This is a genomic window from Pseudoalteromonas sp. ATL1, from assembly GCF_058933015.1.
Genome location: NZ_JBZYXL010000001.1, coordinates 290,638 through 346,782, shown reverse-complemented (window position 1 = coordinate 346,782; position 56,145 = coordinate 290,638). Strand labels below are relative to the sequence as shown.

General features: G+C 44.8%; 59 protein-coding genes and 3 rRNA genes (2 of these 62 cut by a window edge). 35 read left to right on the top strand and 27 right to left on the bottom strand.

Annotated elements, in window-relative coordinates; translation table 11 throughout:
• Positions 1-2,004 carry the 3' portion of an efflux RND transporter permease subunit gene (locus AC5FX4_RS01620; protein ID WP_493604793.1) on the top strand. Its footprint begins 1,296 nt before the window's first position, so only the last 2,004 of its 3,300 coding nucleotides appear in the window; the start codon falls outside the window, past its left edge; its stop codon occupies positions 2,002-2,004.
• Positions 1,991-3,037 carry an efflux RND transporter periplasmic adaptor subunit gene (locus AC5FX4_RS01615; protein WP_493604792.1) on the top strand — a complete coding sequence of 349 codons (1,047 nt, stop codon included), beginning with the start codon at positions 1,991-1,993 and terminating at the stop codon, positions 3,035-3,037. The genes AC5FX4_RS01620 and AC5FX4_RS01615 overlap by 14 nt, the downstream gene beginning before the upstream one ends.
• Positions 3,038-3,058: 21 nt before the next feature.
• Here the strand turns inward: AC5FX4_RS01615 and AC5FX4_RS01610 are convergent, their stop codons facing one another.
• The gene (locus AC5FX4_RS01610) at positions 3,059-3,736 is read right to left on the bottom strand and encodes a nitroreductase family protein (RefSeq protein WP_493604791.1); all 678 of its coding nucleotides are present in this window, start codon (positions 3,734-3,736) and stop codon (positions 3,059-3,061) included.
• A 143-nt stretch (positions 3,737-3,879) separates the two neighbouring features.
• On the opposite strand from AC5FX4_RS01610, the gene AC5FX4_RS01605 reads away from it, so the two are divergent.
• The 5 genes from AC5FX4_RS01605 (at position 3,880) to AC5FX4_RS01585 (ending at position 11,226) form a co-directional block, all read left to right on the top strand.
• Positions 3,880-4,767, top strand: coding sequence for an ABC transporter ATP-binding protein (locus AC5FX4_RS01605; protein WP_493604790.1), 888 nt, complete (start codon positions 3,880-3,882; stop codon positions 4,765-4,767).
• Positions 4,768-4,779: 12 nt separating this feature from the next.
• Positions 4,780-8,349: an ABC transporter permease/M1 family aminopeptidase gene (locus AC5FX4_RS01600; RefSeq protein ID WP_493604789.1), complete on the top strand. Its 3,570-nt coding sequence runs from the start codon at positions 4,780-4,782 to the stop codon at positions 8,347-8,349.
• Positions 8,350-8,456: 107 nt separating this feature from the next.
• On the top strand, positions 8,457-9,119 hold the full coding sequence (locus tag AC5FX4_RS01595) for a fumarylacetoacetate hydrolase family protein (RefSeq protein ID WP_493604788.1): 663 nt from the start codon (positions 8,457-8,459) through the stop codon (positions 9,117-9,119).
• Positions 9,120-9,142: 23 nt separating this feature from the next.
• A complete protein-coding gene (purT, locus tag AC5FX4_RS01590; protein ID WP_493604787.1) occupies positions 9,143-10,330 on the top strand; it encodes a formate-dependent phosphoribosylglycinamide formyltransferase in 1,188 nt (395 codons plus the stop codon).
• Entirely contained in the window at positions 10,327-11,226 is a 900-nt protein-coding gene (locus AC5FX4_RS01585; RefSeq protein WP_493604786.1) for an aldo/keto reductase, read from the top strand. Before purT ends, AC5FX4_RS01585 begins: the two co-directional genes overlap by 4 nt.
• Before the next feature lie 61 nt (positions 11,227-11,287).
• Here AC5FX4_RS01585 and AC5FX4_RS01580 read toward each other — a convergent pair whose 3' ends face one another.
• Entirely contained in the window at positions 11,288-11,956 is a 669-nt protein-coding gene (locus tag AC5FX4_RS01580) for a TorF family putative porin (protein ID WP_493604785.1), read from the bottom strand.
• Between the two features lie 230 nt (positions 11,957-12,186).
• Positions 12,187-13,353: a hypothetical protein gene (locus AC5FX4_RS01575; RefSeq protein WP_493604784.1), complete on the bottom strand. Its 1,167-nt coding sequence runs from the start codon at positions 13,351-13,353 to the stop codon at positions 12,187-12,189.
• A gap of 268 nt (positions 13,354-13,621) precedes the next feature.
• Here AC5FX4_RS01575 and AC5FX4_RS01570 point away from each other — a divergent pair, with 268 nt between their 5' ends.
• Both AC5FX4_RS01570 and AC5FX4_RS01565 read left to right on the top strand, forming a co-directional pair.
• The gene (locus AC5FX4_RS01570) at positions 13,622-15,556 is read left to right on the top strand and encodes an AsmA family protein (protein WP_493604783.1); all 1,935 of its coding nucleotides are present in this window, start codon (positions 13,622-13,624) and stop codon (positions 15,554-15,556) included.
• 191 nt (positions 15,557-15,747) lie between these two features.
• Entirely contained in the window at positions 15,748-16,257 is a 510-nt protein-coding gene (locus AC5FX4_RS01565; RefSeq protein WP_493604782.1) for a DP-EP family protein, read from the top strand.
• Position 16,258: 1 nt separating this feature from the next.
• Here the strand turns inward: AC5FX4_RS01565 and AC5FX4_RS01560 are convergent, their stop codons facing one another.
• Positions 16,259-18,808, bottom strand: coding sequence for a protein kinase domain-containing protein (locus tag AC5FX4_RS01560; protein ID WP_493604781.1), 2,550 nt, complete (start codon positions 18,806-18,808; stop codon positions 16,259-16,261).
• A 173-nt stretch (positions 18,809-18,981) separates the two neighbouring features.
• Between AC5FX4_RS01560 and AC5FX4_RS01555 the strand changes: the two genes are divergently transcribed.
• The 21 genes from AC5FX4_RS01555 (at position 18,982) to rrf (ending at position 34,311) form a co-directional block, all read left to right on the top strand.
• Positions 18,982-19,842: a polysaccharide deacetylase family protein gene (locus AC5FX4_RS01555; RefSeq protein WP_493604780.1), complete on the top strand. Its 861-nt coding sequence runs from the start codon at positions 18,982-18,984 to the stop codon at positions 19,840-19,842.
• Between the two features lie 266 nt (positions 19,843-20,108).
• Complete coding sequence (gene rplN, locus AC5FX4_RS01550; RefSeq protein WP_010378257.1) at positions 20,109-20,477, top strand: 50S ribosomal protein L14; 369 nt, start codon at positions 20,109-20,111, stop codon at positions 20,475-20,477.
• 10 nt (positions 20,478-20,487) lie between these two features.
• Positions 20,488-20,802, top strand: a complete 315-nt coding sequence (rplX, locus tag AC5FX4_RS01545; protein ID WP_070986511.1) for a 50S ribosomal protein L24 — start codon at positions 20,488-20,490, stop codon at positions 20,800-20,802.
• Between the two features lie 16 nt (positions 20,803-20,818).
• Complete coding sequence (rplE, locus tag AC5FX4_RS01540) at positions 20,819-21,358, top strand: 50S ribosomal protein L5 (RefSeq protein WP_070986510.1); 540 nt, start codon at positions 20,819-20,821, stop codon at positions 21,356-21,358.
• Between the two features lie 10 nt (positions 21,359-21,368).
• Positions 21,369-21,674 (top strand): 30S ribosomal protein S14, encoded by a 306-nt coding sequence (gene rpsN, locus AC5FX4_RS01535; RefSeq protein WP_058031299.1) that lies wholly within the window; start codon positions 21,369-21,371, stop codon positions 21,672-21,674.
• Between the two features lie 20 nt (positions 21,675-21,694).
• The gene (gene rpsH / locus AC5FX4_RS01530) at positions 21,695-22,087 is read left to right on the top strand and encodes a 30S ribosomal protein S8 (protein ID WP_493604779.1); all 393 of its coding nucleotides are present in this window, start codon (positions 21,695-21,697) and stop codon (positions 22,085-22,087) included.
• Positions 22,088-22,100: 13 nt separating this feature from the next.
• Positions 22,101-22,631, top strand: a complete 531-nt coding sequence (gene rplF / locus AC5FX4_RS01525) for a 50S ribosomal protein L6 (protein WP_493604778.1) — start codon at positions 22,101-22,103, stop codon at positions 22,629-22,631.
• Positions 22,632-22,640: 9 nt separating this feature from the next.
• Positions 22,641-22,991 carry a 50S ribosomal protein L18 gene (gene rplR, locus AC5FX4_RS01520; protein ID WP_070986507.1) on the top strand — a complete coding sequence of 117 codons (351 nt, stop codon included), beginning with the start codon at positions 22,641-22,643 and terminating at the stop codon, positions 22,989-22,991.
• A gap of 9 nt (positions 22,992-23,000) precedes the next feature.
• A complete protein-coding gene (rpsE, locus tag AC5FX4_RS01515; RefSeq protein ID WP_493604777.1) occupies positions 23,001-23,507 on the top strand; it encodes a 30S ribosomal protein S5 in 507 nt (168 codons plus the stop codon).
• A gap of 6 nt (positions 23,508-23,513) precedes the next feature.
• Positions 23,514-23,696 carry a 50S ribosomal protein L30 gene (gene rpmD, locus AC5FX4_RS01510; RefSeq protein WP_016710201.1) on the top strand — a complete coding sequence of 61 codons (183 nt, stop codon included), beginning with the start codon at positions 23,514-23,516 and terminating at the stop codon, positions 23,694-23,696.
• A 5-nt stretch (positions 23,697-23,701) separates the two neighbouring features.
• Positions 23,702-24,136 (top strand): 50S ribosomal protein L15, encoded by a 435-nt coding sequence (gene rplO / locus AC5FX4_RS01505; RefSeq protein ID WP_476293839.1) that lies wholly within the window; start codon positions 23,702-23,704, stop codon positions 24,134-24,136.
• A gap of 11 nt (positions 24,137-24,147) precedes the next feature.
• Positions 24,148-25,476: a preprotein translocase subunit SecY gene (gene secY, locus AC5FX4_RS01500; protein WP_476293841.1), complete on the top strand. Its 1,329-nt coding sequence runs from the start codon at positions 24,148-24,150 to the stop codon at positions 25,474-25,476.
• 23 nt (positions 25,477-25,499) lie between these two features.
• Positions 25,500-25,613 carry a 50S ribosomal protein L36 gene (gene rpmJ, locus AC5FX4_RS01495; protein ID WP_002959476.1) on the top strand — a complete coding sequence of 38 codons (114 nt, stop codon included), beginning with the start codon at positions 25,500-25,502 and terminating at the stop codon, positions 25,611-25,613.
• Between the two features lie 128 nt (positions 25,614-25,741).
• Positions 25,742-26,098 carry a 30S ribosomal protein S13 gene (gene rpsM, locus AC5FX4_RS01490; RefSeq protein WP_105189430.1) on the top strand — a complete coding sequence of 119 codons (357 nt, stop codon included), beginning with the start codon at positions 25,742-25,744 and terminating at the stop codon, positions 26,096-26,098.
• A gap of 13 nt (positions 26,099-26,111) precedes the next feature.
• Positions 26,112-26,498, top strand: coding sequence for a 30S ribosomal protein S11 (rpsK, locus tag AC5FX4_RS01485; protein ID WP_010363724.1), 387 nt, complete (start codon positions 26,112-26,114; stop codon positions 26,496-26,498).
• 21 nt (positions 26,499-26,519) lie between these two features.
• Complete coding sequence (gene rpsD / locus AC5FX4_RS01480; protein ID WP_152084658.1) at positions 26,520-27,140, top strand: 30S ribosomal protein S4; 621 nt, start codon at positions 26,520-26,522, stop codon at positions 27,138-27,140.
• A gap of 24 nt (positions 27,141-27,164) precedes the next feature.
• Entirely contained in the window at positions 27,165-28,151 is a 987-nt protein-coding gene (locus tag AC5FX4_RS01475; protein WP_152084659.1) for a DNA-directed RNA polymerase subunit alpha, read from the top strand.
• A 36-nt stretch (positions 28,152-28,187) separates the two neighbouring features.
• Entirely contained in the window at positions 28,188-28,586 is a 399-nt protein-coding gene (gene rplQ, locus AC5FX4_RS01470) for a 50S ribosomal protein L17 (RefSeq protein ID WP_493604776.1), read from the top strand.
• 747 nt (positions 28,587-29,333) lie between these two features.
• Positions 29,334-30,872: ribosomal RNA gene (locus tag AC5FX4_RS01465) — 16S ribosomal RNA — on the top strand.
• A gap of 255 nt (positions 30,873-31,127) precedes the next feature.
• A 23S ribosomal RNA gene (locus AC5FX4_RS01460) occupies positions 31,128-34,010 on the top strand.
• Positions 34,011-34,196: 186 nt separating this feature from the next.
• Positions 34,197-34,311: ribosomal RNA gene (rrf, locus tag AC5FX4_RS01455) — 5S ribosomal RNA — on the top strand.
• Together the 16S, 23S and 5S rRNA genes form the textbook arrangement of a ribosomal RNA operon.
• Positions 34,312-34,650: 339 nt before the next feature.
• On the opposite strand, the gene AC5FX4_RS01450 is transcribed toward rrf, so the two are convergent.
• Genes AC5FX4_RS01450 through AC5FX4_RS01435 form a run of 4 tightly spaced genes read right to left on the bottom strand, consistent with a single transcriptional unit; the run spans position 34,651 to position 37,399 of the window.
• Entirely contained in the window at positions 34,651-34,875 is a 225-nt protein-coding gene (locus tag AC5FX4_RS01450; RefSeq protein WP_493604775.1) for a phage tail assembly chaperone, read from the bottom strand.
• Position 34,876: 1 nt separating this feature from the next.
• Positions 34,877-36,007 (bottom strand): hypothetical protein, encoded by a 1,131-nt coding sequence (locus AC5FX4_RS01445; protein WP_493604774.1) that lies wholly within the window; start codon positions 36,005-36,007, stop codon positions 34,877-34,879.
• Between the two features lie 8 nt (positions 36,008-36,015).
• The gene (locus tag AC5FX4_RS01440) at positions 36,016-36,564 is read right to left on the bottom strand and encodes a phage tail-collar fiber domain-containing protein (protein WP_493604773.1); all 549 of its coding nucleotides are present in this window, start codon (positions 36,562-36,564) and stop codon (positions 36,016-36,018) included.
• On the bottom strand, positions 36,557-37,399 hold the full coding sequence (locus AC5FX4_RS01435; protein WP_493604772.1) for a phage tail protein I: 843 nt from the start codon (positions 37,397-37,399) through the stop codon (positions 36,557-36,559). Before AC5FX4_RS01435 ends, AC5FX4_RS01440 begins: the two co-directional genes overlap by 8 nt.
• 111 nt (positions 37,400-37,510) lie before the next feature.
• Here AC5FX4_RS01435 and AC5FX4_RS01430 point away from each other — a divergent pair, with 111 nt between their 5' ends.
• The 3 genes from AC5FX4_RS01430 (at position 37,511) to AC5FX4_RS01420 (ending at position 42,496) form a co-directional block, all read left to right on the top strand.
• Positions 37,511-37,915, top strand: a complete 405-nt coding sequence (locus AC5FX4_RS01430) for a hypothetical protein (RefSeq protein ID WP_493604771.1) — start codon at positions 37,511-37,513, stop codon at positions 37,913-37,915.
• 66 nt (positions 37,916-37,981) lie between these two features.
• Positions 37,982-41,758, top strand: a complete 3,777-nt coding sequence (locus tag AC5FX4_RS01425; protein ID WP_493604770.1) for a phage tail tape measure protein — start codon at positions 37,982-37,984, stop codon at positions 41,756-41,758.
• A gap of 150 nt (positions 41,759-41,908) precedes the next feature.
• Positions 41,909-42,496, top strand: a complete 588-nt coding sequence (locus tag AC5FX4_RS01420) for a recombinase family protein (protein WP_493604769.1) — start codon at positions 41,909-41,911, stop codon at positions 42,494-42,496.
• 499 nt (positions 42,497-42,995) lie between these two features.
• Here AC5FX4_RS01420 and AC5FX4_RS01415 read toward each other — a convergent pair whose 3' ends face one another.
• Together AC5FX4_RS01415 and AC5FX4_RS01410 are read right to left on the bottom strand one after the other, a co-directional pair.
• Complete coding sequence (locus AC5FX4_RS01415; protein WP_493604768.1) at positions 42,996-43,652, bottom strand: hypothetical protein; 657 nt, start codon at positions 43,650-43,652, stop codon at positions 42,996-42,998.
• A 135-nt stretch (positions 43,653-43,787) separates the two neighbouring features.
• On the bottom strand, positions 43,788-44,069 hold the full coding sequence (locus AC5FX4_RS01410; protein WP_493604767.1) for a helix-turn-helix domain-containing protein: 282 nt from the start codon (positions 44,067-44,069) through the stop codon (positions 43,788-43,790).
• Between the two features lie 197 nt (positions 44,070-44,266).
• Between AC5FX4_RS01410 and AC5FX4_RS01405 the strand changes: the two genes are divergently transcribed.
• Positions 44,267-44,464 (top strand): hypothetical protein, encoded by a 198-nt coding sequence (locus AC5FX4_RS01405; RefSeq protein WP_493604766.1) that lies wholly within the window; start codon positions 44,267-44,269, stop codon positions 44,462-44,464.
• 4 nt (positions 44,465-44,468) lie between these two features.
• Here AC5FX4_RS01405 and AC5FX4_RS01400 read toward each other — a convergent pair whose 3' ends face one another.
• The 17 genes from AC5FX4_RS01400 to AC5FX4_RS01320 all read right to left on the bottom strand — a co-directional run bounded on the left by AC5FX4_RS01400 (position 44,469) and on the right by AC5FX4_RS01320 (position 55,790).
• On the bottom strand, positions 44,469-44,738 hold the full coding sequence (locus AC5FX4_RS01400) for a hypothetical protein (protein WP_493604765.1): 270 nt from the start codon (positions 44,736-44,738) through the stop codon (positions 44,469-44,471).
• The gene (locus AC5FX4_RS01395) at positions 44,704-46,008 is read right to left on the bottom strand and encodes a phage head morphogenesis protein (RefSeq protein WP_493604764.1); all 1,305 of its coding nucleotides are present in this window, start codon (positions 46,006-46,008) and stop codon (positions 44,704-44,706) included. Before AC5FX4_RS01395 ends, AC5FX4_RS01400 begins: the two co-directional genes overlap by 35 nt.
• Positions 46,008-47,090 carry a phage portal protein family protein gene (locus AC5FX4_RS01390; RefSeq protein ID WP_493604763.1) on the bottom strand — a complete coding sequence of 361 codons (1,083 nt, stop codon included), beginning with the start codon at positions 47,088-47,090 and terminating at the stop codon, positions 46,008-46,010. Before AC5FX4_RS01390 ends, AC5FX4_RS01395 begins: the two co-directional genes overlap by 1 nt.
• The gene (locus tag AC5FX4_RS01385) at positions 47,056-47,463 is read right to left on the bottom strand and encodes a hypothetical protein (protein ID WP_493604762.1); all 408 of its coding nucleotides are present in this window, start codon (positions 47,461-47,463) and stop codon (positions 47,056-47,058) included. Before AC5FX4_RS01385 ends, AC5FX4_RS01390 begins: the two co-directional genes overlap by 35 nt.
• The gene (locus AC5FX4_RS01380) at positions 47,460-48,461 is read right to left on the bottom strand and encodes a major capsid protein (RefSeq protein ID WP_493604761.1); all 1,002 of its coding nucleotides are present in this window, start codon (positions 48,459-48,461) and stop codon (positions 47,460-47,462) included. The genes AC5FX4_RS01385 and AC5FX4_RS01380 overlap by 4 nt, the downstream gene beginning before the upstream one ends.
• Positions 48,462-48,470: 9 nt before the next feature.
• On the bottom strand, positions 48,471-48,695 hold the full coding sequence (locus AC5FX4_RS01375) for a hypothetical protein (protein ID WP_493604760.1): 225 nt from the start codon (positions 48,693-48,695) through the stop codon (positions 48,471-48,473).
• Positions 48,696-48,723: 28 nt separating this feature from the next.
• Entirely contained in the window at positions 48,724-49,062 is a 339-nt protein-coding gene (locus tag AC5FX4_RS01370; protein WP_493604759.1) for a hypothetical protein, read from the bottom strand.
• Positions 49,063-49,071: 9 nt separating this feature from the next.
• Complete coding sequence (locus AC5FX4_RS01365; RefSeq protein WP_493604758.1) at positions 49,072-49,989, bottom strand: hypothetical protein; 918 nt, start codon at positions 49,987-49,989, stop codon at positions 49,072-49,074.
• Positions 49,989-50,471: a phage major tail tube protein gene (locus AC5FX4_RS01360; RefSeq protein ID WP_493604757.1), complete on the bottom strand. Its 483-nt coding sequence runs from the start codon at positions 50,469-50,471 to the stop codon at positions 49,989-49,991. The genes AC5FX4_RS01365 and AC5FX4_RS01360 overlap by 1 nt, the downstream gene beginning before the upstream one ends.
• 1 nt (position 50,472) lies before the next feature.
• Positions 50,473-51,654, bottom strand: a complete 1,182-nt coding sequence (locus tag AC5FX4_RS01355) for a phage tail sheath family protein (protein WP_493604756.1) — start codon at positions 51,652-51,654, stop codon at positions 50,473-50,475.
• Between the two features lie 74 nt (positions 51,655-51,728).
• A complete protein-coding gene (locus AC5FX4_RS01350; RefSeq protein ID WP_493604755.1) occupies positions 51,729-52,064 on the bottom strand; it encodes a GPW/gp25 family protein in 336 nt (111 codons plus the stop codon).
• Positions 52,065-52,165: 101 nt separating this feature from the next.
• Positions 52,166-52,780 carry a phage baseplate assembly protein V gene (locus tag AC5FX4_RS01345; protein WP_493604754.1) on the bottom strand — a complete coding sequence of 205 codons (615 nt, stop codon included), beginning with the start codon at positions 52,778-52,780 and terminating at the stop codon, positions 52,166-52,168.
• On the bottom strand, positions 52,780-54,387 hold the full coding sequence (gene terL, locus AC5FX4_RS01340) for a phage terminase large subunit (RefSeq protein WP_493604753.1): 1,608 nt from the start codon (positions 54,385-54,387) through the stop codon (positions 52,780-52,782). The genes AC5FX4_RS01345 and terL overlap by 1 nt, the downstream gene beginning before the upstream one ends.
• A 2-nt stretch (positions 54,388-54,389) precedes the next feature.
• The gene (locus AC5FX4_RS01335) at positions 54,390-54,911 is read right to left on the bottom strand and encodes a phage protein Gp27 family protein (RefSeq protein WP_493604752.1); all 522 of its coding nucleotides are present in this window, start codon (positions 54,909-54,911) and stop codon (positions 54,390-54,392) included.
• A gap of 3 nt (positions 54,912-54,914) precedes the next feature.
• On the bottom strand, positions 54,915-55,136 hold the full coding sequence (locus AC5FX4_RS01330) for a hypothetical protein (protein ID WP_493604751.1): 222 nt from the start codon (positions 55,134-55,136) through the stop codon (positions 54,915-54,917).
• On the bottom strand, positions 55,133-55,288 hold the full coding sequence (locus AC5FX4_RS01325) for a hypothetical protein (RefSeq protein ID WP_493604750.1): 156 nt from the start codon (positions 55,286-55,288) through the stop codon (positions 55,133-55,135). Before AC5FX4_RS01325 ends, AC5FX4_RS01330 begins: the two co-directional genes overlap by 4 nt.
• Positions 55,281-55,790: a glycoside hydrolase family protein gene (locus AC5FX4_RS01320; protein ID WP_493604749.1), complete on the bottom strand. Its 510-nt coding sequence runs from the start codon at positions 55,788-55,790 to the stop codon at positions 55,281-55,283. Before AC5FX4_RS01320 ends, AC5FX4_RS01325 begins: the two co-directional genes overlap by 8 nt.
• A 103-nt stretch (positions 55,791-55,893) precedes the next feature.
• Here AC5FX4_RS01320 and AC5FX4_RS01315 point away from each other — a divergent pair, with 103 nt between their 5' ends.
• Positions 55,894-56,145, top strand: partial view of a phage virion morphogenesis protein gene (locus tag AC5FX4_RS01315; RefSeq protein ID WP_493604748.1) — the 5' end (the start) only. It continues 378 nt past the right edge of the window; the window shows 252 of its 630 coding nt (coding positions 1-252); the start codon lies at positions 55,894-55,896; the stop codon falls past the right edge of the window.

The window sequence follows — 56,145 nt, the reverse complement described above, 5'->3', positions numbered from 1 at the left end:
ACGCATACCAACAAACAAGTGGTTGCCGCGATGTCTGAGATAAAAGTGGCCCTGCTGATGTCGACTTTAACCATTAGTGTGGCGTTTTTACCTTTGGCTTATATCACCGGCATGATGGGACCCTACATGGCACCTATGGCGTTCAATGTACCGGTGAGTGTGATTGCTTCAACGCTGGTAGCGTTTTTAGTTACGCCATGGTTGGCAAAAAAATTACTCCATAATCATCCCATTGAAGAGCCCGACCTTGGGCACAAAACATCCTTTTATAGCCGCGTGTTAACGCCATTACTGGCACAGCCTTGGAAAGCCAAAGCAGTGCTGTGGAGCATGCTGGTGCTGTTTATGATCAGTGTAAGTTTACCGCTGTTTCGCGCAGTGCCGCTTAAGTTATTACCTTTTGACAATAAAAGTGAAGTACAAGTGCTGATTGACTTGCCTGAGGGCAGTACCTTGGAGCAAACGGCTAAAGTGACCAGACAGGTGCAGCGTGTAGTGTGGCAGCAAAATGAAGTGACGGCCATTGCAGCCTACGTGGGTGAGCCATCAAGTATGGACTTTAACGGCATGGTGCGCGGTTACTATCGCCGTCAAGCGCCCCATTTAGCTGATTTACGGGTGTTACTCGTTGATAAGGCATCACGTGCACATCAGTCTCATGCTGTGGTATTGAGATTGCGAGAGGCGCTCAAACCATTTAATCAGCACGGCATTCAAGTGAAAGTGGTGGAAGTACCACCTGGCCCCCCCGTTTTGAGTACTTTGGTTGCGCAAGTGTATACGGCTCCTTTCGTGCCAGCACATACACATCAGCAAGCGGCCAGTGCTTTAATGGAAAGGCTGCGTGCAGAAGCTCATGTGGTTGAAGTGGATAGTTCGATGGCAGAAACAACCTTTATCAAGCGTTTTGTAACGGATAAGGGAAAAGCGGCACTTTCTGGTATTTCAACGGATGACATTAATCAGTCACTACGAATTGCCAGTGGCGGGTTAGATGCGGGATTAGCCTATATCGAGCATGAGGCGCAACCCGTGCCAATCAATTTGCGCTTACCGTACAGTGAGCGTAACCAGCAACCTAACTTGGATGCGCTGCAGCTCAGAGGGCAACGTGCATTAAGTAAAGTGGGCAGTGAATACGGGCTCGATAGCGCAACGCGTCCGCTGGTGGCGCTGTCGGAGCTGGGGCGTTGGCAGGATGTGCTCGCGCCACAACCTATCGTACGCAAAGATCTGCAAAATGTGATTTATGTCACGGCAGAACTCAATGGTCGAACGCCTGGCGAAGTCATCGCGGATATCGTGGCGGATGAACACGCAACTCAAAATACCGAAACTGATTGGCGTGCACGCACCTTTTTAAACAATGGCGCAGGCATCGCATGGCAATTACCAGAGGGGGCGTCTTACAGCTTCAGCGGTGAAGGGGAATGGCGCATTACCGTAGATGTTTTTCGCGATATGGGCATCGCCTTCGCTTTTGCACTGTTGGCTATTTTTTTCATCTTACGCTGGCAAACCACATCCAGCTCGGTGTCGCTAATTATCATGTCTGCGATCCCGCTGACCATGATTGGCATCATGCCGGGGTTTTGGTTGCTTAATCAGTTTGGTGAGCGAGAAATAGCGGGCGCGCCTGAACCGGTTTTATTCACAGCCACAGCGATGATAGGCATGATAGCGCTTGCTGGCATAGTGGTTCGTAACTCACTCATTCTCGTTGAGTTTATTAATCAAGCACGCTCGCAGGGCATGGCGTTAAAGGCCTCTCTCATTCAAGCCGGAGAAGTGCGCATGCGACCCGTATTGCTCACTGCTGGTACCACTTTATTGGGCAACCTCGTGATCATACTCGACCCCGTGTTTAGCGGATTAGCGTTAGCGATTATTTTTGGCATTATTGCCTCAACGATATTTTCGTTGCTGGTGGTGCCGTTGGTTTATTTTTTAGTGTTTAACAAAGCAAAGAGCAGCAATCATGTTATCGACAATGAAGAAAACTAAACAGTGGCTAACTCCCGTGTTTGCAGTGGTGCTATTGCTGTTAGTAGTAGCCTACATGGCAGGCATGTTTAACCAGGTGATTGACGCGGGAAATAAGACTGCGCCCGCGCCTTATCAAGGGCAAACTCATATCGTTGAAACACATCCGGTGATGCATCATGAAGTGGTGAACGCCAATGTGTCGGCCAGAGAGAACACGCTGGTTGCCAGTCGCTTACTTGCACAACTTAAAACCCTGCATGTGCGTGCGGGACAAAGCGTTACGGCGGGGCAGTTATTGGCAACCATTGATGATGCGGATTTAAAAGCACGGGCTTCTCAAGTACGCGCACAGCAAGACGCCATCGATGCGCAATTACAACAAGCACGAAAGCAGCTCACGCGCAGTGAAACATTACAACAACAAGGCTTAGTTGCTGTAAATGTGGTGGATGAATGGCAAACCAAAGTAAATGAGCTTCAAGCTCAAAAAGTTGCGTTGGCTCAACAGTTAGCGTCGGCAGAGGTGGCTTTGCGTGATACAAAAATTATCGCGCCCATCAATGGTACTGTGGTTGAGCGCCTGCAAGAACCGGGTGTGATGTTGACGCCGGGCATGCCGATTGTTTCATTGTATAACCCCGCGCAGTTACAGATCAGTGCCGCGGTGCGAGAGCAACTGGCGAGCAAGTTGAACTTAGGCGATGATTTAAAAATCCATATTCCAGCCAGTGGCGCAACCCAGTACGCCAAAGTCAGTGAGATAGTGCCCGTTGCGGATAGCAATGCACGGCGCTTTATGGTGAAGCTGGATGTGGATCTCGCTGAAAACGTAAAACCGGGCATGTATGCACAGGTATTTTTACCCTCACTGAGTTTGCAACAAGTGTTGGTACCATCAAAACTCGTCAAGCGTTATGGGCAATTAACCATGGTGGAAGTGGTGGAACAAGGACATATCCAAAGGCGTTATATTCGCTTGGGACAAACACATAATGACAAGGTTGAGGTTTTGAGCGGCTTGAGCGAAGGAGAAGCATTGGCGGTTCGTTAACCGCCAATATGAGTCAGCGATTTATAGAAATGTCGTGACTTCTTCAAACGGCTTTTTCACCAGCGCGTGATCTGGCACGGTGGCATCTTCGCTCGGGTAACCAGCAATCAGCAGCATATAAGGGCGCTCATTATCTCTATCACGCCCGCATATCTCAGTTAGAAAGCTCATTGGTTTGGGGGTGTGTGTGAGGGTAGCGAGTCCCGCATTGTGTAGTGCCTGAATTAAAAAACCAGTGGCAATGCCTACGGACTCGTGCACGTAGTAGTTGGTGTTTTTGTCTTCACTGTGAATACCGCCTTTTTTCTGGCTAAAAATGGCGATTAGCCAAGGCGCATGTTCAAGGTAAGGTTTATCGGCGTCTGTGCCTAATGGTTTTAAGGCGCCTAACCATTCATCACCAGCACGTCCTTCATAAAAAGAGCGCTCTAAGTCTTCCGCAGCTTGGCGAATTTGTTTTTTAACATCTGTACTGTTAATTGCAACAAAATGCCAAGGCTGATGGTTCGCGCCACTGGGTGCCGTCGCTGCGGTTTTGATGCACGCTTCGATAATCTCTTTTGGTACAGGACGGTCACTAAAGCTACGTATCGTATGGCGGCGTTTAGAATTTTCTAAGAAAGACTCGGCACGTGCGAGCATCTCATCCTGAGGGTATTCAATAAAGTCTGTTAATGGTTGTTGTGCATGATCTTGCATTTCTCATTCCTTAGTGTTTCTTATTTAAATGTAGTGTTTCAGTGTTTACATTCTATTGCAATTATTACGATGCCATTAATTGTCCCTATATTGTAAAGCTGATATAACACAGGTGCTAAATAGCTTTAAAGGAAGGAAGATAGATGCTTAAAATAAAAGGGCTTTCTAAAACATATGACAATGGTGTTCACGCGTTACGTGGGGTGAACTTGGATATTCCAAAAGGCATGTTTGGTCTGCTTGGGCCAAATGGTGCTGGTAAATCATCTTTGATGCGCACGATTGCAACCTTACAATCGGCAGATGCTGGCAGTATTGAATTTGATGGAATTAACGTATTCAATGATCCAAAGGCATTACGTCAGCGTTTAGGGTATTTACCGCAAGACTTTGGTGTTTACCCTCGAGTGAGTGCCTTTGATCTGTTAGACCACATGGCGATTCTAAAAGGCTTGAATAATAAAAAAGAACGCCACGAAGTAGTAGAAGGGTTACTTGCACAAACTAACTTGTATGATCACCGTAAAAACGCAGTGAGCGGGTTTTCAGGGGGGATGCGTCAGCGTTTCGGTATTGCGCAAGCGTTGTTAGGCGATCCTGATCTGTTGATTGTAGATGAGCCAACGGCAGGCCTCGACCCTGAGGAGCGGAACCGTTTTCATAACTTATTGGTTGGGTTAGGTGAGAGTAAAGTGGTTATTCTCTCAACACACATCGTAGAAGATGTGTCGGAACTCTGTCCGAACATGGCAGTATTGGCCAGCGGCCAAATTTTACTTGAAGGTAATCCCATTGAGCTAACCGAACAGCTGCAAGGTAAGATATGGCGTAAAACTGTTGCTAATCAAGAAGAAGCCAAAGAGTTGGAGCAAAGTTTACCTGTCATTTCTAAGCGTCTGTTTGCCGGGCAAACGTTGTTAAACGTGTTTGCAGACGCAGCACCTGAAGGATTTGAAACCGTACCCGCAGATTTAGAAGACGTTTATTTCTCAACGTTGCATCAGCATAGAAACAGTGCGCAAGTCGCATAAGGAGTGATGACAATGTTATTAAAAATGATGCTCTTTGAGCTGCGTTATTATATACGACAGCCTTCTTTTTATGTGACGGCATTGGTGATGTTTTTGCTGGCGTTTTTTGCATCAGTGTCAGACTCCGTGCAAATTGGCGGCGGCGGCAATGTAAATGTTAATTCACCCTTTCAGATCTTACAGCTAGTTGGAGTGTTAGGGGTTTTCTCTATTTTCTTGGTGGTTAACTTTGTTGGTAGCGCAGCAATACGAGATGAACAAAGTAAATTCAATGAGTTGGTTTTATCAAAGCCACTAAATATCGCTCAGTATCGGCTAGGACGCTTCCTTGGTGCCTATTTGGTAACGTTACTTGTATTTTCCATGTGTTTGCTAGGCGTTTGGATTGGTTCAGGATTGGGTGGTTTGTTGGGGTGGTTAGACAGTGAACAGCTTGGTCCGAATCAGTTGGCTTACTATTTTGCCCCCTTATTTTATATCGCTGCGCCATCATTGTTTTTCTTAGCCAGTATGTTTACTTTGGTTGCCCAGCGTTTTCGTTCAATGGTGGCCATGTACTTAGTGGCTGTAGCATTGCTTGTTGGCTATATCGTCTCGTTAAATATGTTCGGTGATATTCAATATCGCGATATTGCGAGTTATATTGATATGTTTGGTTTGTCTGCGATTAATGCACAGGCAGAATATTGGACAATCGCAGATCGCAATACCATGGTGATCTCACTGACAGGTGAGCTACTTTATAATCGCTTATTGTGGTTAGGTGTGGCGTTAGTTGGTATTTTGGCTGTAGTCGCTAACGGTAGTCATCGGCTTCCACAAAAGCAAAAAACAAAGAGTAAAGCGAAGGGCAAAGGCTCTCAGCAACAAGCACTCAGCTATAAGGTGGATATAAAACCCGGCAACATTAATGCCTGGTCGCACTTTTGGACCCGCACAGTATTTGAAGTAAACAATGTAGTTAAAAGCTATTCATTCTTAGTGTTACTGCTTTTATCAATCTCTTCTTTGTTGCCTTCTATCATTGGTTCGTTTGGTATGTATGGCACCGATGTATGGCCGGTCACTTTTCGTATGGTTGAGATGATCACAGGCAGTTTCGATTTAATGATACAGATTGTAATTGTCTATTATTGTGCTGAGTTGGTGTGGCACGATAGAGAAAACAAAATGGGCGACATTATTGATGCTTATCCAGTACAAAACTGGGTCTTTTGGGGCTCTAAATATATCGCGTTAGTTGTTATCATGGCTTTGCTATGTGTGATAGGTTCAGTCATAACAATTGCTTATCAGCTACTTTCTGGCATTGAACATATTGAAGTATCTCAATACGTCGTTCGCTTAGGTTATATTTTTGTACTTAGTTTCGCATTCCAGGGCACGTTAGCTTTCCTATTGCAAGTAATTAGTCCAACCAAATATGCCGGTATGGGACTATTTGTGCTGTATTATATTCTGTCGATGGTTATGACTCACTTTGGCTTTGAACATCACATGTTTAGAGTAGGTGAAACGCCAGAAACCCTTTATTCTGATATTAACGGCTATGGGCATTTTCTAAGCGCCGTGCATTGGTATAACACATACTGGTTAGGTTTTAGCTTAGTTTTAGCGGCGCTGAGTTATGCATTATGGCCTCGTGGTTCGGGTCAAACCCTAAAAGCGCGTTTAGGCTTGCTTAGCTACAACTTAGGTATCACGGGTAAATCTGTCATTGTTTTAGGTGCTGTGTTATTCATTGGTGCAGGTAGCAATATCTACTACAACACAAATGTAGTTAATACCTTCTTAACAGAAGATCAGCACAACGATTTATTTGAGCAATATGAAAGAGAGTTTGCCCAATATAAAGAAGCGCCCATTCCAACTACCTTAGACGTAAAATTAAATGCTGAAATTTTCCCAGCAGAGCGTCGTATCGAAGCGCAGGTCACGCTAGAAGTTGAGAATAAAACACAGCAAACGATAGAAAAGTTTCTTGTTAATAAACCAGATTATACCTTGCAATGGAATGTGCAAATGACTGGCGGAAAACTGGGTAAACTAAATGAAGACTTCCAGCATGCTTGGTTTGAACTCTCCGAGCCTATGCTGCCAGGAGAGCGCAGAATGCTTACTATGTCAGTGGTTCGTCAAACGCTAGGGTTTGTTGATAGAGGCAGTGACACTAAGTTAGTACATAACGGTACATTTATTGATAATTTTAGTTTATTCCCAGAGCTTGGATACAGTGAGAGTAAAGAAATAAGAGATAAGGTCGAGCGTCGTAAACGTGATCTTGAACCTCTTAAACTGGCAAACAAACTTGAAGAAACAGAGCATTATCATGAACCATTATTCGCTGAAAATTTTGTTACCTTTTCAGCGACGGTGACGACGGATGAATCTCAAATCGCGATGACGCCAGGGTATTTACAGTCTAAAACCACCACTAATGGTCGTACTACGTACATTTATGAAATGGATGCGCCGATGCTGCATTTCTACAACATCTTGTCGATGGAACTAGAAGTGAAGAAAGAGCAATACAAAGGCATATCCTTAGAGGTGTATTACCACAAGAATCACGCTTGGAATGTGGACCTCATGATGCAGTCTACTAAAGATTCACTCGATTATTTCAGCCGAGCTTTTGGGCCTTATCAGCATAAGCAAATGCGTATTATTGAGTTTCCACGTTATAGAAGTTTTGCGCAAAGTTTTGCTAATACAGTACCCTACTCTGAGGATATTGGCTTTTTAAGCGATATTAGAGACCCTGAGCATGTCAAAGTGCCTTACTATGTCACCGCCCATGAATTAGCACATCAATGGTGGGCGCACCAGTTAATTGGTGCAAATGTGGAAGGGTCAAATATTTTGTCTGAAATGTTGTCTCAATACGCAGCAATTATGGTGATGAAGGAAAAATATGGTGAGAATAACTTACGTAAGTTCTTAAAGTATGAGCTGGATAGATATTTGCGTGGGCGTGGTACCGAAGCGTATGAGGAACGACCTTTGGCAACCACAGTGAACCAAAGTTATATACATTATCGTAAAGGTTCCGTAGTAATGATGGCGTTGCATGACCGATTAGGTGAAGAGCGCTTGAATGCAGCATTAAGAAAGTTTATCGATGACTATCGTTTTAGAACTGATATTTTTCCAACTACGCAAGATTTTGTTGCTTACCTCAAACAAGATGCAACGGAGCAAGAGCAGATTTTTATCGATGATCAACTCAACTCAATTACGCTATATGAGCTGAAGTTAAAAGATGTGGTTGTCGAGGAAGCCAAATCAGAAAATGCGAAGCATGTGATTACGCTAACTGTTGACGCAGCGAAGAAGTATGCAGATGGCGCAGGTAATGAAGAAGAGCAACCATTATCGCAATGGATAGATATTGGCTTGTTTAGTGCTAACCCTGATGAAGTGCATGAAAAAGATCCTGTTATTTATCTTAAAAAGCATGAGATCAAAACAGGTGAAAATACCATTCAAATTGAAGTGGATAAACTGCCAAAATTTGCAGGTGTTGACCCATTCATTAAGCTGATTGATAAACGCTCAGGTGATAATATTAAGTCACTTTAAATCAGACTAAACGAAGGCCTCATTTTGAGGCCTTTTTTTATGGTCTCATAGTGCGACAAAATGGGATATGATGCAGGTTGACGAAGAGTTGTTTTGAGGACTAAAAAATGTATCAACATCAGTGGGATAGTGGAGATGTTATTGGATTTCCCGTTGGCAAAGTGGTGTGTGTAGGGCGTAATTACGCGGCCCATGCAAAAGAGTTAAACAACCCCATTCCAGATAGTCCCCTTCTTTTTATTAAGCCCAACACTTGTTTTCAGCCACTGGCTGATAATGTACATCTTGCTCAGCGCTTTGGTGAGCATCATTATGAGGCGGAGCTCGCTTTACTCATTGGTAAGCAAATAGACGCTGATACGCAGGCGCCACTTGAGCATATTCACGGCGTAGGGCTAGCATTAGATATGACCATTCGTTCACTACAAAGTGAGTTAAAAAACAAAGGCTATCCTTGGGAGCGGGCTAAAGCTTACGACGGTAGCTGTCCAATCAGTGCGTTTTATCCAGTTACTCATACTGGCGAGTTGAGCCGCGCTGAATATCGCTTTTGGCTAAATGACACCTTAAAGCAGCACGGTAAAGCGGCAATGATGCTATTTGATATTGAAACACTGCTCAAAGATATTACGCAAACATTTACGCTATTACCTGGAGATGTCGTACTGACGGGGACTCCTGAAGGAGTTGGTGTGTTAAGTCATAACGATAAAATCACACTGCAATACCAAAACTATGCGCCAGTGCATGCAACGGTTACAATCGACTAGTGACGTACCTCCAAGGAATCAATATGAAAATCAAAGCACTCGGAACGCCGTTCTCATCAACAGCGTGTAAAGTTTTACTCTGTGGCGGCGGCGAGCTTGGCAAAGAAGTTGTGATTGAATTTAAACGCCTCGGCTGCGAAGTGGTGGTGTTAGACCGTTATGATCATGCGCCTGCCATGCAAGTTGCGGATCGAAGCTATGTATTGTCGATGCTCGATGGTGAGCGTTTAGCCAGCATCATTGAACAAGAGCAGCCTGATTATATCGTGCCTGAAATTGAAGCCATCGCCACCGATAAACTGGTTGAGTTAGAAGCACAAGGCTATACCGTGGTGCCCAGTGCTAAAGCCACGCAATTGACCATGAACCGTGAAGGTATTCGCCGCTTAGCAGCGGAAGAGCTTGGCTTGGCAACCTCAGCATATCAATTTGTTGATAACTTGGCTGATTTTAAAGAAGCCGTTAGTGAAATAGGCATGCCATGCGTGGTCAAACCCATTATGAGTTCATCGGGTAAAGGGCAAAGCGTGGTCAAGACCGAGCAAGATATAGAAGCGGCATGGCAATACGCACAAGAAGGCGGCCGTGCAGGGCAAGGGCGAGTGATTGTCGAAGGGTTTGTTGATTTTGATTATGAGATCACCTTGCTGACCATCCGCCACGTCAATGGTACCAGTTTCTGTGAGCCAATTGGTCACGTGCAGAAAAATGGTGATTACCAGCAAAGTTGGCAGCCACAAGCAATGAGTGAGCTGGCGTTATCACGCTCAAAAGACATGGCGAGCAAAGTAACGGAAGCACTAGGCGGTCGTGGCTTATTTGGTGTTGAGTTATTTATTAAAGGGGATGATGTATACTTTAGTGAAGTATCGCCTCGACCACATGACACCGGAATGGTGACATTGATCTCGCAAGACTTAAGTGAGTTTGCACTGCATGTACGCGCTATCTTAGGTTTGCCGATAGCAAACATTCACTTTCATGGCCCATCGGCATCCAGCGTGCTGCTCGTGAGCGGAGAGTCTAAGCAAGTTCAATATAGCAATTTGGCGCAAGCGCTCAGTCAGCCCGATACCGATGTTCGCCTGTTCGGTAAACCAGAAGTGATTGGCACACGTCGTATGGGCGTGGCGCTCGCAAGAGATAATTCAGTCGAACAAGCAGTAGCAAAAGCAAAGCAAGTTGCAAGTAGTATCAAGGTCACTGTATGAATCAAAAATCAAGCCATCGAGTAATAGACCCATTAGTGGTTGGGTTTTGGCGTTTATTAGATTGGCAATTGACTGATCAACAATGTTTAAGTTACTTGCAACAATGTATTGATCTGGGTGTTAAGCACACAGATCACGCAGACATTTATGGTGAGTACGAGTGCGAAGCCGCTTTTGGCCGCGCACTCAAACTTGCCCCGAGTGTGCGTAATCAAATCAAAATTATTACCAAATGCGGTATTCGCCCAGCTATGGCTAAAAAAGGCTTGGCTGGCAAAGCTAATCACTATGATTCCAGTAAAGCGCATATTATTGAGTCGGTTCAGCAAAGCCTGAAACACTTTCACACCGACAGGCTCGATGTTTTACTCATTCATCGTCCAGACTACTTAATGGACGTCGATGAAATGGCAGAAGCATTCAACAGCTTGAAGCAGTTGGGCGATGTATTGCATTTTGGGGTTTCTAACTTTACCCCATCTCAATTTGAGCTGCTGCAATCGCGTTTAACCTTTCCGTTGATCACCAATCAAATTGAGTGTTCAGTGTATGAGATGAAAGCACTGGATGATGGCACCTTAGATCAATGCCAACAACGTGGTATTCACCCTATGATTTGGTCACCACTGGCGGGTGGCAAGCTGTTTGATAAAAAAGATGCGAAAGCCAAACGCTTACGCGCCGTGTTGGAAGAGGTTGCAAACGAAGCATCAGCAAATTCTATCGATCAGATCGCCTATGCTTGGCTCAATCGTATGCCAAGCCAACCCTCCGTCGTGTTAGGTACTGGTAATATTGAACGGGTGAAGGCTGGTGTTGAATCACAGCATATTCATTTATCTCGTGAACAATGGTATCGCATCTGGCAAGGCTCAACGGGTCATAGTGTGCCTTAGCCTAAACGATAAAAGGGCCTTTCGGCCCTTGATTTGCAGCAAGTATCAAAGATTGGTTTGGTTATAAAGTAAAATCGACGCCGTAGCTCACAGACACCTGAAGATCATCGTCATTATCTAAATCTGTTTTTAATAAGGCGAAAGTGAAGCCGGATTTACTTAAACTAATACTGTAATCCATATATGTATTATCTCGTGATGTCCATTCTTGTATGGTGTCGCCGCTTGAGCGTCCAATATGTAAAGCTAACTCAGTGTCATTCAGGACGGTAAAACTGGCATTGAGCTCTAAATACAGCATTTCTTCTTCAGTACTAGAATCGTTCTGAGCGTGCAGTAAGTGACTTGCTTTGACGCTTAGCCACTGCCAAGTCAGTTCGGCGTAAAGTTCACCGAAGTCTGTATCACCAGTCGCATCTGGATAGGCGTAATACAAATAACCGACATCATAATCAAAGTGATCAGTTTTGCCTTTGTAACCAGTATAAATATCCAATTCGTGACTTGTATCATCACCAAAATCGACGTTGGATACCCATGTTCCCACGTAGAAGCCGCTTTCGTTACTGTAATCTAAGCCACCAGACACCGCTGCGCTGTCATCGGTTTGCGTCAGTCCTCGCCAATGATAGTTGGAGCTGACGGCAGCATTGGCAGTCACTTCTGCATGAACAGAAAGGGATGAAAAACTAAGACAGGCGAAAGTGAGTAAAGAGATTGTTCTTTTCATTGTATTTCCTATGAGCACTGAGTCGACTATGAATATAGCAACGCCTGAGCCAATCGTTACTCGAACTGGGAATTATCATTTAATGATATGATAAATATGAAATTTTTTAATGTTCTAAGGGCGGATAATGCTAAGGTGAGCAAAACTTATGCACTGGGATGGTGCATTTTGAATGAAATTTGCACATGTACCTATCACGACACATGTGCAAAAAGAGATTAAATGTAGGCTTAGCCGAAAATAGTGCGCATGAGTGAAATGGTTTCATCCACACTGCGGCCTTTTTCCACCTCGGCGACAATAGAATCGCGTTTAGCACGGATGTGCTCAGGGATAGATTCATCACTGAGCGCTCTATCAACTAGAATTTCAGCTGATTCTTTACCGCGACGTACCGTTTTAGTCCCACCACTGCTGGTAGTGCGCTTCGGCTTGTTCAATAACTTTAAGTAGTTTGAGTTTTCTGCGGTGTCTTTATCTGCATGGTAAAACCAACATGGTAATAGCGCTTTAATATCCGCAAGCTGCTGCTCAAATTCGTTGGCTGGGGTTGGCATGGCAAACCAAGGCATGCTTTTTATGGTCATCACCACATCTTGCCAGTAGCGCTCAAAATCACGGTTATTTAATTTAGTGACACCTAGCGCTGAGCACAAAGCATCTAGCTTACTATTGCTAATTGGCGTAAACACATCGGGGCGACGCATTGCCAACAAACGGGTTGCTGGCGCGAGCGTCGGTTTTTCATCGCTGCCGTTAAACGCCATAAAGTAAGCAACCATAAATTGTTGATAGTCTTGCTCGCTCACGTCACCTTCGGCTGGAATGTGCGCTAAGGCATCATCAAATACACCCGGTAGGTCGGCCAAAAGTTGGTGAAAGCCTTTGGCATTTTTTGTAGAGCTAAACCATTCCACATCAAAGTTGTACACACTCGGGTCGAGCGATGCGGCATGCTTACCACTAAATGCCAAGCGATCTTCAACTATCATCTCTTTCAGTGGTGTTGCGCGCTTGTCAGCAAGATAGCTGATGAGCTTGAGTTGCTCTTCAAGGGCTAATACTTCTTTGTGCTGTTCAACAAAACCGGCTAATACAGGCCAAGGCGTAATACGCAGGGTTTTAAGTTGTAAAAAGCTAATGGCATTGCTGAGTAAATCTTGCAGCTTTTTAACTGTAGGTAGTTGGTGGTCGTCCAGTAAATCAAAGTTAATGCGGTTTTTAGCCACATCTAATAACTCATAACACCACAATAAAAAGTCTTCTGGGTGGTTCTCTACTTTCACCGCCATCAGGTTTAAACTGATCTCTGTCGCTTGTTTCAAAATGTTTTGATAAATATGGCTTTCTTGTTCACCTAAGGCCATTTTCGACGGGGAAATGAGCAACTTCTTCATGCTGGTTTGAGTCTCCACACACTTACTTAAAATTCATAACAAAAGTTTAGCCAATGCCAGTTAAAACTGACAAGGGCGGGCGATCATACCTAAGTATTGAAAAGTTACAATCTGAACGGCCGTTATTTTGTGTGAAAATGTGACAACGCCATGGCTACATGCGCAATCGCGTTTGCTTAAAGTTTCTTATCAATAAACATGAATTTAACGCGTAGCAACGCTACTATATGTAGCATTAGCTTTTATTATCAGTCATTAAGGAATTGATATGAAAACCGTCGTGAAGGTTTTGGGTGGATTTATTTTAGTGGTGTTGGCCTTGGTGCTTGCCGTGCCTTTTCTTATTCCCACAGAGCGCGTGATTGCTGAACTGTCTGAGCAGGTTGAGAGTAATACGGGTCGTCAACTCAAAGTGCTGGGTGCCAGTGAGTTGTCGGTTTTACCCAGTTTAAAAATAGAACTCAACGATGTGCATTTTTCAAATATGCCCACGGGTAGCCGCAAAGAGATGGTTAGTATGCAGGCTTTGGAGGTGTATATTCCGTGGTTATCGATCCTAGGCGGCGAAGCAAAATTAGAAAAGTTTGTTATTCGTGAGCCCAATATCTTGCTAGAGACCGATAAAAACGGCGTGGCTAACTGGCAAATATTACCAACCAGCAAAACCGCGCCAAGCAACCCGACAGAGCCTTCAGTACCGGCAAAGCTGCCCGAAAACTTTGATGTGAAACTCGGTGAAGTGGCCATTTACGGCGGCCAATTTACCTACATTGACGGGCAAACCGGCGCTAAGCAAGCATTGAGTGATGTTGAAGTGAGTGTGCAGCTACCTTCGCTGTATGAAACACTTGCTATTGCCGGTTCCATTACCTATCAGCAACAAGTGTTTGAACTGAATACCACCTTGGCAACGCCCGCCAAACTGGTGAATGGGGATGCATTTAAAGTGATGCAAACACTCAATTCCAAATTACTCGATATGACCTTTACCGGCACCGTGGCGCAAATGGGCCAAGATATTCAAGGTGAGCTGAGTTTAAATGGGGATTCCATTAAAGCCATTACCGCTTGGCAAAACATTGACTTAAAAGCCAAAGACAATGCGTTTAACCAGTTTTCGGTAGAGGGCAGCATGCGTATGCAGGGGCAAACCTTTACCCTTGAAAAACTCATTGCAAAGTTGGATGAATTGGCCATTGAAGGGCACAGCACCATACAGCTAGGCAAACGCCTGAATGTGCAAGCTAATGTGGATTTAGGCATGTTGGACTTAAACCCCTATCTGCCAGAGCCAGTAAAATCAGCATCGGAGCCTAAAGAACAAAAAGAAGCACAACCGATTGTTTGGGATGATAATGCCATTGACCTATCGGCGTTAAATTCACTAGATGCCAACATTATGGTGCGCTCTACCGGCTTAAAAGCGCGAGAAATCAAACTGGGTAAAAACCAACTGTCTTTGAAGTTAAATAAAGGCGTTGCAACAATCGGTTTGGATGAATTTAATGCGTACGAAGGCACGGGCAAAGGTACCATTAATGTTGATGCCAGCCGCACACCTTATAACATCAACACCCAGTTTACCTTAGACAGCATTAACGCCGAGCCACTACTCACCGATGCGGTGGGCTTTGATAAAGTGTTGGGCAAGGGCAGCATCAATTGGAATTTAACCACGCAAGGGCAAAGCCAAAGGAGTTTTGTATCTGCCCTTGGTGGCAAACTGGCGTTTAACTTAAAAGATGGCGGCGTAAAAGGCGCCAACATTGCCGAGATGACTCGCAAAGCCAAAGAGATGCTCAAAGGCGACTTTTCATCTCTCAAAGAGGGCCTGAATGCGGATTATAACCCAGAGCAAAAAACCGACTTTTCATCACTCACGGGCAGTCTTGTATTTACCAATGGCATCGGCCGCAATACCGACTTATACCTTGCCAGCCCGCTGATTCGCATTACCGGCGAGGGCGATGTGGACTTACCGCAAACCAATGTGAACTACCGTTTAGTCACTGGCATTGTCGATACCATTGAAGGCCAAGCAAGCAACGATGACAGCACTGGCTTTAAAGTACCGCTACGTATCAAAGGCCCATTCCATAAAGTGGATGTAAATATAGATATCAGCGGCGCGGCGAAAGACAAAGCCAAAGATAAGGTAAAAGACAAGTTGAAGGATAAGCTAAAAGGGTTGTTTGGTGGGTAGGTGTTGAAGGTATTTTATTGAAGAAGGACAAACATGGCCCTTCTTCAATTTTCTCCGTTTATTAACCTAAATCGCATTGTTTTTGTTATGTTAAATACATTAACGTTGCTGTAATTCGGTGTAATCGTATTGGCGTTGTCAGTATGGTTATATAGTCGAAATCCTCAAAAGAACGATGAAGGAAACTTAAAATGAGTCAACCAGAGCAATATTGTTTCTTAGTAACACCTATAGAGTCTGTACCGGGTGAGCCAGGCACGCCATGGACAATCACATCACAGAGCAACTCTGACGAAGATGTACTTATCAAACTCCAAAATGGTGAGAAAGCCGTTTTACTTTACACCCTTGAACCTAATTGCCAAAACGAGTGGCGTTTCTCTGAAAATGGTACTTTATATACTAAGGCTGAAGATAACTTTAACTATAATCTGAGCAGTATTGTTCTAGATGAGGGTAATCAAGTTGAAGTGACTATTGAAGCGGTTAACTTAGATTTTACGCTAACGAGTGATGATATTAAGTCATTGGTAAACAATGAATATGCGATGCAGTGTGAGTTAACATCGGGCGGAGATGCGACTGTAGATTTTCGTCTGATCGCGGAAAAAGTAAATATGGATAACTGCTCACCAAAGACAGCAATACGTTATTTTTCACAAGATCCTAGGGTAGTGATTCGAGATCTCGATCCTACCTGATTTATGTCGCTTGTTTGCACAAGTAGGTAAAGTGTTCTTTACCTATAATCTCTTCGATAGGTTGAATAGTGCATAGTGGTTTAAACCAATATAGCCGATAAAAAGCACTATTCCAACCCAGATTTAAACTTTGCTGCATTGAGGCTAAAGCAGAATATTTTTCTCCTAGTAAACTCTGAATGAGAGCTTTTACGTAATACGCTTCTGCTGAGTCTGCTTTTTGTAAAATCGTTTCTTCAACTAATTCTAAGGCTTGTTGAAACTCCCCCATATGAGCCAAAGCTTGTGCCTTGACTAAATTAACGGTATTTGACCCGATTGTAGATGAGATATTTAAATAAATTTCTTGTGCTCGTTTCCTCTGACCAGTGAGAGAATATATATCAGCTAGGTTGATAAGGTATTCGGTATTTTTTGTATCTTGTTCAGTTGCTTGCTTTGCATAAATGAGCGCTGTTTCAAATTCCCCTAGTAACATTAATGCTACTGAGTAGTTATTCATGGTTGTTGAGTCGACCTGTGAGAGTTCAATTAGCTTTTGATATGCAATCACCGCCTCTCCTAAATTTCCTAAAAACAATGAAACATCAGCTAGAATATTCAGAGTTTTTATATCATTAGGTGCATAACTAAGTACTTTATGTAAGTACGGTAGAGCGCGATCAAACTGGTCAGTTCGCAAATAAAGCAGTGCTAAATTGCGAGAAGTTGTTAACGTAGGCCTCAACAAATACGCTTGTTCCGCGTAAGATAATGCACGTTCATATTTTTTTTGTTCACTGAAATATATACTGAGGTAGCTACTTTTCTGAGAGTCATCTAAAGAAGAGCTTTTAATCTTATTCGATATTTTTTCGGCTAGCTCAGGATTGTCGAACTCCTGATATATTTGCAATAATTCAAGTTGATAAACTGTAGAGCGTTGAAAGTTAACGGGGGAATTATTGAGTAAATTTTCAGCCTTAAACAGTACTGCTGTATCGCCAGTACCTCTAAAATATTTTATCGCATTTTCTCTATACAGTGTGTACAGAGATAGTAAATCTGGAGCGGTATAAAGTAATTGCTCTATATCTGAAAGTAGCTTTTTAATATTTTGTAGGTTGCTACTTTGCGACTCAGCGTTAAGTTCTATATAGCGCTTTATTGTTTCTTGTTGTGAAGTTTGTGAATTAGATACGGAAATGACACTTTTTGAATCCAGTCTAGATAAAGACGTTAGTGTTGTTACGTATATTTCAGTGTATTTTTCACTTGAGCTAATGTTTCTAATACTCTTAATTAACGTTGCATCTTCACCATCGACCTTGCTTATGTCAAAGTCACAGCTCTGAATGTTACAGCTAAGCTCTATAGAGAGTAACTCTTGCGCATTCAATGCGTGGCCAAGCTTTTTCAATGTGGCTTTATCACCGAGTAACTTATTTGCTAGGTTAACTTCGCTTTTTGAAATAAGTGTGTACTTTGGGTGGTTAAGGAAATGCTGTTTTATTGCATCTTGAATAGCTAAGTTAAGTACTTTCTCATGTGAAGCGGGTAATGCATTGTCTTTTGTGAACTCAATCGGCAAGACCGCAATATAGGTTTTGGGTTGATTGGCTTGCCAGTACCACACACCCGCGCCAATTAAGCCAGTCATTAAAAGCGCGAGTGAAAACAGGGCAAAGAGTTTATTGCGGGCGCTTTTCGGGTTGTTAATGTTAACTTCGCTTAGTTCAACCGTTTCGTCACTGTTGTCGTAGCTAACGCTCATCATGATTTGCTTGAGTTGCATGGCCATTTCATCGGCACTGCTTGGGCGCAAGTCTTTATTAAATTGTAGTAAACGGTCGAGCAGGGCAATTAATGCCGATGGCAGGCCAAAAATCTCACTGGCACTGGCCTTGAGTGGTACGTGTTTGATTTGTTCGGCAATGGCTTGTTCGCTCTCGTTGCTCGCTTGCCCTTGATGCGGGTGGCAGCCAGAAAGTAGCTGATAAGCAAGTAACCCAAATGAGAATAAGTCGCTGCGTTGGTCTAGCGGCTCTTCGCGTAATTGCTCTGGCGACATGGACGTAAGGCTGCCAAAGCTCGACATGTTGGCCACTTCTTGCTCACCCTTGAGTTGTGAAATACCAAAGTCGGCAATTTTGGCTTGGCCTTGCTCGTTAATAAGCACATTGGCAGCTTTTAAGTCGAGGTGCAAAATATGCTGCTTGTGGGCCGCACTTAACCCTTGGGCAAGGTCAATAAGAATAGACAGCTTTTGTTCTAACGTTAAATGAGCTTCTTTCACATAGTTTGCAAGCGTGGTGCCCTGTACGTATTCCATCTCAAGCACTAAGCTGCTTTCGATTTCCTGCACATTATAAATTTGCACAATATTGGGGTGATTTAACTTTGCTAGTAGCCGCGCCTCTTCCATTAAGGTTTGTGAGTGCGTTTTACCGTTATTTAAAACCTTAAGCGCGACCTTGCGACCCAACTTGGCGTCGGTTGCTAAAAAAACGGTGCTCATGCCCCCTTGTCCAATGGGCATCACGTTTTGATAATGGCGGCTTAAGTCTATCACTACTGAGCAAGTTCCAATATTTAATAACAACTTATGAGTTTATAGCGACGAGCGGGCAATGAGAACCTCTAATTACACAAAACCTGTTATTTAATTTTATTCAATTGAAGCGCTTATAGCCCCGTGGTTAACTGAATGTTCCTAATTTAGTCAGTTGAACAAGGAGGAAGAGAATGAAAAAAGCGCTCTCAAGTGTGATTGCGGCCTTGCTTGCCATAAGTTGTGCAGGTTGCAGCAATGTTGAAGCAGAACCCAGTGGCAAAACCAATGGCAAAACATCGACGGATAAAACGCCGTGGCAGTATCCAAGCGGTGCGCGCAATGCCATCAGTATTACCTTTGACGATGCACGAGAAAGTCAGGTCGATGTCGGCGTCGCTATTTTAGATAAGCACGATGTTAAAGGGACATTTTATGTGATGCCGGAGCGTGTGCAAGCGCGTTTAGCAAAGTGGCAGGCGGTGGCAGAAAATGGTCATGAAATTGGCAATCACACTGCGAGTCACTTGTGTACAGGCAACTTTCAATGGCTGCGCGCAATGGATAAAGGCTTAGAACAGGTTGATTTAACTTGGATGCGCGACGACATTGAAAAAACCAACCAGTTTATAGAAAGCAACTTGGGTGTAACACCTCGCTCTTTTGCTTACCCATGCGGTAACACCTTTGTTGGGCGAGGTGCGCAAGTGCAAAGCTATGTGCCCCTCATTGCGGATATGTTCACTACGGGCCGTACTTGGTTGGATGAAACTGCCAATGACGCTAACTATACCGATTTTGCCCAATTGACGGGTATTCGTATTGACGGTATGACCTTTGAGCAAATTAAAGCAACGCTGGACGCGCTGCGTTTTACCAAGAGCTGGATTATTTTGGCCGGCCATGATGTGGGTGAAAAGGGCATGTATACCATCGACAGTCAAGCGCTAGAATCACTGATTGTTTACTTAAAAGATCCAGCGAATGGGTATTGGCTCGATACGGTGGATAATGTGGCAAATTATTTAAAACAACATCGAGACGCACCCAAATAGCTTGTTTGTTTTTTAATCTGTTGATGCAAAAAGGGACTTTTGCATTGAAAACGCTAACTTGTGCCCCCACCTAGTAAAACTGTACCCACTGTAATGGCTGTGTTTGCTAAATTAATTAAAAATTGAGCTATCCATACACATACTTTGCTGGTACAATTGCCCGCCCTTGAAAGACAAACAACACGTTTTTTGAGCGGAAAATAATCTAAATGCTTTGATTTTAAACAAAATTAAGGCGAGTTGTAACTACACCGGAGCTCATTAATATGATCCAAATGCAAACTCAGCTGGACGTTGCTGATAACAGCGGCGCTCGCAAAGTGCAGTGTATTAAAGTCCTTGGTGGTTCGCACCGTCGCTATGCGGCTGTTGGTGACATCATTAAAGTTTCTGTTAAAGAAGCAATTCCTCGCGGTAAAGTGAAGAAAGGTGATGTTAAAAACGCGGTAGTTGTGCGTACTAAAAAAGGCGTTCGTCGTCCGGACGGTTCATTGATCCGTTTCGATAGCAATGCGGCTGTTATCTTAAACGATAACCTACAGCCTATTGGTACTCGTATCTTCGGCCCTGTGACTCGTGAACTACGTACTGAAAAGTTCATGAAAATCGTTTCACTAGCCCCAGAAGTACTATAAGGAGTCTATCATGGCAGCAAAAATCCGTCGTGATGACGAAGTAATCGTACTAGCCGGTAAAGACAAAGGTAAGCGCGGTAAAGTGCTTTCAGTTGTAACTGAAACTGGTCGAGTATTTGTCGAAGGCATTAACTTAATCAAGAAGCACCAGAAGCCTGTACCTCAGTTACAGCAAGCTGGCGGCATTGTTGAGAAAGAAGCGTCAATCGACGTATCAAACGTTGCGATCTTCAACCAGGAAACTGGTAAAGCAGATCGTGTAGGTTTCAAGATTGAAGACGGTAAGAAATTACGTATCTTCAAATCTACTGGTAAAACTATCTAATAGTTGGAGTAGAATGATGGCGAAACTGCATGAAGTATATAAAGACAAAGTAGTTGCTGAACTTCAAGAGAAGTTTGGTTTCAGCTCTGTCATGCAAGTCCCTCAGATCGAAAAGATCACATTAAACATGGGTGTGGGCGAAGCCCTAGCTGACAAGAAAATTCTAGAAAACGCTGTTGCAGATCTAGAAGCAATCTCTGGTCAGAAAGCACTAATCACGAAAGCACGCAAATCAGTTGCTGGCTTCAAAATTCGTGAAGGCTACCCAATTGGCTGTAAAGTAACCCTACGCGGCGAGCGTATGTGGGATTTCCTTGAGCGTTTAGTCTCAATTGCGATGCCACGTATTCGTGACTTCCGCGGTGTTAGCGCTAAGTCTTTCGACGGTCGCGGTAACTACTCTATGGGCGTACGTGAGCAAATCATCTTCCCAGAAATCGATTATGATAAAGTAGACCGCGTTCGCGGTATGGATATCACAATCACTACTTCTGCGAAAACTGATGAGGAAGGCCGTGCGTTGTTAGAAGCATTTAACTTCCCATTCAAGAAATAAGGGTAGGGTTATGGCAAAGAATTCTATGAAAGCGCGCGAAGCAAAGCGCACTAAATTAGTTGCTCAGTACGCTGAAAAGCGCGCAGCACTAAAAGCTATCATCAGCGATGTTAACGCATCTGAAGATGATCGTTGGGATGCGGTATTAAAGCTTCAAAGCTTACCGCGTGATTCGAGCCCTGCACGTCAACGTAACCGTTGTAACATCACGGGCCGCCCACATGGTTTCCTTCGCAAATTCGGCATGAGCCGTATCAAAGTTCGCGAAGCAGCTATGCGCGGTGAAATTCCTGGCCTTAAAAAGGCTTCTTGGTAATAGAGTCACGGGAGTAAGACATGAGCTTGCAAGATCCTATTGCGGATTTGTTCACACGTATCCGTAACGGTCAGACTGCGAAGAAGGTATCAGTTTCAATGCCAACTTCAAAGCTGAAAGTAGCAGTTGCTAAAGTACTAAAAGACGAAGGTTATATCACTGACTTCGCAGTATCTGGCGACGTAAAAGCAGAATTGACTATCGAATTAAAGTACTTCGAAGGCAAAGCTGTAATCGAAAATATCCAGCGTGTTAGCCGCCCTGGTCTACGTATCTATAAGAAACGTGACGCATTACCTAAGGTAATGGGTGGTCTAGGTATCGCTATCGTATCAACTTCTCAAGGCTTGATGACAGACCGCGCAGCACGTAGTGCAGGCGTTGGTGGTGAAATCATTGGCTTTGTAGCTTAATCGGAGGGGAACAATGTCTCGTATAGCGAAGGCTCCAATTACAGTTCCTGCCGGTGTAGAAGTTACAATTAAAGGCCAGGACATCACAGTTAAAGGCAAAAATGGTGAGTTGTCTCGTACTATCAACGACGCAGTTGAAGTAACTCTAGCTGACAACGTGATCACAACGACACCTCGTGACGTTGCGAACGCGTGGGCACAAGCAGGTACTGCTCGTGCACTTATCAACAACATGATTGTTGGTACTAACGAAGGCTACGAGAAAAAACTTCAATTAGTTGGTGTTGGTTACCGTGCGGCTGTTAAGGGTAAAGTTTTAGACTTAACTCTTGGCTTCTCTCACCCAGTGAACTTTGATATCCCTGAGGGCATCACTATCGAAGCTCCAAGCCAAACTGAACTTGTAGTTAAGGGCGCTGACAAACATTTAGTTGGTCAAACTGCTGCTAACATCCGTGCATACCGTGAGCCAGAGCCTTATAAAGGTAAAGGTGTACGTTACGCAGATGAGCACGTGCGTCGTAAAGAAGCTAAGAAGAAGTAAGGTAAGACGATGGATAAGAAAACAGCTCGTCTACGTCGTGCTAAACGCACTCGTAGAAATTTTATTGAACAAGGCACAACGCGTCTTGTTATCCACCGCACGCCACGTCACATTTACGCTCAGCTAGTTAACGCTGAAGGTAAAGTACTGGCTGCTGCTTCTACTGTTGAAAAAGCAATTGCTGAATCAGTATCAGGCACAAGCAACATCGCTGCAGCGCAAGCTGTAGGTAAAGCGATCGCTGAACGTGCAGCTGACAAAGGTGTTGAAAAACTAGCCTTTGATCGCAGTGGCTTTAAATATCACGGCCGTGTGAAGGCGCTTGCTGATGCAGCGCGTGAAGCCGGTCTGCAATTCTAGGAGTAGACAATGGCTAACGTAGAAGCAAAAGCACAACAGCCAGAATTGGCTGAAAAGCTAATCGCGGTAAACCGTGTGTCTAAAGTGGTTAAAGGTGGTCGTATCTTTAGCTTCACTGCACTAACTGTAGTTGGTGACGGCGCAGGTAAAGTAGGTTTTGGTTATGGTAAAGCACGTGAAGTTCCAGCTGCTATTCAAAAAGCAATGGAAAAAGCACGTCGCAACATGATCAACGTTGAACTAAACGGTAACACGTTACAGCACCCTATCAAGGGTCGTCACGCGGGTTCTAAAGTATACATGCAACCAGCATCTGAAGGTACTGGTATCATCGCCGGTGGTGCGATGCGTGCAGTACTAGAAGTAACTGGCGTACAAAACGTACTATCAAAAGCATACGGTTCAACAAACCCAATCAACATCGTTCGTGCAACAATTTCTGCTCTAGAGAACATGAATTCTCCAGAAAGTATTGCTGCAAAACGTGGTTTAACTGTTGAACAGATTCAGGGGTAATTAACCATGGCTAATAAAACTGTAAAAGTTACTCAAGTAAAGAGCTCTATCGGTCGTTTACCGAAGCATAAAGCAACTTTACGTGGCCTTGGTTTACGTCGTATCAACCACACTGTTGAGTTAGAAGACACAGCATGTGTACGTGGTATGATCAACCAAGTTTCTTACATGGTTAAGGTTGAGGGGTAATTCGAATGCATTTGAATACACTTTCACCTGCTGCTGGTGCAAAAACTGAAAAGAAACGTCTAGGTCGTGGTATTGGTTCTGGTCTTGGTAAGACTGGTGGCCGTGGTCATAAAGGCCAAAAATCACGTTCTGGCGGTAAAGTTCGCGTTGGTTTTGAGGGCGGTCAAATGCCTATGCAACGTCGTCTACCTAAGTTTGGTTTCACTTCACGTAAATCTCTAGTATCTACTGAAGTTAACCTATACGAAATCGCTAAAGTTGAAGGCGATGTAGTAGACTTGAACGCATTACAAGCAGCTGGTCTAGTTAAAAAGAACATCCAGTTCGTTAAAGTTGTTAAATCTGGCGAAGTTTCACGCGCAGTAACTGTAAAAGGCATGAAAGTGTCTAAAGGTGCTCGCGAAGCTATCGAAGCTGCCGGAGGCAAGGTAGAAGAATAAGGAAGTACACTATGGCTAAACCAGGTCAAGATATGCAAAGTGCACAAAGTGGGCTTGCGGAACTGAAGCGCCGATTACTGTTTGTATTGGGTGCTATCATTATTTACCGTCTAGGTTCATTCGTGCCGATCCCTGGGATTGATGCCGCTGTACTTGCCGATTTCTTCGAGCAACAAAAGGGCACCATTGTTGAAATGTTCAACATGTTCAGCGGTGGTGCGCTTGAGCGTGCTTCGGTACTGGCACTCGGTATTATGCCGTACATCTCGGCTTCAATTATTATGCAGCTATTAACGCACATACATCCTGCGATGATAGAGCTTAAGAAAGAAGGTGAGCAAGGGCGTAAGAAAATAAGTCAGTACACGCGTTATGGTACGCTTGTGCTTGCTACATTCCAGTCAATTGGTATTGCTACTGGCTTACCAAGCATGATGGACGGGTTAGTTGTTAACCCAGGTTTCGGTTTCTACTTCACCGCTGTGGTGAGCTTAGTAACTGGTACTATGTTCCTTATGTGGCTGGGCGAGCAAATTACAGAACGAGGTATTGGTAACGGTATCTCAGTACTGATTTTTGTGGGTATTGTAGCTAACCTGCCGTCTGCAATTGGTTCGACAGCTGAAATGGCGCGCCAAGGTGATCTGAATGTTCTTGTACTGTTATTGATTGCGGTAATCGTATTCGCAGTTACTTATCTTGTTGTTTTCTTTGAACGTGGTCAACGTCGTATCGTTGTTAACTACGCGAAGCGTCAGCAAGGTCGTCAAGTATTTGCTGCTCAAAGCACGCATTTACCACTAAAAGTTAACATGGCGGGTGTTATTCCACCAATCTTTGCTAGCAGTATAATTTTGTTCCCTGGTACAATTGCAAGCTGGTTCGGCCAAGGTGAAGGTCCGGTCGCTGATGTGCTACAAGCTATCTCTGCAGTGTTGACTCCTGGTCAGCCTCTGTATGCGATGGTATTAGCTGCGGCTATTATCTTCTTCTGCTTCTTCTACACTGCGTTGGTATTTAACCCGCGTGAGACAGCAGATAACCTGAAAAAATCTGGCGCTTTTATTCCAGGCATTCGTCCAGGTGAGCAGACATCTAAATACATTGATAAAGTGATGACACGTCTGACATTGGCAGGCGCTTTGTATATAACCTTTATCTGTCTGGTGCCCGAGTTTATGACCATGGCGTGGCAAACGCCATTCTACTTCGGCGGTACATCAATCTTGATTATCGTTGTCGTAATCATGGACTTTATGGCACAAGTACAGACTCATATGATGTCACATCAGTATGATTCTGTGCTGAAAAAAGCAAACCTTAAAGGCTACGGCCGCTAAGGTTATTTTCACGGAGTTGAGCAATGAAAGTACGTGCTTCCGTTAAGAAAATCTGCCGTAACTGTAAAGTAATCAAGCGTGCTGGTGTAGTACGTGTGATCTGCAGTGAGCCTAAGCACAAGCAAAGGCAAGGCTAATAAAAGTCATGCAGGCTAAGTAAATCCTACTTAGCCTGTGTTTTTAAATATGATCTGATCTTCGTTTGAGTATCCTTGCGGGCTTTTCAAACAGATGGGTGTCGGATCTAAACATAGGAGATGTGTTAGTGGCCCGTATCGCTGGCATTAACGTCCCTGATCATAAGCATGCTGTTATTGGTTTAACAAGCATCTATGGTGTAGGTAAAACTCGCGCTAAGGCGATCTTAGCAGCGACTGGTATCGCCGAAACTACAAAAATCGGTGAGCTTTCAGACGAAACACTTGACGTACTTCGTGAAGAAGTTGGCAAGTACACTGTCGAAGGTGATCTTCGTCGTGAAGTGACTTTAAACATCAAGCGTCTTATGGACCTTGGTTGTTTCCGTGGCTTACGTCATCGTCGTTCGTTACCACTACGTGGTCAACGTACTAAGACTAACGCGCGTACTCGTAAGGGTCCACGCAAGCCTATCAAGAAATAAGGTGGGGTAAGTTATGGCTAAAGCACCAATTCGTCGTAAAAAGGTCAAAAAGCAAGTTGTTGATGGTATGGCACACGTTCATGCTTCATTCAACAATACAATCGTAACCATTACTGACCGTCAAGGTAATGCTCTTTCTTGGGCGACTGCAGGTGGTTCTGGTTTCCGTGGTTCACGTAAGTCTACTCCGTTCGCTGCACAGGTTGCTGCTGAGCGCGCAGGTACTGCTGCACAAGAGTATGGTCTTAAGAACCTTGAAGTATTCATTAAAGGTCCAGGTCCAGGCCGTGAGTCTGCTGTACGTGCATTGAATGCTGCGGGTTACCGTATCACAAACATCACTGACGTGACGCCAATCCCTCATAATGGTTGTCGTCCACCGAAGAAACGTCGCGTTTAACAATAGGTTAGGAGAAAGAACATGGCAAGATATTTGGGCCCTAAGCTCAAGCTGAGTCGTCGTGAAGGTACTGACCTGTTCCTTAAGAGCGGCGTGAGAGCTATCGACTCAAAGTGTAAGCTTGAGACAGCACCTGGTCAGCACGGCGCTCGTAAAGGTCGTCTATCTGATTACGGTTTACAATTACGTGAAAAGCAAAAAGTACGTCGTATCTACGGTGTATTAGAAAAGCAATTCCGTAACTATTACAAAGAAGCTGCTCGCCTTAAAGGTAACACAGGTGAAAACCTACTACAGCTTCTAGAGCAACGTTTAGACAATGTTGTATATCGCATGGGCTTTGCAAGCACACGTGCTGAAGCACGTCAGCTAGTTAGCCACAAAGCGGTTATGGTTAATGGTCGTGTTGTGAATATCCCTTCTTTCGTAGTTACTCCTGAAGATGTAGTGGTAATTCGCGAGAAGTCTAAAAAGCAAGCGCGTATCATCGCTGCTCTAGAGTTGGCTGAGCAACGTGAAAAGCCAACTTGGATTGAAGTTGACGGTAAGAAAATGGAAGGTAGCTTCAAGCGCCTACCTGAGCGTTCTGATCTGTCTGCGGACATTAACGAACAACTAATCGTCGAACTTTACTCGAAGTAAAGTTAAGAGTTAAGAGAGGATAAAATGCAGGGTTCTGTAACCGAATTCCTAAAGCCAAGGTTAGTCGATATCGACGCTATCAACCCAACGCGTTCTAAAGTAGTTTTAGAACCATTAGAGCGTGGTTTTGGCCACACTTTGGGTAACGCTTTACGCCGTATACTGTTGTCATCTATGCCAGGTTGCGCAGTAACTGAAGTTGAAATCGACGGTGTATTGCATGAGTACAGCGCGAAAGAAGGCGTTCAAGAAGACATCATTGAAATTTTGTTGAATCTAAAAGGTTTAGCGGTATCTCTAGAAGGTAAAGATGAAGTTTTTCTGACCCTGACTAAGTCTGGTGTAGGCCCTGTGACTGCGGCAGATATCCAGCACGATGGAGATGTAACAATCGCCAACCCAGATCACGTTATTTGTCACTTAACTGCTGACAATAGCGAAATCAGCATGCGTATCCGTGTTGAGCGTGGTCGTGGTTATGTGCCAGCGTCTAGCCGTTTATCCTCTGATGACGATGAGCGTCCAATTGGTCGTCTGTTGCTTGATGCATCATTCAGTCCAGTTGAGCGTATTGCGTACTCGGTTGAATCAGCCCGTGTTGAGCAACGCACAGATTTAGACAAGTTAATCATTGATATGGAAACAAACGGCACTTTAGATCCTGAAGAAGCGATCCGTCGTGCGTCTACTATCTTAGCTGAGCAATTAGAAGCATTCGTAGATTTACGTGATGTTTCTGAGCCAGAAGAGAAAGAAGAGAAGCCAGAATTCGATCCTATTCTGCTTCGTCCTGTTGATGATCTTGAGCTAACAGTGCGTTCAGCAAACTGTTTGAAAGCCGAGCAAATTCAATATATCGGTGACTTAGTACAGCGTACTGAAGTTGAGCTTCTGAAAACACCAAACCTTGGTAAGAAGTCTCTAACTGAAATCAAAGATGTACTAGCTTCACGTGGTCTTTCACTAGGCATGCGCTTAGAGAACTGGCCACCGGCAAGCTTAGCTGAATAAGCTAAGTTACTATATTTTAGTTAGAAGGATAGGGTCATGCGCCATCGTAAGAGTGGTCGTCAATTAAACCGTAACAGCAGCCATCGCAAAGCGATGTTCAGCAACATGGCTGGTTCTTTGGTGAAGCACGAAATCATCAAAACAACTTTGCCTAAAGCGAAAGAGTTGCGCCGTGTAATTGAACCTTTAATCACACTGGCTAAGACTGACAGCGTAGCAAACCGTCGTTTAGCGTTTGCTCGCACGCGTGATAAAGAAGTAGTTGGTAAATTATTCAGCGAACTAGGTCCTCGTTTCGAAGGCCGTCCAGGTGGTTACACTCGTATTCTTAAGTGTGGCTTCCGTGCTGGTGATAATGCACCAATGGCTTACGTTGAACTTCTAGACCGCCCAGTAGCGGCAGAAGCTCAAGAAGACGCACAGTCTGCAGAGTAAGTCTTATAGAAGACATAAAAAGCCGAGCATAGCTCGGCTTTTTCTTTTTTGATGAAAATTCATCAATCTATTCATTAATAGAAATTACTTCTTTATCTACTTTCTGTTCTTCCCTACTTATTCTCCATCTTTGTTTGAATATATAAACTTAAATTATTTCGAAATAATGCATGCTAATGCGGTTAATTGAGCTTGCCTTGATGCGAACAATTACATTTATGTGTGGGGTAAAGGTGGTAATTAGGCACTTAAACGTATCATTATTGCTCTTTTAGCTCGAAAATCAGCCGAACAATCTATTTTTATCAAATTTCTTCAAAAAGCGCTTGCGCTTTTAATTCGCCGCCCTATAATGCGACCCCACTGACACGGAGCGCTACGCTGAATAAGCAAGGCAACAACGAGTCAGCGTCAAGTAAAACTTAAACTTGAAACTTCTAAAAAAGAAACTTCAAATTAAGTGTTGACAAAAAATCGGGAATGCTTAGAATGCACATCCCTCGAGACGCGAAAGCAACTCGAAACGTTCTTTAAAAATATGAAGCAATCATCTGTGTGGGCACTCGTACAGATTGAGTTCTAACAGCAAAATCTAGCATCGCTAGAGGATGCAAACAAATTTAGAGTCTCAATTGAACTGAGTGACCAACGGAAACAAGTTTACTTGTTTCAGCACAGTCAATTCGATTTCTTAGGAAATCAAAATCAGAATTCAATGAGCACGAAACTTCGGTTTCAAAAAACTTTTAATTGAAGAGTTTGATCATGGCTCAGATTGAACGCTGGCGGCAGGCCTAACACATGCAAGTCGAGCGGTAACATTTCTAGCTTGCTAGAAGATGACGAGCGGCGGACGGGTGAGTAATGCTTGGGAACATGCCTTTAGGTGGGGGACAACAGTTGGAAACGACTGCTAATACCGCATGATGTCTACGGACCAAAGTGGGGGACCTTCGGGCCTCACGCCTAAAGATTGGCCCAAGTGGGATTAGCTAGTTGGTGAGGTAATGGCTCACCAAGGCGACGATCCCTAGCTGGTTTGAGAGGATGATCAGCCACACTGGGACTGAGACACGGCCCAGACTCCTACGGGAGGCAGCAGTGGGGAATATTGCACAATGGGCGCAAGCCTGATGCAGCCATGCCGCGTGTGTGAAGAAGGCCTTCGGGTTGTAAAGCACTTTCAGTAAGGAGGAAAGGTTGGATGTTAATAGCATTCAGCTGTGACGTTACTTACAGAAGAAGCACCGGCTAACTCCGTGCCAGCAGCCGCGGTAATACGGAGGGTGCGAGCGTTAATCGGAATTACTGGGCGTAAAGCGTACGCAGGCGGTTTGTTAAGCGAGATGTGAAAGCCCCGGGCTTAACCTGGGAACTGCATTTCGAACTGGCAAACTAGAGTGTGATAGAGGGTGGTAGAATTTCAGGTGTAGCGGTGAAATGCGTAGAGATCTGAAGGAATACCGATGGCGAAGGCAGCCACCTGGGTCAACACTGACGCTCATGTACGAAAGCGTGGGGAGCAAACAGGATTAGATACCCTGGTAGTCCACGCCGTAAACGATGTCTACTAGAAGCTGGACTCTTCGGAGGACTTTTTCAAAGCTAACGCATTAAGTAGACCGCCTGGGGAGTACGGCCGCAAGGTTAAAACTCAAATGAATTGACGGGGGCCCGCACAAGCGGTGGAGCATGTGGTTTAATTCGATGCAACGCGAAGAACCTTACCTACACTTGACATACAGAGAATTTTCTAGAGATAGATTAGTGCCTTCGGGAACTCTGATACAGGTGCTGCATGGCTGTCGTCAGCTCGTGTTGTGAGATGTTGGGTTAAGTCCCGCAACGAGCGCAACCCCTATCCTTAGTTGCCAGCGATTCGGTCGGGAACTCTAAGGAGACTGCCGGTGATAAACCGGAGGAAGGTGGGGACGACGTCAAGTCATCATGGCCCTTACGTGTAGGGCTACACACGTGCTACAATGGCGCATACAGAGTGCTGCGAGCTCGCGAGAGTCAGCGAATCACTTAAAGTGCGTCGTAGTCCGGATTGGAGTCTGCAACTCGACTCCATGAAGTCGGAATCGCTAGTAATCGCGGATCAGAATGCCGCGGTGAATACGTTCCCGGGCCTTGTACACACCGCCCGTCACACCATGGGAGTGGGTTGCTCCAGAAGTGGTTAGCCTAACCTTCGGGAGGGCGATCACCACGGAGTGATTCATGACTGGGGTGAAGTCGTAACAAGGTAGCCCTAGGGGAACCTGGGGCTGGATCACCTCCTTATACGATTTAGAACTTATTTGTTCGTAGTGTCCACACAGATGATTGTTGCTTGGTCTTATGACTGAGTGATATTGCTCTTTAAAAATTTGGAAAAGCTGATAATTAATTCTTGTAGATATTTATATCTATAAAGAGTTTTCAAAAGTAAAACATGCCGATAAATCTTAAGATTTATTAGCGTCTACTTTAGTATTCAATATTAACTTCTGGCGAAGTTAAACTGTCTTTGACGATACAAACCATTTTGGGTTGTATGGTTAAGTGACTAAGCGTACACGGTGGATGCCTTGGCAGTTGGAGGCGATGAAGGACGTACTAACTTGCGATAAGCCTAGTTGAGCCAGTAAGAGGCGCTTGAGACTAGGATTTCCGAATGGGGAAACCCGGCCCTTTGGGTCATCATGCAGTGAATACATAGCTGTATGAAGCGAACGCGGAGAACTGAAACATCTAAGTACCCGTAGGAAAAGAAATCAACCGAGATTCCGAAAGTAGCGGCGAGCGAAATCGGACTAGCCCTTAAGCTTTAGTGTAGTTAGTGGAACATTCTGGAAAGTATGACGACACAGGGTGATAGTCCCGTACACAAAAACTTATCTAAAGTGAAATCGAGTAGGTCGGAGCACGTGAAACTTTGACTGAATATGGGGGGACCATCCTCCAAGGCTAAATACTCCCAACTGACCGATAGTGAACCAGTACCGTGAGGGAAAGGCGAAAAGAACCCCTGTGAGGGGAGTGAAATAGAACCTGAAACCGTGTACGTACAAGCAGTAGGAGCACCTTCGTGGTGTGACTGCGTACCTTTTGTATAATGGGTCAGCGACTTATATTTTGTAGCGAGGTTAACCGAATAGGGTAGCCGTAGCGAAAGCGAGTCTTAACTGGGCGCTTAGTTGCAAGGTATAGACCCGAAACCCGGTGATCTAGCCATGGGCAGGTTGAAGGTTGAGTAACATCAACTGGAGGACCGAACCCACTAACGTTGAAAAGTTAGGGGATGACCTGTGGCTAGGAGTGAAAGGCTAATCAAACCGGGAGATAGCTGGTTCTCCCCGAAATCTATTTAGGTAGAGCCTCGGACGAATACTTACGGGGGTAGAGCACTGTTAAGGCTAGGGGGTCATCCCGACTTACCAACCCTTTGCAAACTCCGAATACCGTAAAGTACTATCCGGGAGACACACGGCGGGTGCTAACGTCCGTCGTGAAGAGGGAAACAACCCAGACCGCCAGCTAAGGTCCCAAAGTGTATGTTAAGTGGGAAACGATGTGGGAAGGCTAAAACAGCTAGGAGGTTGGCTTAGAAGCAGCCACCCTTTAAAGAAAGCGTAATAGCTCACTAGTCGAGTCGGCCTGCGCGGAAGATGTAACGGGGCTAAACATACCACCGAAGCTGCGGCTGCGAATTTATTCGCGGGGTAGGGGAGCGTTCTGTAAGCCGTTGAAGGTGTACCGGGAGGTATGCTGGAGGTATCAGAAGTGCGAATGCTGACATGAGTAACGACAATGCGGGTGAAAAACCCGCACGCCGGAAGACCAAGGGTTCCTATCCCATGTTAATCAGGGTAGGGTAAGTCGACCCCTAAGGCGAGGCTGAAGAGCGTAGTCGATGGGAAACGGGTTAATATTCCCGTACTTGGAATAATTGCGATGGGGGGACGGAGCAGGCTAAGTAAGCATGGCGTTGGTTGTCCATGTGAAAGTGCGTAGGCTGGTGACTTAGGAAAATCCGGGTCGCTAAGGCTGAGACACGAGACGAGCCACTAAGGTGGTGAAGTTACTGATGCCCTACTTCCAGGAAAAGCCTCTAAGCTTCAGATTATTTCGAATCGTACCCCAAACCGACACAGGTGGTCAGGTAGAGAATACTAAGGCGCTTGAGAGAACTCGGGTGAAGGAACTAGGCAAAATTGTACCGTAACTTCGGGAGAAGGTACGCTGTTGTTGGTGATGGGATTTACTCCTTAAGCTGACGACAGCCGCAGTGACCAGGTGGCTGGGACTGTTTATTAAAAACACAGCACTGTGCAAAATCGTAAGATGACGTATACGGTGTGACACCTGCCCGGTGCCGGAAGGTTAATTGATGGGGTTAGACGTAAGTCGAAGCTCTTGATCGAAGCCCCGGTAAACGGCGGCCGTAACTATAACGGTCCTAAGGTAGCGAAATTCCTTGTCGGGTAAGTTCCGACCTGCACGAATGGTGTAACCATGGCCACGCTGTCTCCACCCGAGACTCAGTGAAATTGAAATCGCAGTGAAGATGCTGTGTACCCGCGGCTAGACGGAAAGACCCCGTGAACCTTTACTACAGCTTGGCACTGAACATTGAGCCTACATGTGTAGGATAGGTGGGAGGCTTTGAAGCGGTGACGCCAGTCATCGTGGAGCCGACCTTGAAATACCACCCTTGTATGTTTGATGTTCTAACTTAGGTCCCTTATCGGGATTGAGGACAGTGCCTGGTGGGTAGTTTGACTGGGGCGGTCTCCTCCCAAAGAGTAACGGAGGAGCACGAAGGTTGGCTAAGTACGGTCGGACATCGTACGGTTAGTGTAATGGTAGAAGCCAGCTTAACTGCGAGACAGACACGTCGAGCAGGTACGAAAGTAGGTCATAGTGATCCGGTGGTTCTGAATGGAAGGGCCATCGCTCAACGGATAAAAGGTACTCCGGGGATAACAGGCTGATACCGCCCAAGAGTTCATATCGACGGCGGTGTTTGGCACCTCGATGTCGGCTCATCACATCCTGGGGCTGAAGTCGGTCCCAAGGGTATGGCTGTTCGCCATTTAAAGTGGTACGCGAGCTGGGTTTAGAACGTCGTGAGACAGTTCGGTCCCTATCTGCCGTGGGCGTTTGAGAATTGAGAGGGGCTGCTCCTAGTACGAGAGGACCGGAGTGGACGAACCGCTGGTGTTCGGGTTGTGATGCCAATTGCATTGCCCGGTAGCTACGTTCGGGATCGATAACCGCTGAAAGCATCTAAGCGGGAAGCGAGCCTCGAGATGAGTTCTCACTTTAACTTTAAGTTAACTGAAGGGCCGTTGAAGACTATAACGTTGATAGGCTGGGTGTGGAAGCGTAGTGATACGTTAAGCTAACCAGTACTAATTACCCGTGAGGCTTAACCATACAACGCCAAAGTGGTTTAAGCGACAGAAGTTAGTATTAACTAAAGTAGATTTTTACGAATTATCAGAATTTTTCCAGATTTAAGCAAAGTGAAGGTCGCGACAGCAGTGTTGCTTGATATTCACCTTGCGCAAATGAAATGCTCAAGCAAAGCTTGAAGTCATTAACCATTTGCACTCCAGTTTTCCTGGTGACTATAGCGTTTTGGAACCACCTGACCCCATGCCGAACTCAGAAGTGAAACGAAACAGCGTCGATGATAGTGTGGCAGATGCCATGTGAAAGTAGAACATCGCCAGGTCCTAATAAAAGAAAGCCCGATTCGAAAGAGTCGGGCTTTTTTGCGTTATGTGCAAAATTGTCTCTTGGGTTCTTGCAGAAGAAACTCGCTGATAAAGAGACATGTTTGCGCAAGGTGAAGTCAGCAACCTTCACCAGAGTTCACCTTATATTCCTTTAGCGTTCTATAAAACGCTTACATAAATGAAACGCCTTCACTGCGTTCATAACCGTCAATCAAGTACACCTTACTCACCTTTTACTCGATCTCCTCGTGTGGACGGGATTTATAAAAACCCGTAATTGGACTTTTATAAATCCAATTACGGGACTAGCCGAATGTAAGTGGGACTATCTGAGTTTACGGTTTAGACGGCCATAAAATTGAGAAAGGGTTTTCATTTTTCTGTGGAATTTCTCTTAACTCACTTCGATAACTACGCCATTTGCTGGCATCACCTCCTGAGTCTTCTAATTTGTTTATTTCAATGTCACACTGTGCCAACAATTGGTTACGGTAATTGCGAATGTCACACCACAGTTTATTTTCAATATCAACTACTGATAATTCTATATTTTTGCTCATTTTACAGTGTCCTATACTCTGATGAATTTCCAATAACCTCCAAACCATCTAAACTGACATTACAACTCCCTGCAAACTGTAGATGGACTGACCCTGTCAGATATGACCAAGTGTTAGTAGTAACCACTCTAGGTAAATTTAAATTCGCTCCAATACCTCGTGTGCTCAATGCTATGGCACGTCCATATTGTGGATGAGTTCTGTCGTTATAATCTTGCCATTCGACAGGCCTATCAGAGGGCTGTGACCTTAGCATCTCTTCAGTTATACCAATAACACCTAAGCTTTTCAGTTTGTTAAAACCCTTATCAACTCCGGGTTCAGGTCCATCTGAACTAGTTTTCAATAACCTTACTCGCCATAATTTGATATGACAGATACTTCCGCCCAGTTGATTATTTACCAGTCCAGAACTGAGGTAAATATTGCAATATGCCCCTCCACCAATAATATAATTCGGCGTCTGACCATTATATGGAAGTACGTTTATAAGCCCATTATTCTTGCTGGTGTTTAACATTCCTCCTTCATCATGCATGTATACACCAGTTCCAAACCTAACAATATTATTTCCTTGAAGGAAAATTAGTGATATTGGGTCTACGATTTTATAATAATTTCCGCCTGTTTGTTCAGCAGGCATAGTATTTCTAAAAACCATGGGGCTTCCTAAATTACTAACGCCACCATCACTTGCATTTGCCCAACACGATCGGTCTGTGCGTAACACGCCATTTGTGCTGCCAATAACAGACATTGGACCTGCAATATGCAATGTCGCACCAACAGGTAGATAAACAGCAGTGTTCCAATGTCTACATTGCCCATCAGCAGGCCAATCAACAGTGATAGAGTTTGCGCCATCATTGAGCGCCGAATTTACCAGGTTTCCGGTGTCATCGTTTGGTAAGGGAGTTATCACAACATGGCGACCTCGGCCCATACCAATATTGGCTCTGTATACGTCTTCAGTTACACCACTAACAATGTTCTTAGCATCAGATTCAACGCCCTCTAACATCGCGTTTATCTCACCCATTTTTCCATTAACCGTGCTGACGATTTCTCCACACGCAGACACCGCTTTGGTGCATTCATCGGCCACTTGAGACAGGATTTGATCAGTTGACATACAACCTCCTAATTTTGATTGATTATTTGTTTTACTTCCCGATGTAGGATGCTAATCTGTATACGGGATGATCTAATTTGTGCGAGAGTAAACCTTGCCAGCTCAGGGGTGATCACTAGATTTAGGTTATCTCCAGCCAATGAAACGTTAATCGCTTCTGACGGGATTAGGTCAACGGCCATACCAAATCGAGGCATAAACCTACCCGCATGGGTTTTTGCGCCTATGAGCTTTCCTGGGCGACTGTATACGGCAAAATGGATTCCTTCCTCTGTAACCAGACTTATTTCACCTACGTTGTAGGCTTTATCGGGGTTATCGAAAATAGCAGCCATTTGCAGTGTCTTGTCGACCCGTTTAAATGAACGCACAACAGCTCTATCTACCTCAGAGACTAATGCAGTCTGATTTACTTTTACGCTTGGGTCATAGCTCTCTGTACCTACTGCTATATGTGTTAGCTTCACTTGAGAACCGCCGAACTGAGCATCAAGCAACAGGCTTTCCCCAGCTTCTGTGATATAAAAATTGTATACTTCGAACGTTGTTTCACTCATGCCTGATCAATCTCCCGCTTATTAATACACAGGCTGTGTCGTGCGCTGTCAGCACGGTTTTAAACCCACCGCTAATGTTTGGTTGTCTGGGTCTTAAACTACCTGCTATGTTTGTTGTGTTGTCACTTAATCCAGCGACTGCCTGAGTCATGCCACCATTAACTTTTGGTTGCCTCGGGATCAGGCTTCCCGATGATGTTAAATGGCTTGTTGTATTGCCTGTAACCGCTGTAGCAACCCCCCCAGAAACCGATGGCTGACGAGGTACTAAACTGCCAGAGACATTACTTGCATTACCTCCAAAACCTCCGACACCGGTAGAAATGTTCTTACTCATTTCTAGCCCAACAGTTATGGTGTAATGTTGGCTTTTACGCTTAACCCCCTGTATCAACGCATTTAGCTGGTCGATTAGCTTTACATTGATAGCGCTAGGCTGATTTGGCGTAATGTTGCTGTTTGAATACGCAACTACATCAAATGTGCCAGGCTCTTGTTGTGGTTCTGCTTGCCACCATTCAACTATCTCGGCGGTTACTCCAACCGCAGCTAACGCCAACTCAACGGCGTATACAGTGCCCTTGGTTCTGTGTACTTCTAGAGCCGTTTTTACAACCTTACGCTTAACGTCTGTTGGCCAGCTTGAACTCCAAACGTCGACACGAAACTGCCACGCCAAAAATGGTAAAAATTCTGCTGACACGTTATCAACGTCGAAAATATTCAATCGACTAGCAACCTCTCGCAACTGCTCAAACTCAGCTGATGCAGCCTGCGAGATGGTGTTTAGTGCTTTGGTCTGTACAGACGCTGGTATTAAGTTGTTTGCTTTCATGTTGCTTAGACTAGCAACTTACAAATTCGCGTGTTGCTGTACGGCAACGGCAAACTTTGGGGTTGGATAAGATTGTTTAGACATTTAGTTAACCAATAAACGGAGCCCGTTATGCTAACCCCAGAACAGAAAACCCAGATTGAAAACAACTTACTCGCACTTAGTGAGCCGTTAGTTATTGATGGAAAAGAGTACACACACGCCCGAAAAACCACTGAGCCAAAAGTAATCCATCGAATTAAAGCCGCCCGATTCTGCAAGTCTGAATTTGGTGAAGAAAATACAGACGGCATTATGATTGGCGTTGCAGCACAGGTGATCGAATTTGGTAGCTCAAGCAATAACTCTGAACTTACTGAACCTTCAAAGTTTGACGCTATGAAACTATGTGAAAACTTAACTTATAGAGATCTTGTTGCTCTCCAATATCTGCTGGGAAAGCCACTGAAAGCCTCGTCTACACCTCAAGCGAACAGCTCAAGTCAGCAATCAAAACAATCAGCAAAAACGGCTTAGCCAGCGCAACAGAGCTATTTAACTGTGATATCGACGAACTTACTTTTTTGCTTGAGGTGATTACGGATGAACGCGACGGATGAATTTGCGCTACAACTAGCAGTTGGCGTAAAAGATATGTTTGGCGATAAGGTTGATGAGATAGACGCCAAATCAAAAGAGCTATTAGCAACATCCAAGCAGCTTCAACAAGGCTTGAGTGATATCACAGCTTTTCAATCTGCTGAGAAAGCAACGGATCGGCTATCAAAGCGTAAAACTAAGCTGACTGAACAACTTGAAACACAGCAAGACCAGCTCCTTAAGCTTCGTAAAGAGCAAGCCAAGTTAAACGACGTCGAGAAAGAAGCAGGCGAGTTAAGCGACGAACAAAAGCAGCAATTAGCAAAGCTAAACAGTGAGGTTAAGCAAGCTAAACGTAACCAAAGCCAGTTACAAGTTGAGTTGGCCCAAACAGGTCAAGACTTAAAAGACCAGGAGCGAAACACTAAACGTTTAAGCAAAGCCCTTGAAGCAGCAGGCATTGATACACGTAAGTTTGATAAGAATTTAGAGCAATTAGAATCTGAGCTTAAAGACGTAAATAAGGAGCTAAAACAAACTGAGCAATTAGCGGAAGGTTTAAGCTTCAGTGATCAACTTAGCGGTGGTGCCGTGGGTGTTGGGCTAACAGCCGCTTTAGGAGCCGGTGCTGTGGCCGCTTACGAATGGGATAAGGGTCTTAAGCAGTTACAAACCACAACTAAGTTAACCGAAGATCAAGTACATCAACTCAAACAGCCGTTGATGGGTCTCCAAGCTAAGTTGGGGCTTGATACAACCGAGTTAATAGGCGCTGCGGCTAAAATCAACCAGCAAACTGGGCTTATTGATGCAGAACTAGCCAGCGCCGTTGAATCGGCGATAACTCTACAGCGTGTTAATAGCGGCTTAGGCATGGATATTGATACGTCTGAAATCATACGTGCGCAAACGCAGATGCGAACAGCTTGGGATGTGTCATTTGCCACCAGCGGCGACCTGATCAGCACAATTTACCAACAGGCCGGAGACCGTGCTGACGACTTGTTAGATACTTTTCATGAATATTCACCGCTACTTGCTGAAATGGGCTTAAGCGCTGAGCAGGTATCAGCAATCCTAATCAAAGGTGCACAGGCCGGAGTCTACAACTACGACTACTTAGCTGACACAATGAAAGAAGCCCGCGCCCAGTTAACTGACGTTGGCAACTGGGAGAAGTTGGTTGGTAAAGGCAACAAAGCCGGATTAATAGACTCTTTGCTTGGCAATGATAGCGCTAGTGCCAATCGTATCAAAGCCCAGCTTGCACAGTTTAAGCAGGGCCTCAATTCTGACAATAAAGCTTTGCAGAGTGAGAGTTTTAGCAAACTTATGCTGGAACTAACCAGCGTTTATAAAGACGATGCGCAAAAAGCCCGAGGCTTAATAGAAGCGGTATTTGCAGCGAAAGGCGCGGATGACTTACCTATAAAAACCTTAGAAGCCATGGCACTTGGTATGCGTGATTACCAGTCTATTCTGGGCAATTACCATAACAAAACCCAAACACAGCTACAGGAACAATTAACAGGTTGGGATCGCCTTGGTATTGCTGGCCGTAAACTAACTCAGGCATGGAGCAGCGGGGTAGAACGGCTGGGCATAGTTGCGGAGCCTGTTATCGATATGGTGGTCCATTTGGCCGAGGGTATCGCCGCATTTACAGAGCAACACCCGGATGTTGCCGCATTTGTTGTTGCACTTGCTGCCGGTGCTGCGGTGGTTGCCTCTTTGGCTGCAGCCGTGTCTGTATTAGGCTTTGCTGCAATTGGCATGAAAACGGGTATGGCGAGTTTGCTCGCTGGTGCGCGATGGTTGGCCCCAGTATTTACTGGCTTAGGGCGAGCTGCATTATTCTTAGGACGTGGACTATTAGCACTGGCTGCTAACCCCGTGGGGCTCACTATTATGGCCATAGCGGGTGCTGGGTATTTGCTATACGACAACTGGGATGCCCTATGTGAAATGGCTGGTAATTTATGGGATACGTTATCTGCGCCTTTAAAGTTAATGTGGGATATTTCACCCCTTAAAATGCTTTGGGATGCGGGGCAAAACCTGTACGAATGGTGGCAAGATTTTGATCTCACAGATGCCGGTAAAAACATACTTGGTTCTTTGCTCGATGGCGCTTTGTCTATGCTAGGCAGTGTTGGACGCACTATCCGTGATGGTATTTCAGACATATTTAGCTGGGGTGAGAGTGATAACGAGCCTATAGAGCCAGTTGTATTACAATCGTCTCAGCCACGTACTAACAGCAATGCAGCGGCCGTATTAGCTGCTGGTTTAGCTGTCAGTTCACCGGTTTTGGTGAGTGCTGAAGCTCCTGAGCCCATGGGCATTGATACACCTCAGAGCATGGTACAAAATGTCGAACCAATTGCTTTGACAACTCCAGATATTGCAGTACCAGCGCTTCGACCATTGAACGTGACACAGGATGACCCTGAGCCGGTAAACCTGACACCGCCAGAGACTATGATCACGATGCCGGAGGCGGTGGCAATTCATGTCGATTCACCAAAGCCTTTGTTAATTTCTCCACCTGAGATTGTGGTACCAGATATTGAATCAATTGTTTTGGCTGCTCCTGATATTACAGTACCTGCGCTTCGACCATTGAACGTGACACAGGATGATCCTGAACCGGTAAACCTAATACAGCCTGAGACTATGATCACTATGCCGGAGGCGATGGCAATTCATGTCGATTCACCAAAGCCTTTGATAGTTACTCCACCAGAGGTTACGGTACCAGATATAAAGCCAATTGCTTTGGCTACTCCAGATATTGTAGTACCAGCGCTTCGACCATTGAATGTGACACAGGATGATCCTGAACCGGTAAACCTAATACAGCCTGAGACTATCATCACTATGCCGGAGGCGGTGGCCATTCATGTCGATTCACCTGAGCCATTGATAGTTACTCCACCAGAGGTTGTAGTACCAGGTATTGAGTCAATTGCTTTGACTGCTCCTGATATTACAGAACCGGCGCTTCAACCATTGAACGTGACACAGGATGACCCTGAGTCAGTAAACCTAACACCGCCAGAGACGATGATCACAATGCCGGAGGCAATGGCAATTCATGTCGATTCACCTGAGCCATTGATAGTTACTCCACCAGAGGTTGTAGTACCAGGTATTGAGTCAATTGCTTTGACGGCTCCAGAAGTTTCAGTACCAGAGCTTCGGCCTTTTAATGCGGAACAAATCGAACTTAACACTACAAAACCCGAATTTGACACTTTGGAGCAAAGATATAACACCAATTTGCCCAAATTTAACACGCCAAACTTAGAATCTAACATTGATGCTGCACACCATGATCCTTTAGATTCTCCACTGCCAGTAATCACAGAACCTGATCCTATTTTCGTTTCAGTTGCAGACCCTGATCCACTAATGCTGAAATCACCCGATGTTATTGCCCCGGATACACCTACATTACGATTAGAGCAACCAGAGTATCGAGTACCGGACATTTTATCACCACCCAAACAACCGGCAGAATTGCCAGCAGTTTGGCATCAGGTACAGCAACAAGAACAGAATAAATCGGATGTAAAACATGCGGTTAGCAATGTATCGGTTGAATACGCTGTAAACCCCGTGATTCATATCACCAATCAACAAACCCCTGCAGGTGTAACTGAGAGTGATATACGTAGAACAGTCATCACAGTTTTTCAGGAACGTGAGAGTGAGTTGATACACGCGCTCGATGACGCATTGAGTGAGTTATATAGCCGTCGTGAATACCTCAGCTAGCTAAAATTAGTGTCTCACAAAACGGACGTTTAACGAGATATTTGATCCACCTCTCATTATGCGCACAAATTCATCACATTATTTGTCTTAATAACTAGTCTCAACTATCATAGTTCCGTTAACTTAAAAAATGCGGAGCTAAGTGAGATTATGGCCAGTAAAGAATCTAAACACGGAAAACTGATCGGCTATGCGCGTGTTAGTACCAAGGATCAGGATCTGAGTCTGCAACTTGATGACTTGACGCGCTTTGGTGTGTCAGAACGTGATATTTATTCTGACATCGTATCAGGCGCAAAAGATAACCGCCCAGGACTTGAAGCTTGCCTAACAGCATTAGAATCTGGCGATACTCTTGTCGTATGGCGATTAGATAGATTAGGTCGTTCAATGACCCATTTAGTTAATACGATTCAAGAACTGACTGAACGGGGTGTGTTTTTTAAATCTTTGAATGATGGAGCCATAGACACAACAACGGCCAGTGGTGAGCTGGTATTTAATATATTTAGTGCTCTTACACAATTTGAACGCCGATTAATTCAGGAACGGACGAATGCTGGCCTACAATCAGCAAGAGCAAGAGGCAGACTTGGTGGTCGGCCAGCTATATCAGCAAATGACCCAACTGTCGTGATGGCCAAACAGATGTACGAGAATAAAAAGTTACCCATAGATGATATATGTAAAACATTGCAAATTAGCAGAGCAACGTTTTATCGGTATGTGGCACTATAAAAACGATATCGTGGGTTATGGAGGCTCTTGGAGATATTCCCCAAGTATTTTCAAGATGATTGCTATCTCACTCTGAGTTTTCGTATCAAGAGTCTGTGTAGAGATGAGATGAGACATGCATGACAAACTTACAGCTACATCATTTGCCCTTTGTTGAGCTTCTTCAAGCTTTTTAGTGTCATCATTCATAATGTTTTCCGGCAATATTCGAATAAAAGCGCTGTTGGGCGTTCGAAAGACGTTACCGGAAGGTTGTCCGCGTTTATTCGCGCATAATCAATGTATGCCTTATTTCACGCCACCCAACACACAGAAGCGTATCGTAGCTGATAGCAGTAGTCAATGCAGTCAGTGTATGAAAAGCATACTATTTCCGGTTGCGGTTTCGACGCCGCTTTCGCAGCATAGCGTACTCGAAAATTGATTAGCAATAGTTGGATTTATAAAAATCCAATACAAAAAAGGCCAGCGATTGCTGGCCTCTACACTACTTTAGTGGTTATTGTTTTTTGGTTGGAGCCTGCATAAATTTAAACGTCATCGAGTAAAGTGCAAACAATTCTATAAACATAAACGCTGCTTTAGTTTGTGGATGAATACTATACAACCAACGGGCATTTTCATACCAGTACTGAACCGTATCAGGTGCAATACAGCCCTCACAAACAGCATTTATAACATCTAATCTACGCAAGAAATGCTCCCCTAAAAAAAGCACATCCATAATGGTGGCTATGAATAAAATGAGGATCATTAAGTGGTCTTGTTTGCGAAAAGTAAAATCTGTTTTTCCTGTGATCTTGTGTAACAGAGGTACGCGTAACGTTAGTACTACGAGAAAAGCTAAATTAAAAATGGCGTTGTATGGGTAAATGACCCATCCAGTGTATAAGCTTGGAAAGTGCTGAGGTAGAAATTGCATGGGTAAGTCTAAAACTCGTGCGGCAAGCAGAATTAACGCAAGCGCTAACGTATCAGTATCTTTAAATTTAGTAACAGCTATAAAAGCAATTGCACCTATCGTTAATAATTGAAAGTTAAGGGAGTCCTGATAGATTTGGACCCCATACCCAATAATAAGTGCAAAGATTGCCAGGTTTAAAAAACTAAGGGGCAACCGGTGGTGGAGTCTGCGTTCCTCGTTGTAGTAGCTCATTTATCTGATATTCCTGAATTTGTCTTGCTGCTGGTGGTGGAGTTATAGTGCCGCCTCCTGCAACCGCAGCCAATTGTTTTTTACATAGCTTTTTCATAAGAGTCTCTTCCTGTTTGTTGAGTTCTTATGAATATATCACTCGTGTTTTGTTTGATCTACTTTGTCTATCTCTTCTATACCTGCCTGCTCACCACCACGCACTAAGGCTGATAAGGACGGTATTAGTTGCGAAGGTTCAACAGACAATTTAACACACAGCTGTACGTACTTGTGCAATGGGACATTGCTAACACCCGCTTCCCAGTTCTGGTAAGTTCTTAGGCTAACTTCTGCCAACTTAGCCATATCGGTTTGTGAGCGCTTTTTCCCTCCAGCAGTGCGCAGCATTCCCAAAATTGTTGTAGAGAGTAGCTTCATTTGATGTCCGTATCCTGATAAACAGCATCAAGATCTGTTGAGTTATTACATGTTATTAATATGTAAAATATATAACAATAAGTAACAACTGAGCAAGAGTAGCATCTTTGAATATCAAAAAATTTTAAAAGTACGAAGATTTTTGCATATTCGCCTGTGTAAATTGAGCGTAATAGGTCAATAAGGAGATTAATAATATGCAGATTCAACATATCTCAGCTTCATTAAAGGTACTCTCTACCATGTTAATGGATGCAAACAACGATATGCCATTAGAGCAACTGCGTGAACTTGGTATGTCTTTGGCAGGGATGGCCAATGACTTAAGCGAGGAAAACCAAAAGCAACAAGAACAACTAGAGCAATCCAAAAGGGTTGGGTTGAGTAATACTTAGTCGCTTACTTCTCCCACGGCTGATACCACCAGAAGTGGTTTTGTTCTGGACGCTGGCTTAGCTCTTCTTTGCTTATATATAGTAGCGCTTTGCTCTTGAGCTGATTAGCCAGTCGTTTTAACTGGCTATCTGTGATTTGATTTTGGTTGTAGAGGTTGTCGAGCATAACGAGTCCGTCGCGCTCATCCGCCCAATTGTCAGGCTCTAGCAGCAGTGTTAGCGCCATGTTTAGCGACTCGTCACTTATCTTTGATGTATATTTGCTGTGCGCCATGTTGCTTTAGAGCCTCGTACTTATCCTGAGTTATAGTGTAAAACGTATGCGCACCGCCTGCAAACGCCCTAAACCCAACAGCCATGCCTGCTTGTTTTACTTTATCTTGCCACTGAATAACCACAATAGATGCATCAAACTCACCATTTTTACGGGGACTGAATGCCAGCCAAGCTTCGTCAGGCCCATTAATAGCCGCTTGCGCCTTATCGACTAAATCAGCTAACCAAGGGCGGCGTTCAATAGCGTGATTAGTTGCCGCTTTGCTTAATTTGGATTTTGTTAAATCCTGTATTCGGGTCGAAAAAAATCCGAGACTGCTGCTTGCACTGTATTTGAGTATAGCTGGACCTAATTCGTATTGAATTGAACGCACAGCCAATGAATTTGGGATAGTTTTTAGCGCTGCTCCGGGATGTGCTTTGAACTGGTGTTCACGTTTTGCCGTCTGATTTTGGTAAATATCCGCCGTTTTAATGCCACTAGGGGTGATATTACGCTGTTTTAGCTGCTCACGGGTGGTTGCGGTCACTATTGAGCGGCAACCATGATGATTGGTTGGGTGAAAGGTACGCCAAAAGGGATCGCGTTTTGGCTTAGTTGTACCGTGTAGCTTTTTACATAGTTCTGTTGTGTGGCCATCCAGGATGGCGTTGTAAATCAAAAACTCTATGTGTTCGTTTTGCTCTATCTGGGCCCACCGCCCAGCGTTATACGCGGTCATCATGTTGTTACGGTAGTGTGTGTGCAACCAACCTGGGTTAGCCTCTGTTACTCCCGCCGCATCGAGTAGTTGATTTAGATTTTGCAGCAAGTGCTCAGGGCTATGACCTTCTTTTAGTTGAGCTTGGTACATATCCTTAATTTTAACTATGACCGCCTCTTGGCTTACTTTGGCAATAGTAAAGGCGCGAAACTTTAAGTTCGCTTCTAGCTCCGCGTATTCACCTTTATTAATTGGCACCTGTGCACGTAAATAGCTCTCAGCTTCTGCAAATGGCACTTCATATATGGCGTTGCTGAGTTCAATTGGGTCTGGGCTTTGGCTCTGCTTATATATGTGGTAGTTGCCATATAGCCACGCTTGAGTCATAGCTGAAGCATAAAGTTGTGCAAAACCCTTGACGTGTGTTTGACCCAGCGGTGCGCGTTTGGTAAACCGTGCTGTAATTTCATCTTGGAGTATACGGGCACTGTGTCGCGCGTATTGCCCCTCAAAATCAATCATTTGTTGCAGCAGCACCGCATCGGCTAATAATAGATCGTTCATTATAAATACAGATTGAGTGTGGGGTCGGTATAGTCGGTTCCTGGGTTACTGAGTTGCAACGACTGTTTTGTTTGTTTGGGTATGTGCGCATCTTGGTATGTCTGCTCATCAAACAATAGTTGTGCTTTTAAATGGCCATAGCCGTTTAGCTCTAATATCCAACGGAAAAAGGTTTTGTTTAGACGGTTAAGCAGCAGCTTAATATCCTCTATTGCATACGCTTCAAGGGTATTCTCGTGTACTTTACCTAGTGCTTGCGTACCATATTGGCTTTCGCCCTGGGCGAGTGTTTGTCCAGTAATAACCTTGGAAATTGCTTTGTTTTTGGCGTTGATGGTTTTTTCTAGCTCCGCTAGTTTGCCGGTTACTGTGAGCGTTTCTATAGATTTAACACCAGACAAGGCAACGCCGGTTGCGTTTTCAAGCCCAGCTAATGATGCGCTAATTCTATCTAGTTCGGTTTGATCTTCGGAGTCAGTGAGTGCAATCACCGGGGGAATACTGTATTTATCGCCTAGTCGGGATTCCTGCGCAATTGCATTCCATTTTGATGACCAGTGTGGATAACACCCCTTTAAAACAGTTTCACCGTAGGGGTTTTCTCTAGTTGCATTGCGCGTGAACAAAATGATTTTTTTGTCTGGCACGGCCTTAAACTCATAGCTTTGATTGCTGTATAGCAGCTCACCGCGTTGGCCAATGCGAAACTTTTCTGGGGCGCGCTTTTCAATAGAATCTACCCACCAGTCCCCCCCCGCATTACCCCATTGAATTTCGCAGGGGTTAAAGCCTAGTTCTAGTGCGCTGAGCCCATCTTTTTGGTCTTGGGTAAATGTGAGATTAGCGAGCACGTCCTTAATCAGCGCAATGGCCCGTTCATCACCAACCCATATGGTTGGCTTTGCCAATGCCCGGCTTTTACGTAAATCCAAAGATGCAATTACCTGATCGTCTTGCAACATGGTGTGGATTGCGCCCCAGTAGCTATTAAACGTGGGCACATCGTATATTTGCCCAGGTTGCGGGTAATAGCCAATTAATGGGTTATTAGAATCTAAAGGGGTTGTAAGAGAGTTTTGCATCTTGATGTACACTTATTTTGCTGGACTTTTTAACTGCTTGCTCATCGCTTTGCATACCTAATAAAGCATTAAGGATCACATAGGCATCTTTGCGCTTTTCTTCGCCTGTCCCTTCAAATTCACACAGGCTGTACAGTTCGTAAATAGCCATTTTGCTTAACGCCTCGCTAAGCAACGCCTGTTCATCGTTGTTAAAGTCGTTATTTTGAGCCTTACCTGCGATCAGCTTCGAATACACCCAAGTTGCCGCTTTATTGATTGCAAGTGGCACTTTATCTGGTGAGTCATACGTAAGAGTCTCAAACAGTTGACTATCGAGGCTGCTCTGCACAGCCTCAGCCGAGACCAAGCTTTTGATCTCATTTAATGTCATGGCGCAGGTTCCGCTACAACGTCAGCCCAGCAAATGGACTTAACCACAGGGCCAGGAAGCGGCTTAGAGCGGCCTATAATGTTCATTTGGCTTGGGTTTTTAATGACTTCTTGACTTGGAAAAAACGGTAATGCCACTAATCCCGCATCAAAATCATCCAGTGCTAACCACCAGAACCCGTGTCCAGCATCCACATCAACCGCCACAATTTGATGGTCGGGTACTTTTTTAATGGGCTTTTTGTTCGCCCCGATATAGGTGCTACTTTCCATCGTCACAGCAATACCACCCACGTACACCGTGCTTTCCTTAATTTCGACTTTGATAGTTTTGCTATTGGTCTTTTCTGCGATGGCAAGCAACCCGTTATACGCGTTTTTACCTGCCTTAAACTCGACTTTTGTACCAAATCCTTGCTCTTCAATTGCCGACTTCATATTAGTTAGATCGCTAAAAATCTTAACGATTGTCGCTTCGCTGCTATCCCATTTTGTGGGAACTGTGTACTTTAGCGTTTCACCAAAGCTAACTTCGTAGGTGTCCATACCGGATTCAGTTTTCATTTGATATGAGATTTGCCCGGTCAACGATTGAGCACACAGCGCTTCCGCCGATTTTGAAACTATTTTCATCATTCTATCGGTTTTTTGATTAACGATTTGCTGAATGGATGACGTGGACATTAAACGCATATTGTTTATGTCTGTAGCTGATATTGAATCAATAATATCAATACCCTGCGGCTCAATTAACGAAACCGACTGGCCATTGCCACCCACGTTGTATGCGGCTGTGCCACGGCGCACAACCGGCACGTTTTGTATAACCTGTTGTAACTCTGATGTCGCAATGTGTGCGAGTTGGTGCTGCACTGCATTCGTGAATATCCAATTCCTAATAGCTTGATTTATAGGTTTTTGTGCGGCGATACGCTGAGCGATGTGCTGTGGGGTTAAAAAACCCTGCACAGTTTTAATGGTGTTTATAACGTTTAGCATAGGACTTCCTTACTTGTCTTTTGTAGGCGCAGGCTTTAGCGCTTCATCAAACGTAACACCGGCTTTTTTTAACTCGGTGAGCGAGGTTTGCACGTTTTTTAATAGCTCGTCTCGGTGTTCGCTGTGTAGCAAGTTGTACGCATTGCCGCCCAACTTACTAACGCTTGTTAAGATGCCGTTGTATGCGGTGCTAAACCCTTCTCGGGCTGCTTTTTGGTTTGCTTCATTTGACATGGTGTTCTCCTTAATAAATGGAATTTGGTTAACTTAACCAAACGCCCGCCGCTTTGAGTTTCAGTTCCTGGGCTGGTGTAATTGCATTGCCGTTCACGAGTACGTGTTCACGAATGGCAATGCCGTGTTCTATAACTGGCCCCGTTTCAGCGTTTTCGGTATCTACGTTCTCAATAACAACCCCTTCAACGTTGCCGTTTGTGCCATCCCAAACAACCAAATTCGCGCCGTTTTCGGCCACGACGGTGCCAGCAGGAATAACCCCATTGCCAGTTACAAAGCGGCGGTTACGAATAATCGGCGGGTGGCTCGGTTCAACAATGTTCTTTTGTGTAACAGTGACACTGCCTAAGTTAAAATTACTCATGTCCTGCTCCTAAAGTTTGTTGGCCAAATCGCTCAGCTCAATGGCTTGGCCATTGTCTCCGGGGTTTGAAAGTTCGAGATTATCTAGCAACCCCGCATTACTCTGCGCCTTGCTGTCTAGGCCCGTAATAAACGCCATGGTTGATTGGTACAGGCCATCGGCGCTGTTGTCTGCCAGCTCGACAGCTTCGGCGTTGTTTAATATGCCAAGTAAAGGTTTGAGCTGGTCATCGCTTAAACCCTTGCCTTGTGCAGTGGTGGTAATATTGGCAATGCGGTCAGCTTTGACGGTATCTAAAACCGCAGAAAGCTCTTTGCTTGGTTTATCAGTTGTGGCATCCGTGCCTTGCTCGCTCGCGTTGTTCTTTTTGGGGTCGTCCTGACCTTGTCCTTTGTTGACTTTCGCTTCTAGTGCGTCCACTTTTTTTGTGATTGGCGTTAACTTTTCGTCTAGTAACGCCGTTAGCTCTTCTTTAGTCACGTTGATTTCCTCTTCAATGGTTTCAGCAGCTAGATAAATTGTGTCGTCAGTGGTGGCGCTCAGCTCGACTAGCTCCAGTGTTTTGGTGTCAGCAGCCGGTGGCAGTTGGCCACAAGCTGCTACGTGGTGTAGGTAGTATTCGCCCGTTTCTGGGTGTGGATGAATGCCAGCACTAAACCCTTCAAACTCGCCTGCATCTTCACGCTGTGTAAGTTCAGGTGTGTAATTGAGGTTGAGGACAAGCGCGCCATTATCATCAAGCGCTAAGTCGCTGGCTCGGCCAAATGCAGGCACTTTGTCCGCGCCTTTTTCTGGATGGCCCAACGCAATCGGTGGCCGTGCTTCCGCCTTATAGTTCTTAACGACTTGCTTAAGATGCTCACTGGTGACAACCTGACCGTTCGCTTGCTTGCCAGGTGTTACTAGCCTTAATTTACGTACTCGCATTACGCTAGTTCCTTCGGCTCAACCAAACCATTTGCCAGGTCTATCAGCAGTACGGTTCCACCGCTGTCTTTCATTTCAATGAATTGCACATTGATGGTGAGCTCGAACTCTGATTTACCTTCGTCGTTGGGGTTTTGTCCGGGGATAGTTTCAGACCAACCACGAATAGTGGTGTTAGCTACGTTGTCAAATGTCAGGCCGCTTTTTGAGTCCAACGCTTGGCATTCACCAGCAAACACCACGTCGATGTATCCGTCGTTGCTAATGACTTTGCGCCAATCGCTCGGCGCGATATTATTGAACTTGAGTTTGCTTGTGACCGCTTCAAAATTGCCGTTCGGCACTTTGGCCGTGCCAGGCATCCCCATACCTTTTAGTTCGACCATTTCGCGCTTAATTTCGAGTTCGCCAGATTCGAGTCGGCCCACATAGTCAGTACCACCGATTAACACGCGATTTCTACGCCAGTTTACAGCCGCCATATTAGCCTCCTAATAATTGATTTAATGCGATTTCAAGCCCTGGTACATAGACTTCTGCCTCGTAAGTCACATGTTCAATAGGCACAGGTGGTGTGGCTTGGATATGATATTTAACCTTGCCGTTAGCCAGGTTGATGAGCGGATTGTCCTCGATGCGCAATTCGCATTTCCCGTAAACCAACGCCGTGCCCACTTTAGAGCGTAAAAAGTCATTCACGCTTAACTCGATTTGGCCAATCATGGATGTGGCTAAATCGTTGGGACGGGTAAACATGGGCTTATCCAGAAATTGGCGCGTAAAAAATTGGATAGATTCCTCGATGATATCCATGGTTCTGCGCCACGGAATAAAGGTGAGCGAATCTGATTTTGATGGGAATGCCGTTGAACGGTTGCCCCAAGCCCTAAAGCCTGAGCCATCGTTAAGCACCGAGACAATGCCCTGACCAGCTAAGTAGTTAAGTGCGTTATCATTGTCTCGGGGGTTAAATTGGATTGAACGTTCAACCCCAACAACGCCTTTTAAAACGTAGTTTGATGGGCTACACCAATACCCGGTGTGGTGTGGTTCTCCCGTTTGGTTTTTATCCACTTGGGCCATTAGTGCCGCATAACGTGCTGACAGCCAAGTGGACACGACTTGCCCCGCATTATTGAGGGTTTTAACGCGCGGATAGGTGACTATTGCACGATAGTCGCTGAATGCGCCTTTAAATGTCACTGCCTGCTCTGGTGTGGCAGTTTCTGGCGCATCAATCACAGACACAGCACCAATTTTATTGCCAATGGCTATCATCTCAGCGCCCACACCAATTTTATGGCTAAATCCGGGTGCAATGAGAATTTTAGGGAATAAACCGTACTCGCCATAGGCATCTTCAATACGTTTAAGTCCCGCCACCACATTGGCTATCTGTGTTGACTCGGTGCCATCTTCCGCAACACGTATTGCGACAACAGTTAGTGTTTGTACATGGTCGTAAATCGCGTCAAACGCTTCGCCTAACGTACCATTAATGCCGTAAAGCGCTTCAGCTTCATCGGCTGTGCGTACTATTTTTATTGCATCTAGGTCGCCCATATCAGCCGTACCCACCACGGCGATAATAGCGCTTGCAACTTCGTTTATTGGGATTGGGCCCGAAATCGTTTCAATGATCTCAATCCCTTTTTGTAGTGACATAGTGATCTCCTAGTCGGTTAACTAGGAGTTAGAATAGGCGTTTTAGAAAATTGACTTTGCTGTACAGCAAACGCCTAGCGGTTGACTGTTAGTTGGTAGTTGTATTGTTGGCCATTAAATAGGTAGTTGAGCTTGATGTGTAAACGGCCATTGGCCGCTTGGCTAATATCGGGCTCTATATGGGTTAGCGTTATCCTGGTCTCATATTGATTAATTGCGGCGGTTACTTCGGCAATGAGCCGAGGCATGGCAGTCATGGGTTGGTCTAGAAAATTCCACAATGCACAGCCAAATTTATGATCAGCAATGCGGCTCCCTTTGGACGTGGTTAAAATCACATCAATACTTTGATTAATATCGTCGATAATATCACTATAGCGAGACTGGCCGTTTAAACGCATCGCATACATATTAATTTGCTCCTAAAACTACTCTAATTTTGATGCACATCACTTTAATAACCCAATGACACCAACCCACATTTTCAACCCCGTAAATCGCGTTACAGGCGTTATTGTGTTTTTGCAGGGGGGGGGACGCTTTTATCGTGATCATGACTATTGTAAATATCTCTGTCAGCAGACATAGTGCGAACCGCGTCTGACACCTCTGCATCACTGTGAATATTGCCCGTTGTATCTAATGTGCCGTCCATTTTTGTATTACCATTAACCTGCACATCACCATTAATCGTGGTGTGCGGCGCAGTAATTACGAGTGTCCCCGCTGGCATATTCAGCTCGCAGTGGTGTTGCTCCTGGTCATAATGAAATGTTGTGCCGTCTTCAAACTGCATCCATGTGTGAGCAGGATTATCAGTTGGTGGTATGTCTGTGTCGTTGTAAGTGGCACCTACTACCACGCCGCGTTCCATCCCACTGAATGGAACGAATAGCGCCCAGCATTGTTCACCCATCCTGGGTATAGTGTAAATTTGTACGCCCAGCGCCCGACGGCTAAGCACCGGTAGCCAATCGGTTTGCACGTTATCGTGTCCAGGTAAAATAAGTTTTACTCGATGGCCAACGGGGTCTAAATCAACCACCTCACCGCAGGCCAGCAGACGTTCCAGACGAGACTGAATATCAGTAATACGCTGTGCTAGTTTGATGAGCCTATCTAACATTACCGATACCCTCCGGTGAACGCGCTGATTTTTTGTGCGATGGTGCGAACAGCCGCGTGGCCAACGGTTGAACCACCGACAAAACCGCCGCTGTTTTCCAATTTTGAAATACACATTTCTAGCGCGTCGGGTCCGTCATCGTGGTCTTTGGGGTAATTTAGGATTTGCTGAACTAAACGTGTTTGCTCTTCTTTAAACTGTAAAACACCATTTTCGATAAAAGGGGCGAGGCTCTGGATGCGCAAGTCTTTGTTACCGCCTTTAAAGCTCTTTAACGGCAACCGAACAGCCATTTTTGCCGCTTCTCTGGCAACCATTTTTTTATAGATTTTTTGAAAAACAACATCTTCAAACCAAATCGTTTTAGGTTTCCACACTTTGAATACTTCTATAATTTTGTAAGCCAATTGCAAGTCGGATTTTCGTTCTATCCACGCATAAAGCACATAATAAACGCCCGTTTCTGGGTCATAGCCCACCACAACAATGGCGCTAAAATCTCCGTTTTTGGTGCCCGTTGCTGGGTCTACAGCCATAGTAATTTTCAAGCGGCGCATGACATCGATGGGGAGCTGGGCGAAGTATTCGATCCATTCTTCTTTAAACTTACGTTCTTCATCTGATAACGGCTGATTAAGCCACTCTGTACTGAATATGGACGACCCTAAATCGCGTGCTTTTTTGATGATATCCCGAACTGACCAGCGCTCTGGCCACAGTGGTGTTATATGCTCGTTGATATCTTTATGTTGCAGTGCATCACCATTTTCTTTGGGAAGAACCGCAGAAAAGCGCAGACCTAACCAGTTTTCGAGCTGACCCTCTGCAATTTCATTGAGCAATCTTGATGGCAAATCATCTGGGTGCATAATCGTGTTGGCGATGATGGTTAAAGCGCCTTTACCCAAGTTTAAAATGACGCGCTTAAACCACTTATAAATTTTATCTCGCTGCGTTCTACTCTCCACCTCATCATCTTTCAGCAAATCATCACAAATCACATGGGTTGGGCGTTGAAACTTGTTCTTTATACCGCGCAGTGTTTGGCCTGCGCCAACTGCTGCAATGGCTGAGCCGTTGGCTAATTGGATCTTTTTCTTTGACCAGGTATTGCCCTTAACTTTTTGTACTCCGTAATCGTCAATAATCGCATCGTTGTCTTCTAATGCGCTTTTTATCGCATCAAGCATATCCGTGGCGGAGTCTTTAGACGCGGCACATAACACGGGAAACTCACCAGGAAAATTAAGCGCTATCCATAGCGGCAATGCCTGTGTATTACGGGTGGTTTTACCATGGTCTCGCGGCTCTATATCAAGCACAGCTTCCAATTGCTCGCCCGGATTGGGCATCTTGATAAAATCATGATCCGTTTTTGCGATCACCTTTTTAAACAGCCGTTCTTGCTCGATGCTGAGCGTGCGTGTGGAGACCACATCAATTAATGCAGTTTGATACTCGGCAAAGTCCAGCGGGAATGCCTGAGGTAGGTAGGTTTTACAAAAGTAGGCAAAAGATGACTTGGCTTTTTTTAAACGCGCCTTACGTCTAATGTCCTCATCTTCATCATAATCGCCGTCAGCTTCGGCCAGCAGTTCTTCTAACACGCTTACCCCTTCGCATTGAGACGGTGAACAATTTCACGCAACTTTTGCAGCAATTCAGGTTCACTCTGTAATTGTGCCGCAAGCTCTTTCAAAAAACGCTTTTTAGCTGCTTCAAAGCCTTTTTCATACTCCATACGCAAGCGGCCAAGGTTTGATTGAGAGTGCGACAATTGCGACAAAGAGTTAATAAATTTAACGGGATCAGAAAAGTCGATATCGTCCATTGATTTTGCAAAATCAAGAAATTTCCCAGCCATAATGGAGTTAACGGTTTCGAGTATTTCCGTATTTGGCGTGTCTTTTACAGTCTCCATCAATACTTTGGCTTCATCGAGGGCCTTTGCGTGTGTAGCTGCTACGTCCTCATAGTTTTTCAATGAGCGCTGGATCGCACTTTTACTAACACTATAACCTTCCGCTTTAAATACGGTTTCAATCGCGCGGATCTCCATTTTTTCTTCCGTGTACATTTTAACGGCTCGTTTAAGCAAACCCAGCATCTCTAACTTAGCGCGTGGTGGCATAAATTAGCCTCCTTTGGGTGCATACAGATCCGCGTAAATCTGGTCTACGCGTGTTTTTAACTCGTCATGTTCCTTCTGACCTGCTTTAGTCGCTACTTGTACTTGCGTCTGTTTAAGCACTTCGGTTAGCCCTTTAATCTGGCCACTGAGATAAATAACCGCAATGATTGCGCCGCCGTTCAAACACAGTTTTATGGTCTCTGACAGATTTAAATTGTTGATCATGTCCATTCCTTTAAATTCATTTTCTTGCGCTGGTCGTTCCAGCGCTTGATTGATGACTCAGCCTTTTTCTTTAGCTCTGCTTCTGATGTTGTATCAGGCTCTTGTAATGACATTTGCCACATGGTGGCTTTTAGCATTGTTGCGTTATCCATGCGTCCACTCCGGGTATTCATCTGATGTCATCATTTTGGCTAGTGTGTACGCCCGTTGCCCCAAACAGTCGCCGACTTGCCGTGCCCAACGAGAACTCAACATTTCGAATGTCGCGCCGACCCAGTTTCCAGCCTCAATAGCCGCTCTCATTTTTACAAATTTTGCTAACCCATTTAGGCCCAAGTTGAACGCCATATCGCGCAGCACATCGCGGCGTGTATAGCTGATATCGCACCAGTTGCTAAACATTTTTGGCAACGCTTGATTGATTTTTTCAAGGTCGTTAGCTAGCAAGTAATACGCTTGGCTCTCTTCAGTCAGCCGCATCGCTTTTGGCTCACAACAATTCACACCCATTGATGACAGTGCTTCGACTTCATCCAACGATAATGGGTTTTGCTCTAGATTGCGGCCTATGCCAATTGTCCATTTACCTGCGCTGCATTGATATGCAGATAAGCGCAGTCCTTCATGCCTTCTTAACAGTTGATAAATACGCATTTTTTTACCCTCGTAATTAACTTACTGGCCAGTTTAGCTATTACGACGTGCGCGCATTGCTGTACAGCAAAGTGAGGCTCAGCGTTCTGTCACACTTTGCAACATGAAAAATTTTTTGAGTTCGTTACATAAGTTTGAGCGCCTAGCGCATGGTTTGCCCGAAGCGATGGGGCCGCTGGTTGTCGCTGGTGTACAGCAGGTGATCACCGATTTTAGCGAGCCAGGCAATAGCGTATTAACTCGGCGTTTAAAAGGTAATAAAGGGCCATTGAAAGATAGCGGTGAGCTGCGAGCCAGTATCACTTATACAACCCGTAACGACTCGTTATTGGTGGGCACCAATAAAGCTCATGCG

What these genes read in the sequence shown, in the direction of transcription:
- AC5FX4_RS01575 (WP_493604784.1), bottom strand. Translation starts at nt 13,353, where the DNA reads ATGAAGAAGTTGCTCATTTCCCCGTCGAAAATGGCCTTAGGTGAACAA.
- rpsN (WP_058031299.1), top strand. Translation starts at nt 21,369, where the DNA reads ATGGCAAAGAATTCTATGAAAGCGCGCGAAGCAAAGCGCACTAAATTA.
- AC5FX4_RS01555 (WP_493604780.1), top strand. Translation starts at nt 18,982, where the DNA reads ATGAAAAAAGCGCTCTCAAGTGTGATTGCGGCCTTGCTTGCCATAAGT.
- AC5FX4_RS01615 (WP_493604792.1), top strand. Translation starts at nt 1,991, where the DNA reads ATGAAGAAAACTAAACAGTGGCTAACTCCCGTGTTTGCAGTGGTGCTA.
- AC5FX4_RS01380 (WP_493604761.1), bottom strand. Translation starts at nt 48,461, where the DNA reads ATGCTAAACGTTATAAACACCATTAAAACTGTGCAGGGTTTTTTAACC.
- AC5FX4_RS01425 (WP_493604770.1), top strand. Translation starts at nt 37,982, where the DNA reads ATGAACGCGACGGATGAATTTGCGCTACAACTAGCAGTTGGCGTAAAA.
- rplO (WP_476293839.1), top strand. Translation starts at nt 23,702, where the DNA reads ATGCATTTGAATACACTTTCACCTGCTGCTGGTGCAAAAACTGAAAAG.
- AC5FX4_RS01585 (WP_493604786.1), top strand. Translation starts at nt 10,327, where the DNA reads ATGAATCAAAAATCAAGCCATCGAGTAATAGACCCATTAGTGGTTGGG.
- AC5FX4_RS01320 (WP_493604749.1), bottom strand. Translation starts at nt 55,790, where the DNA reads ATGCGTATTTATCAACTGTTAAGAAGGCATGAAGGACTGCGCTTATCT.
- AC5FX4_RS01415 (WP_493604768.1), bottom strand. Translation starts at nt 43,652, where the DNA reads ATGAGCTACTACAACGAGGAACGCAGACTCCACCACCGGTTGCCCCTT.
- AC5FX4_RS01335 (WP_493604752.1), bottom strand. Translation starts at nt 54,911, where the DNA reads ATGCCACCACGCGCTAAGTTAGAGATGCTGGGTTTGCTTAAACGAGCC.
- AC5FX4_RS01345 (WP_493604754.1), bottom strand. Translation starts at nt 52,780, where the DNA reads ATGTTAGATAGGCTCATCAAACTAGCACAGCGTATTACTGATATTCAG.
- AC5FX4_RS01580 (WP_493604785.1), bottom strand. Translation starts at nt 11,956, where the DNA reads ATGAAAAGAACAATCTCTTTACTCACTTTCGCCTGTCTTAGTTTTTCA.
- AC5FX4_RS01355 (WP_493604756.1), bottom strand. Translation starts at nt 51,654, where the DNA reads ATGTCACTACAAAAAGGGATTGAGATCATTGAAACGATTTCGGGCCCA.
- AC5FX4_RS01350 (WP_493604755.1), bottom strand. Translation starts at nt 52,064, where the DNA reads ATGTATGCGATGCGTTTAAACGGCCAGTCTCGCTATAGTGATATTATC.
- rpsH (WP_493604779.1), top strand. Translation starts at nt 21,695, where the DNA reads ATGAGCTTGCAAGATCCTATTGCGGATTTGTTCACACGTATCCGTAAC.
- rpsD (WP_152084658.1), top strand. Translation starts at nt 26,520, where the DNA reads ATGGCAAGATATTTGGGCCCTAAGCTCAAGCTGAGTCGTCGTGAAGGT.
- AC5FX4_RS01600 (WP_493604789.1), top strand. Translation starts at nt 4,780, where the DNA reads ATGTTATTAAAAATGATGCTCTTTGAGCTGCGTTATTATATACGACAG.
- rpmJ (WP_002959476.1), top strand. Translation starts at nt 25,500, where the DNA reads ATGAAAGTACGTGCTTCCGTTAAGAAAATCTGCCGTAACTGTAAAGTA.
- rpsK (WP_010363724.1), top strand. Translation starts at nt 26,112, where the DNA reads ATGGCTAAAGCACCAATTCGTCGTAAAAAGGTCAAAAAGCAAGTTGTT.
- AC5FX4_RS01610 (WP_493604791.1), bottom strand. Translation starts at nt 3,736, where the DNA reads ATGCAAGATCATGCACAACAACCATTAACAGACTTTATTGAATACCCT.
- AC5FX4_RS01360 (WP_493604757.1), bottom strand. Translation starts at nt 50,471, where the DNA reads ATGGCGGCTGTAAACTGGCGTAGAAATCGCGTGTTAATCGGTGGTACT.
- AC5FX4_RS01605 (WP_493604790.1), top strand. Translation starts at nt 3,880, where the DNA reads ATGCTTAAAATAAAAGGGCTTTCTAAAACATATGACAATGGTGTTCAC.
- purT (WP_493604787.1), top strand. Translation starts at nt 9,143, where the DNA reads ATGAAAATCAAAGCACTCGGAACGCCGTTCTCATCAACAGCGTGTAAA.
- AC5FX4_RS01570 (WP_493604783.1), top strand. Translation starts at nt 13,622, where the DNA reads ATGAAAACCGTCGTGAAGGTTTTGGGTGGATTTATTTTAGTGGTGTTG.
- AC5FX4_RS01440 (WP_493604773.1), bottom strand. Translation starts at nt 36,564, where the DNA reads ATGAGTGAAACAACGTTCGAAGTATACAATTTTTATATCACAGAAGCT.
- AC5FX4_RS01365 (WP_493604758.1), bottom strand. Translation starts at nt 49,989, where the DNA reads ATGCGAGTACGTAAATTAAGGCTAGTAACACCTGGCAAGCAAGCGAAC.
- AC5FX4_RS01410 (WP_493604767.1), bottom strand. Translation starts at nt 44,069, where the DNA reads ATGAAGCTACTCTCTACAACAATTTTGGGAATGCTGCGCACTGCTGGA.
- AC5FX4_RS01390 (WP_493604763.1), bottom strand. Translation starts at nt 47,090, where the DNA reads ATGCAAAACTCTCTTACAACCCCTTTAGATTCTAATAACCCATTAATT.
- AC5FX4_RS01385 (WP_493604762.1), bottom strand. Translation starts at nt 47,463, where the DNA reads ATGACATTAAATGAGATCAAAAGCTTGGTCTCGGCTGAGGCTGTGCAG.
- secY (WP_476293841.1), top strand. Translation starts at nt 24,148, where the DNA reads ATGGCTAAACCAGGTCAAGATATGCAAAGTGCACAAAGTGGGCTTGCG.
- rpmD (WP_016710201.1), top strand. Translation starts at nt 23,514, where the DNA reads ATGGCTAATAAAACTGTAAAAGTTACTCAAGTAAAGAGCTCTATCGGT.
- AC5FX4_RS01325 (WP_493604750.1), bottom strand. Translation starts at nt 55,288, where the DNA reads ATGGATAACGCAACAATGCTAAAAGCCACCATGTGGCAAATGTCATTA.
- rplX (WP_070986511.1), top strand. Translation starts at nt 20,488, where the DNA reads ATGGCAGCAAAAATCCGTCGTGATGACGAAGTAATCGTACTAGCCGGT.
- AC5FX4_RS01450 (WP_493604775.1), bottom strand. Translation starts at nt 34,875, where the DNA reads ATGAGCAAAAATATAGAATTATCAGTAGTTGATATTGAAAATAAACTG.
- AC5FX4_RS01405 (WP_493604766.1), top strand. Translation starts at nt 44,267, where the DNA reads ATGCAGATTCAACATATCTCAGCTTCATTAAAGGTACTCTCTACCATG.
- AC5FX4_RS01395 (WP_493604764.1), bottom strand. Translation starts at nt 46,008, where the DNA reads ATGAACGATCTATTATTAGCCGATGCGGTGCTGCTGCAACAAATGATT.
- rplF (WP_493604778.1), top strand. Translation starts at nt 22,101, where the DNA reads ATGTCTCGTATAGCGAAGGCTCCAATTACAGTTCCTGCCGGTGTAGAA.
- AC5FX4_RS01375 (WP_493604760.1), bottom strand. Translation starts at nt 48,695, where the DNA reads ATGTCAAATGAAGCAAACCAAAAAGCAGCCCGAGAAGGGTTTAGCACC.
- AC5FX4_RS01565 (WP_493604782.1), top strand. Translation starts at nt 15,748, where the DNA reads ATGAGTCAACCAGAGCAATATTGTTTCTTAGTAACACCTATAGAGTCT.
- AC5FX4_RS01445 (WP_493604774.1), bottom strand. Translation starts at nt 36,007, where the DNA reads ATGTCAACTGATCAAATCCTGTCTCAAGTGGCCGATGAATGCACCAAA.
- AC5FX4_RS01435 (WP_493604772.1), bottom strand. Translation starts at nt 37,399, where the DNA reads ATGAAAGCAAACAACTTAATACCAGCGTCTGTACAGACCAAAGCACTA.
- AC5FX4_RS01400 (WP_493604765.1), bottom strand. Translation starts at nt 44,738, where the DNA reads ATGGCGCACAGCAAATATACATCAAAGATAAGTGACGAGTCGCTAAAC.
- AC5FX4_RS01420 (WP_493604769.1), top strand. Translation starts at nt 41,909, where the DNA reads ATGGCCAGTAAAGAATCTAAACACGGAAAACTGATCGGCTATGCGCGT.
- AC5FX4_RS01430 (WP_493604771.1), top strand. Translation starts at nt 37,511, where the DNA reads ATGCTAACCCCAGAACAGAAAACCCAGATTGAAAACAACTTACTCGCA.
- AC5FX4_RS01475 (WP_152084659.1), top strand. Translation starts at nt 27,165, where the DNA reads ATGCAGGGTTCTGTAACCGAATTCCTAAAGCCAAGGTTAGTCGATATC.
- rplR (WP_070986507.1), top strand. Translation starts at nt 22,641, where the DNA reads ATGGATAAGAAAACAGCTCGTCTACGTCGTGCTAAACGCACTCGTAGA.
- rplN (WP_010378257.1), top strand. Translation starts at nt 20,109, where the DNA reads ATGATCCAAATGCAAACTCAGCTGGACGTTGCTGATAACAGCGGCGCT.
- rplE (WP_070986510.1), top strand. Translation starts at nt 20,819, where the DNA reads ATGGCGAAACTGCATGAAGTATATAAAGACAAAGTAGTTGCTGAACTT.
- rpsE (WP_493604777.1), top strand. Translation starts at nt 23,001, where the DNA reads ATGGCTAACGTAGAAGCAAAAGCACAACAGCCAGAATTGGCTGAAAAG.
- AC5FX4_RS01595 (WP_493604788.1), top strand. Translation starts at nt 8,457, where the DNA reads ATGTATCAACATCAGTGGGATAGTGGAGATGTTATTGGATTTCCCGTT.
- AC5FX4_RS01370 (WP_493604759.1), bottom strand. Translation starts at nt 49,062, where the DNA reads ATGAGTAATTTTAACTTAGGCAGTGTCACTGTTACACAAAAGAACATT.
- AC5FX4_RS01330 (WP_493604751.1), bottom strand. Translation starts at nt 55,136, where the DNA reads ATGATCAACAATTTAAATCTGTCAGAGACCATAAAACTGTGTTTGAAC.
- rplQ (WP_493604776.1), top strand. Translation starts at nt 28,188, where the DNA reads ATGCGCCATCGTAAGAGTGGTCGTCAATTAAACCGTAACAGCAGCCAT.